This window comes from Isoptericola sp. NPDC060185 (assembly GCF_042728595.1).
In the GTDB taxonomy this organism is placed as follows: Bacteria; Actinomycetota; Actinomycetes; order Actinomycetales; family Cellulomonadaceae; genus Isoptericola.
The window spans coordinates 52,100-107,978 of the sequence record NZ_JBHWYY010000004.1; the positions used below are offsets into that span (position 1 = coordinate 52,100).

The 55,879-nt window shown below is 75.7% G+C and carries 51 protein-coding genes (1 of these 51 only partly in view); 21 read left to right on the top strand and 30 right to left on the bottom strand.

From position 1 onward, the window contains the following. Window positions 1–142: 142 nt before the first annotated feature. From ACFWDO_RS02650 to ACFWDO_RS02670, 5 genes are all read right to left on the bottom strand, one after another. The gene (locus ACFWDO_RS02650; protein WP_380318315.1) at window positions 143–1,873 is read right to left on the bottom strand and encodes a glycosyl hydrolase family 18 protein; all 1,731 of its coding nucleotides are present in this window, start codon (window positions 1,871–1,873) and stop codon (window positions 143–145) included. A gap of 106 nt (window positions 1,874–1,979) precedes the next feature. Further along, entirely contained in the window at window positions 1,980–2,435 is a 456-nt protein-coding gene (locus ACFWDO_RS02655; RefSeq protein ID WP_380318312.1) for a DUF6098 family protein, read from the bottom strand. A gap of 46 nt (window positions 2,436–2,481) precedes the next feature. Beyond that, window positions 2,482–3,345, bottom strand: coding sequence for an SDR family oxidoreductase (locus ACFWDO_RS02660; RefSeq protein WP_380318309.1), 864 nt, complete (start codon window positions 3,343–3,345; stop codon window positions 2,482–2,484). Between the two features lie 47 nt (window positions 3,346–3,392). Further along, on the bottom strand, window positions 3,393–4,118 hold the full coding sequence (locus ACFWDO_RS02665) for a PAS and ANTAR domain-containing protein (protein ID WP_380318306.1): 726 nt from the start codon (window positions 4,116–4,118) through the stop codon (window positions 3,393–3,395). 117 nt (window positions 4,119–4,235) lie between these two features. After that, complete coding sequence (locus ACFWDO_RS02670; protein WP_380318303.1) at window positions 4,236–4,439, bottom strand: hypothetical protein; 204 nt, start codon at window positions 4,437–4,439, stop codon at window positions 4,236–4,238. A gap of 230 nt (window positions 4,440–4,669) precedes the next feature. On the opposite strand from ACFWDO_RS02670, the gene ACFWDO_RS02675 reads away from it, so the two are divergent. Further along, the gene (locus ACFWDO_RS02675; RefSeq protein WP_380318300.1) at window positions 4,670–5,236 is read left to right on the top strand and encodes a DUF2231 domain-containing protein; all 567 of its coding nucleotides are present in this window, start codon (window positions 4,670–4,672) and stop codon (window positions 5,234–5,236) included. Window positions 5,237–5,285: 49 nt separating this feature from the next. On the opposite strand, the gene ACFWDO_RS02680 is transcribed toward ACFWDO_RS02675, so the two are convergent. Beyond that, window positions 5,286–5,954: a PAS and ANTAR domain-containing protein gene (locus ACFWDO_RS02680; protein ID WP_380318297.1), complete on the bottom strand. Its 669-nt coding sequence runs from the start codon at window positions 5,952–5,954 to the stop codon at window positions 5,286–5,288. A 362-nt stretch (window positions 5,955–6,316) separates the two neighbouring features. Between ACFWDO_RS02680 and ACFWDO_RS02685 the strand changes: the two genes are divergently transcribed. Further along, entirely contained in the window at window positions 6,317–7,513 is a 1,197-nt protein-coding gene (locus tag ACFWDO_RS02685) for an alcohol dehydrogenase catalytic domain-containing protein (RefSeq protein WP_380318294.1), read from the top strand. A gap of 36 nt (window positions 7,514–7,549) precedes the next feature. Here the strand turns inward: ACFWDO_RS02685 and ACFWDO_RS02690 are convergent, their stop codons facing one another. The 5 genes from ACFWDO_RS02690 to ACFWDO_RS02710 are packed head-to-tail and all read right to left on the bottom strand — an operon-like array spanning window position 7,550 to window position 11,166. Continuing rightward, entirely contained in the window at window positions 7,550–8,617 is a 1,068-nt protein-coding gene (locus tag ACFWDO_RS02690) for an aromatic acid exporter family protein (RefSeq protein WP_380318291.1), read from the bottom strand. Next, a complete protein-coding gene (locus ACFWDO_RS02695) occupies window positions 8,614–9,048 on the bottom strand; it encodes a PRC-barrel domain containing protein (RefSeq protein ID WP_380318288.1) in 435 nt (144 codons plus the stop codon). Before ACFWDO_RS02695 ends, ACFWDO_RS02690 begins: the two co-directional genes overlap by 4 nt. Then, window positions 9,045–9,428, bottom strand: a complete 384-nt coding sequence (locus tag ACFWDO_RS02700) for a hypothetical protein (RefSeq protein WP_380318285.1) — start codon at window positions 9,426–9,428, stop codon at window positions 9,045–9,047. The genes ACFWDO_RS02695 and ACFWDO_RS02700 overlap by 4 nt, the downstream gene beginning before the upstream one ends. Next, window positions 9,425–10,654 carry an NRAMP family divalent metal transporter gene (locus ACFWDO_RS02705; RefSeq protein ID WP_380318282.1) on the bottom strand — a complete coding sequence of 410 codons (1,230 nt, stop codon included), beginning with the start codon at window positions 10,652–10,654 and terminating at the stop codon, window positions 9,425–9,427. The genes ACFWDO_RS02700 and ACFWDO_RS02705 overlap by 4 nt, the downstream gene beginning before the upstream one ends. Beyond that, entirely contained in the window at window positions 10,651–11,166 is a 516-nt protein-coding gene (locus ACFWDO_RS02710) for a hypothetical protein (protein WP_380318279.1), read from the bottom strand. Before ACFWDO_RS02710 ends, ACFWDO_RS02705 begins: the two co-directional genes overlap by 4 nt. A 178-nt stretch (window positions 11,167–11,344) precedes the next feature. Here ACFWDO_RS02710 and ACFWDO_RS02715 point away from each other — a divergent pair, with 178 nt between their 5' ends. From ACFWDO_RS02715 to ACFWDO_RS02730, 4 genes are read left to right on the top strand one after another with little or no spacing between them, the layout of a single operon-like run. Continuing rightward, window positions 11,345–11,947, top strand: coding sequence for a DUF4956 domain-containing protein (locus ACFWDO_RS02715; RefSeq protein ID WP_380318276.1), 603 nt, complete (start codon window positions 11,345–11,347; stop codon window positions 11,945–11,947). Next, entirely contained in the window at window positions 11,944–12,804 is an 861-nt protein-coding gene (locus tag ACFWDO_RS02720; protein WP_380318272.1) for a VTC domain-containing protein, read from the top strand. Before ACFWDO_RS02715 ends, ACFWDO_RS02720 begins: the two co-directional genes overlap by 4 nt. A 32-nt stretch (window positions 12,805–12,836) precedes the next feature. Then, window positions 12,837–14,525, top strand: a complete 1,689-nt coding sequence (locus ACFWDO_RS02725; RefSeq protein ID WP_380318269.1) for a carbohydrate-binding domain-containing protein — start codon at window positions 12,837–12,839, stop codon at window positions 14,523–14,525. A gap of 20 nt (window positions 14,526–14,545) precedes the next feature. Continuing rightward, window positions 14,546–15,454, top strand: coding sequence for an NAD-dependent protein deacetylase (locus ACFWDO_RS02730; protein ID WP_380318266.1), 909 nt, complete (start codon window positions 14,546–14,548; stop codon window positions 15,452–15,454). A gap of 15 nt (window positions 15,455–15,469) precedes the next feature. Here ACFWDO_RS02730 and ACFWDO_RS02735 read toward each other — a convergent pair whose 3' ends face one another. The 4 genes from ACFWDO_RS02735 to ACFWDO_RS02750 are packed head-to-tail and all read right to left on the bottom strand — an operon-like array spanning window position 15,470 to window position 18,782. Next, window positions 15,470–15,844 carry a hypothetical protein gene (locus tag ACFWDO_RS02735; protein ID WP_380318263.1) on the bottom strand — a complete coding sequence of 125 codons (375 nt, stop codon included), beginning with the start codon at window positions 15,842–15,844 and terminating at the stop codon, window positions 15,470–15,472. Window positions 15,845–15,874: 30 nt separating this feature from the next. After that, entirely contained in the window at window positions 15,875–16,735 is an 861-nt protein-coding gene (locus tag ACFWDO_RS02740; RefSeq protein ID WP_380318261.1) for a DUF4097 domain-containing protein, read from the bottom strand. Continuing rightward, on the bottom strand, window positions 16,732–17,394 hold the full coding sequence (locus ACFWDO_RS02745; RefSeq protein WP_380318259.1) for a LuxR C-terminal-related transcriptional regulator: 663 nt from the start codon (window positions 17,392–17,394) through the stop codon (window positions 16,732–16,734). Before ACFWDO_RS02745 ends, ACFWDO_RS02740 begins: the two co-directional genes overlap by 4 nt. Next, a complete protein-coding gene (locus tag ACFWDO_RS02750; RefSeq protein WP_380318256.1) occupies window positions 17,382–18,782 on the bottom strand; it encodes a sensor histidine kinase in 1,401 nt (466 codons plus the stop codon). The genes ACFWDO_RS02745 and ACFWDO_RS02750 overlap by 13 nt, the downstream gene beginning before the upstream one ends. 92 nt (window positions 18,783–18,874) lie before the next feature. Here ACFWDO_RS02750 and ACFWDO_RS02755 point away from each other — a divergent pair, with 92 nt between their 5' ends. After that, window positions 18,875–20,455: a phytoene desaturase family protein gene (locus ACFWDO_RS02755; RefSeq protein ID WP_380318253.1), complete on the top strand. Its 1,581-nt coding sequence runs from the start codon at window positions 18,875–18,877 to the stop codon at window positions 20,453–20,455. A gap of 60 nt (window positions 20,456–20,515) precedes the next feature. Here the strand turns inward: ACFWDO_RS02755 and ACFWDO_RS02760 are convergent, their stop codons facing one another. Next, the gene (locus ACFWDO_RS02760) at window positions 20,516–21,556 is read right to left on the bottom strand and encodes a transglutaminase domain-containing protein (protein ID WP_380318249.1); all 1,041 of its coding nucleotides are present in this window, start codon (window positions 21,554–21,556) and stop codon (window positions 20,516–20,518) included. A 38-nt stretch (window positions 21,557–21,594) separates the two neighbouring features. Further along, the gene (locus tag ACFWDO_RS02765; protein WP_380318321.1) at window positions 21,595–22,026 is read right to left on the bottom strand and encodes a nucleoside deaminase; all 432 of its coding nucleotides are present in this window, start codon (window positions 22,024–22,026) and stop codon (window positions 21,595–21,597) included. A gap of 172 nt (window positions 22,027–22,198) precedes the next feature. On the opposite strand from ACFWDO_RS02765, the gene upp reads away from it, so the two are divergent. Continuing rightward, complete coding sequence (upp, locus tag ACFWDO_RS02770) at window positions 22,199–22,834, top strand: uracil phosphoribosyltransferase (RefSeq protein ID WP_380318246.1); 636 nt, start codon at window positions 22,199–22,201, stop codon at window positions 22,832–22,834. Window positions 22,835–22,900: 66 nt separating this feature from the next. Here the strand turns inward: upp and ACFWDO_RS02775 are convergent, their stop codons facing one another. After that, window positions 22,901–26,935, bottom strand: coding sequence for a sigma-70 family RNA polymerase sigma factor (locus ACFWDO_RS02775; RefSeq protein WP_380318242.1), 4,035 nt, complete (start codon window positions 26,933–26,935; stop codon window positions 22,901–22,903). 226 nt (window positions 26,936–27,161) lie between these two features. On the opposite strand from ACFWDO_RS02775, the gene ACFWDO_RS02780 reads away from it, so the two are divergent. Then, the gene (locus tag ACFWDO_RS02780) at window positions 27,162–27,938 is read left to right on the top strand and encodes a hypothetical protein (protein ID WP_380318239.1); all 777 of its coding nucleotides are present in this window, start codon (window positions 27,162–27,164) and stop codon (window positions 27,936–27,938) included. Between the two features lie 12 nt (window positions 27,939–27,950). Here the strand turns inward: ACFWDO_RS02780 and ACFWDO_RS02785 are convergent, their stop codons facing one another. The 6 genes from ACFWDO_RS02785 to ACFWDO_RS02810 form a co-directional block, all read right to left on the bottom strand. Further along, window positions 27,951–28,259, bottom strand: a complete 309-nt coding sequence (locus ACFWDO_RS02785) for a DUF1540 domain-containing protein (protein WP_380318236.1) — start codon at window positions 28,257–28,259, stop codon at window positions 27,951–27,953. A 181-nt stretch (window positions 28,260–28,440) separates the two neighbouring features. Next, window positions 28,441–28,866: a heat shock protein transcriptional repressor HspR gene (locus ACFWDO_RS02790; RefSeq protein WP_380318233.1), complete on the bottom strand. Its 426-nt coding sequence runs from the start codon at window positions 28,864–28,866 to the stop codon at window positions 28,441–28,443. Between the two features lie 112 nt (window positions 28,867–28,978). Beyond that, window positions 28,979–29,980: a DnaJ C-terminal domain-containing protein gene (locus ACFWDO_RS02795; RefSeq protein WP_380318228.1), complete on the bottom strand. Its 1,002-nt coding sequence runs from the start codon at window positions 29,978–29,980 to the stop codon at window positions 28,979–28,981. A gap of 119 nt (window positions 29,981–30,099) precedes the next feature. After that, window positions 30,100–30,720 (bottom strand): nucleotide exchange factor GrpE, encoded by a 621-nt coding sequence (grpE, locus tag ACFWDO_RS02800; protein WP_380318225.1) that lies wholly within the window; start codon window positions 30,718–30,720, stop codon window positions 30,100–30,102. Then, window positions 30,717–32,600: a molecular chaperone DnaK gene (gene dnaK, locus ACFWDO_RS02805; protein WP_380318318.1), complete on the bottom strand. Its 1,884-nt coding sequence runs from the start codon at window positions 32,598–32,600 to the stop codon at window positions 30,717–30,719. The genes grpE and dnaK overlap by 4 nt, the downstream gene beginning before the upstream one ends. A gap of 212 nt (window positions 32,601–32,812) precedes the next feature. Then, the gene (locus ACFWDO_RS02810) at window positions 32,813–33,799 is read right to left on the bottom strand and encodes a cold-shock protein (RefSeq protein ID WP_380321017.1); all 987 of its coding nucleotides are present in this window, start codon (window positions 33,797–33,799) and stop codon (window positions 32,813–32,815) included. A gap of 176 nt (window positions 33,800–33,975) precedes the next feature. On the opposite strand from ACFWDO_RS02810, the gene ACFWDO_RS02815 reads away from it, so the two are divergent. Then, window positions 33,976–34,329 carry a DoxX family protein gene (locus tag ACFWDO_RS02815; RefSeq protein ID WP_380321014.1) on the top strand — a complete coding sequence of 118 codons (354 nt, stop codon included), beginning with the start codon at window positions 33,976–33,978 and terminating at the stop codon, window positions 34,327–34,329. Window positions 34,330–34,342: 13 nt separating this feature from the next. On the opposite strand, the gene ACFWDO_RS02820 is transcribed toward ACFWDO_RS02815, so the two are convergent. The 3 genes from ACFWDO_RS02820 to ACFWDO_RS02830 form a co-directional block, all read right to left on the bottom strand. Beyond that, window positions 34,343–34,993, bottom strand: a complete 651-nt coding sequence (locus ACFWDO_RS02820; RefSeq protein WP_380321011.1) for a flavin reductase family protein — start codon at window positions 34,991–34,993, stop codon at window positions 34,343–34,345. A 43-nt stretch (window positions 34,994–35,036) separates the two neighbouring features. Next, window positions 35,037–35,513 (bottom strand): GNAT family N-acetyltransferase, encoded by a 477-nt coding sequence (locus tag ACFWDO_RS02825; protein WP_380321008.1) that lies wholly within the window; start codon window positions 35,511–35,513, stop codon window positions 35,037–35,039. A gap of 104 nt (window positions 35,514–35,617) precedes the next feature. Continuing rightward, on the bottom strand, window positions 35,618–36,298 hold the full coding sequence (locus tag ACFWDO_RS02830; RefSeq protein WP_380321005.1) for a histidine phosphatase family protein: 681 nt from the start codon (window positions 36,296–36,298) through the stop codon (window positions 35,618–35,620). A 92-nt stretch (window positions 36,299–36,390) separates the two neighbouring features. On the opposite strand from ACFWDO_RS02830, the gene ACFWDO_RS02835 reads away from it, so the two are divergent. Then, complete coding sequence (locus tag ACFWDO_RS02835) at window positions 36,391–36,939, top strand: GrpB family protein (protein WP_380321002.1); 549 nt, start codon at window positions 36,391–36,393, stop codon at window positions 36,937–36,939. 53 nt (window positions 36,940–36,992) lie between these two features. Here the strand turns inward: ACFWDO_RS02835 and ACFWDO_RS02840 are convergent, their stop codons facing one another. After that, window positions 36,993–37,682, bottom strand: a complete 690-nt coding sequence (locus ACFWDO_RS02840) for a response regulator (protein WP_380320999.1) — start codon at window positions 37,680–37,682, stop codon at window positions 36,993–36,995. Continuing rightward, the gene (locus ACFWDO_RS02845) at window positions 37,679–39,424 is read right to left on the bottom strand and encodes an ATP-binding protein (RefSeq protein WP_380320996.1); all 1,746 of its coding nucleotides are present in this window, start codon (window positions 39,422–39,424) and stop codon (window positions 37,679–37,681) included. The genes ACFWDO_RS02840 and ACFWDO_RS02845 overlap by 4 nt, the downstream gene beginning before the upstream one ends. Before the next feature lie 108 nt (window positions 39,425–39,532). On the opposite strand from ACFWDO_RS02845, the gene ACFWDO_RS02850 reads away from it, so the two are divergent. The 9 genes from ACFWDO_RS02850 to ACFWDO_RS02890 all read left to right on the top strand — a co-directional run bounded on the left by ACFWDO_RS02850 (window position 39,533) and on the right by ACFWDO_RS02890 (window position 54,279). Next, window positions 39,533–40,543 carry a Bug family tripartite tricarboxylate transporter substrate binding protein gene (locus ACFWDO_RS02850; RefSeq protein WP_380320993.1) on the top strand — a complete coding sequence of 337 codons (1,011 nt, stop codon included), beginning with the start codon at window positions 39,533–39,535 and terminating at the stop codon, window positions 40,541–40,543. Next, the gene (locus ACFWDO_RS02855) at window positions 40,540–41,088 is read left to right on the top strand and encodes a tripartite tricarboxylate transporter TctB family protein (RefSeq protein ID WP_380320990.1); all 549 of its coding nucleotides are present in this window, start codon (window positions 40,540–40,542) and stop codon (window positions 41,086–41,088) included. Before ACFWDO_RS02850 ends, ACFWDO_RS02855 begins: the two co-directional genes overlap by 4 nt. A gap of 13 nt (window positions 41,089–41,101) precedes the next feature. After that, complete coding sequence (locus ACFWDO_RS02860) at window positions 41,102–42,676, top strand: tripartite tricarboxylate transporter permease (RefSeq protein WP_380320987.1); 1,575 nt, start codon at window positions 41,102–41,104, stop codon at window positions 42,674–42,676. Then, window positions 42,673–43,146, top strand: coding sequence for a universal stress protein (locus tag ACFWDO_RS02865; protein WP_380320984.1), 474 nt, complete (start codon window positions 42,673–42,675; stop codon window positions 43,144–43,146). The genes ACFWDO_RS02860 and ACFWDO_RS02865 overlap by 4 nt, the downstream gene beginning before the upstream one ends. A 29-nt stretch (window positions 43,147–43,175) precedes the next feature. Then, window positions 43,176–43,778 carry an RNA polymerase sigma factor gene (locus ACFWDO_RS02870; RefSeq protein WP_380320981.1) on the top strand — a complete coding sequence of 201 codons (603 nt, stop codon included), beginning with the start codon at window positions 43,176–43,178 and terminating at the stop codon, window positions 43,776–43,778. Next, window positions 43,775–45,235: a hypothetical protein gene (locus tag ACFWDO_RS02875; protein ID WP_380320978.1), complete on the top strand. Its 1,461-nt coding sequence runs from the start codon at window positions 43,775–43,777 to the stop codon at window positions 45,233–45,235. The genes ACFWDO_RS02870 and ACFWDO_RS02875 overlap by 4 nt, the downstream gene beginning before the upstream one ends. Window positions 45,236–45,344: 109 nt before the next feature. Next, a complete protein-coding gene (locus ACFWDO_RS02880) occupies window positions 45,345–47,879 on the top strand; it encodes a S8 family serine peptidase (RefSeq protein ID WP_380320975.1) in 2,535 nt (844 codons plus the stop codon). 2 nt (window positions 47,880–47,881) lie between these two features. Beyond that, window positions 47,882–50,782 carry an FG-GAP repeat domain-containing protein gene (locus ACFWDO_RS02885; protein WP_380320972.1) on the top strand — a complete coding sequence of 967 codons (2,901 nt, stop codon included), beginning with the start codon at window positions 47,882–47,884 and terminating at the stop codon, window positions 50,780–50,782. Window positions 50,783–50,886: 104 nt separating this feature from the next. Continuing rightward, window positions 50,887–54,279 carry an ATP-binding protein gene (locus ACFWDO_RS02890; RefSeq protein WP_380320969.1) on the top strand — a complete coding sequence of 1,131 codons (3,393 nt, stop codon included), beginning with the start codon at window positions 50,887–50,889 and terminating at the stop codon, window positions 54,277–54,279. 45 nt (window positions 54,280–54,324) lie between these two features. Here ACFWDO_RS02890 and ACFWDO_RS02895 read toward each other — a convergent pair whose 3' ends face one another. Then, entirely contained in the window at window positions 54,325–54,909 is a 585-nt protein-coding gene (locus tag ACFWDO_RS02895; protein ID WP_380318576.1) for a hypothetical protein, read from the bottom strand. A gap of 121 nt (window positions 54,910–55,030) precedes the next feature. Here ACFWDO_RS02895 and ACFWDO_RS02900 point away from each other — a divergent pair, with 121 nt between their 5' ends. Continuing rightward, a protein-coding gene (locus ACFWDO_RS02900) for an SLC13 family permease (protein WP_380318579.1) crosses the window boundary here: on the top strand, window positions 55,031–55,879 show its 5' portion. 339 nt of this gene lie beyond the right edge of the window; only the first 849 of its 1,188 coding nucleotides appear in the window; it begins with the start codon at window positions 55,031–55,033; its stop codon lies beyond the right edge, outside the window.

Here is a 55,879-nt window from a genome sequence, read left to right on the forward strand (position 1 = left end):
TTTGGGCCGCTCGCACCCCCCCCCGCGCGGGGGGCCCCCCCCCCCCGCGCAAACCCTCTGTTCCGCCACACTCTATACCCGGCGGGGGGGGGGGGGCCCGCCCCCCCCGCCGCCGTCGGTTCAGGGGGTCAGGCGCACGGGGTCAGACGCAGGGCGCGCCGGCGTCCCAGGCGCCGGTCACGTCGGTGCCGGGGCGCTCGCCCTTGGCGTACCAGAGCGCCGTGTGGTTGACGCCGGCGCGGGAGACGACGTCGCCCTTGCGGTAGACGGTGCCCGCGTCCCACGCGGGGGCGCAGTCGGCGGCCGCGGGGGCCGGGACGGTGCCGCGGGGCCCGATCTCCTCCCACGGTCCCTGCTTCTTCGTGACGGCGCCGGGCTCCTCGGCGCGCGTCCACCAGCGGGCGCGGTACTCGACGCCGTCGTGCGCGACGACGTCGCCCTTGGTGTAGACGCCGGTGGCGTACCAGGGGTCCGCGCCCTCGCCCACGACCTGCGGGCCGGGGGTGGCGGCACGGAAGGTGCCGGCGAGCGCCGACCCGAGCTGGTTGCGATAGTCGCCCGCGATGTCCCAGAAGTAGGCGCCACCGAAGCCGTTCTCGGCGAGCCACTCGGCCTTGGCGGTCACGGAGCGCGGGGTGTCGAGGCTCCACCACTGGTCGCCGTCATACCGGTAGCCGGCGGCGGCGGCCTCGTCGTAGTACTCGCGGCCGACGTCGTGCAGCGCGGAGTAGTTCTTCTGCCCGAGGGAGCCGGTCGCGGCGGCGCCCGGGGTCGCGTCCTTCACGCCCTCCCAGCCGTACCCGTACGCGGCCATTCCGAGCACGAGCTGGTCGCCGTCGTACCCGGCGGCGCGGTAGGCGCCCAGCAGGCCGTCGGCGGCGAGGCCCCAGTTCGCCGACGACCCGTCCGGGTTGCTGTACGGGTGCAGGTTGCCCTGGTGGCCCGTCTGCGTGGCGGCCCACGGCCCGGTGTAGTCGTAGCCCTGCACGTTGAGGAAGTCGACGACGGCCGCGAGGCGCGGGTCGTCCCAGCCGCCCTGCGTGCGCGGCGCCCAGCCCGCGGGCGCGAAGCCGGTCAGCAGGTAGTGGTCGCCGGTGTCGGCGGTGCGCTCGTCGAGCTTGGCGCGGAACAGCTCCATGAGCGCGAGGAAGTTCTCCTTCTCGACGTCCGGGTACGTGGGCGCGTGCTCGCCGTCGGCGGCGGGCCACTCCCAGTCGATGTCGAAGCCGTCGAAGATGCCGGCCGCGACGCCGGCGCCGCCCTGCGCCCCCACCTGGGGCAGGTTGCCGTCGAGGTAGGTGTCGATGCAGGAGTCGACGAGGCGCTCGCGCGACTCGGCGGTCAGCGTCGCTTCGGCGAAGTTGTCGGACCAGGTCCACCCGCCCAGCGAGATCATCACCTTCAGCCCGGGGTAGGCGGCCTTGAGCTTGCGCAGCTGGTTGAAGTTGCCGGCGAGCGCCTGGTCGGCGGAGTCGGCGACGCCGTCCACGGAGTCCTCGGCGTCGACGATCCGCAGGTAGTCGTTCTGCGGGTCACCCTCGGGCCCCTCCGTCCCCTGCGCGTCGGTGATGTCGCAGACGAGGTCCGACGTGACGTTGCCGAACGCGTACGTGAGGTGCGTGAGGTCGGCTGCGGCGCCGGTGCGCGCCAGGTCGGCCACCTCGTAGTCGTGGGTCTCGGTGGCCCAGGCCGGGTAGTAGCCGAGGGTCTTGTAGCCGTTGACGCCGTCGGCGTCGTGCGCGGACGCCCCGCTCGCGGTGGGCGACGACGGCGCGGGCGCGGCGGACGCCCCGGCGGCGGTGAGCCCGACGACGGCGACGGCCGCGACGAGCGTGAGGGCGCCGTGGCGGCGCGGGGACGGTCGGTGTCTCATCGGGAGCCTCGTTGCTTCCTCCGGGCGCACCCGGATACGGGTTTGTTCGGGCTCCTGCACAATACCGTGGCCGTCAGCCAGTGACCAGCCCCTGCCCAGGTCAGCGCTACCGCGCCGGGGTGCCGTCGTCCCCCCGGTCGAAGGCGCGCGCGTACAGCTCGGCCGCCTCGTCGACGACGGCGCGGTCCACGGACGCGACCGGGACCGTCCCGACCAGCAGCGGCTCGCAGTCCGGCCCGCGGCCCGCCACCGTCCCGGTGAGCACCCACGGGAAGCGCTCCGGCGTCATGAGGTGCGCGTACTGGCAGAGCTGCCGCGCGACCCAGTGCTCGGGCGGCCGGTCCCACCAGGGCTCCGGGTCCAGGGGGTTCACACTCAGGCCGGGCAGGAGGCAGCCGCTCTCGTGGTCGCGGCTCTCGGCCGCCTCGTCCGCCTCCGGCCCGGCGCTGAACCGCACGTACAGGGGCGCGCCGACACCGAGCAGCTCGACGACCTCCCGCAGCGACCGCAGCCGCGGGACGTCGTCGAGCGAGCGCGGTGTGCCCGCCGGATGCAACGCCATCCGACCTCCTCGACCGACAGACCCGACCGACCGGCGGGCCGGCGACTCAGAACACCGGCTTGCCGCCCGTCACCCCGAGCACGGTGCCCGAGACGTAGCTCGCGTCCCGCGGCGAGGCGAGGAACACGAACGCCGGGGCGACCTCACCGGGCTGCCCGGCGCGGCCGAGCGGGGTGTCCTGGCCGAACTTCTGCACCTTCTCCTCGGGCTGCGTCGCCGGCTGCAGCGGGGTCCAGATCGGGCCCGGCGCGACGGCGTTCACGCGGATCCCCCGCGGCCCCAGCTCGGCGGCCAGGTTCACCGTGAGGTTGTTGATCGCCGCCTTGGTCGACGCGTAGTCGAGCAGCGACGTCGACGGCTCGAACGCCTGGATCGACGAGTTGTTGACGATGCTCGACCCCGCGCCCAGGTGCTTCAGCGCCGACTGCGTGATCCAGAGCAGCGCGTAGAGGTTCGTCTTCAGCACGCGGTCGATCTCGTCCGTGGTGACGTCCTCGACGGACTCGCGCCGCGCCATCTGGAACCCCGCGTTGTTCACCACGACGTCGAGGCCGCCGAGCTGCTCCACCGCCCGGTCGGGCAGGGCCCGCGCCGTCGCCTCGTCCGTGATGTCGCCGGGCAGCAGCACCACGACGCGGCCCGCCTCCCGGACCCAGCGCGCCGTCTCCTGCGCGTCGTCCTCCTCCTCGGGGAGGTAGCCGATAGCGACGTCGGCGCCCTCGCGCGCGAAGGCGATCGCCACGGCGCGCCCGATGCCGGAGTCCCCGCCGGTCACCAGGGCCCGCAGGCCCTCCAGGCGGCCCGAGCCGCGGTAACTGCCCTCACCGTGGTCGGGCGTGGGGTCCATCGCGCCGGTGAGCCCGGGCGGGTCCTGCTGCTGGGCGGGGAACGACTGCGGTTCGTCGGCCATGCTGACCTCCTCGGTCGTGCGGTGCTGGGTCGGTCGTCGCGGTGGCGTCACGCGGCGCGACGACGGGCGAGCTGCGGCTCGTGCACGTGCGGACGCTTGGCCGGCTTGACCTCGTCGAGCGCCTCGCGCACGCCCTCCTTCGCGCGCCGCCCGAACCCGTCGGCCTTCGCCAGGTGGGCCATCATCTGGGTCGCGGCCTCGCGCAGGGTGGCGCCCGTCGCGCCCGCGGCCTCGGTGAGCATGCTCTCCGCCTGCTCGTCGGTCACCCCGTGGACGGCCATGAGCACGCCCTTGGCACGCTCGATGGACGCGGCGGAGACGAACGCGCTGTCGATCGCGCGCCGCACCTCACGCTGCACCGCCTCGCGCTGGACCGGGGTGACGTCGACGACGTACCCGGCCACCTCGGACGCGCCGACGTCCCGGCTCCGGCGGGCCTGCGCCGTGAACAGGAGGGTGCGGGTGCGGCCGTGCGCGTCCACGATGCGGCGGGCGGTCGTCACCGGACCGCCCAGGGCCAGCGTGCGGACGGCGTCCCGCACCACGCGCTCGCGCTCATCCGGGTGCAGGCGGCCCTCCAGGGTCGCGGCGCCCGGTTCGAGCTCGCCCGGCTTGTGCCCGAACATCACGTCGACCTCGTCGGACCACCACCAGCGCCCGGAGGCAGGGTCGGCCCGGTAGCTGCCGGTCAGCAGGTTGGTCCCGACCGCGAGCGCCTCGACGACCTGCTCCGCGGTGGGATGGTCGGAGTCGGCGGGAGTCGTTGTCGTCATCATGACCTCCGGATGAAGAAGGGAGGGATGGTGCCGCTTCCTGACGCCGGTCCTCACGCTAGCCCCACGGCCGGGAGTCGTCCACACGTCGTGGCCCGCGGCCTCGCCGGTATGGCATCACCCGGCGTCGAAGCGCTCCTCGCCCTCCGCGTCGGGGTCGTCCTTCGGCTTCTCGCCCGGCACGGCACCGACGTCCGCGGCGCGGCCGTCGTGCACCGCGCGCTCGCGCTCCGCCTGACGACGCGGGTCGTCCGGTCGGGACGCGTCCTCCCTGCGGTCCTCGCCGTCCGTGCGGTCCTGGTGTGCGGGGTTCTCGCTCATCGTCACTCCTCGCTCGCGGTGTCGTGCGGCACCGGGCGCTCGCGGCGCGGCACTCGAGGGGGCGGCCGTTGCTGGACCTCCCGCCACCGTAACGCGGGGCAAGCGCGGCCACCCGGGGCACCGGGACGTGCGGCGAGCAACCGGCGCGCGCCCTACCGTCGTGGCGAGGCGTCGAGTCAGGGCGCCTCGGCCGACGTCGCGACCGGCACGGTTCGCCACGAGGAGGCATGATGCCCGCCCACTCGACCGCACCTCCGACCGCCCGACCGCTGCCGCGCCTGGCCGCGCGGCTGGAGCACGCCGCGCGCCTCGACCCGCTGGCCGGGCTGTACGAGCGGATCTCGCGCACCGTCGTCCCCGCCCCGAGCCGCGTCCGTGACGAGCTGCGCGGCCGGTCCGTCGGGCACCCGCTGCACGGCGTGCTCACCGACCTGCCGATCGGGCTGTGGGCCGGCGCGGCCGCGCTCGACCTGACCCGCCCGCCGGGCCACACCGGCGCCGCCCGCCGCCTGGTCGCCCTCGGGCTCCTCGCGGCGCCGCCGACCGCCCTCACCGGCCTCGCCGATTACGGGGCGCTCAGCGCGCCGGGGAGGCGCGTGGCCGCCCTGCACGCCACGTGCAACGGGATCGGGACCCTCCTGGCCCTCGCGTCGTGGCGGGCACGACGCGCGGGCAGCGACGGCCTGGGCACCCTGCTCACCCTGGCGGGCCTGGGGGCCGTCGGGGTCGGCGGCTACCTGGGCGGCCACGTGGCGCAGGCGATGCGCGAGCCGCGCCACGTCCCCGGCGCCGCCTGACGACCGGCCCGCACGGCGCCGGCCCGCCCGCAGGCCCGCGCGACGACGGTCAGCGAGGCTCGGTCGGGGACTCGGGCCGGTTCGTCAGCAGGTCGGCCAGCGCCTCGGCGACGACGCGCATGTCGCCGTTGCTCGCGGCGGCCAGCGCCACGACGCGTGCGGAGACGTCGCGCAGGGGGACGTTCGAGTGGTTCGACGCCTCACGCAGCCAGGCGAAGGCGCCCTCGAGGTCCGTGCGCATCGCGCACATGACGATCGCCTTGGCCTGCTCGATCGCTGCGCGGTTCTCCGCGGAGGCGCGGATGCTCGCCGTCGCCCGCACGTCGGCGATGCGCGCCACGGCGGGGGTCACGTCGGTGAAGAAGCCGACGAGCTCGCAGACCACGCCCGTCGCGTCCGTGCGACCCTCCCCCACGACCGCCAGGGTCCGCTCGTCGCCGTGCGCGTCCATGATGCGGTGGACGCTGCTGAACGGCTCGCCCGTCGCGCACGCCCGGCGGAGCACCTGGCTCACGCGGTCCCGGTCGTCGGGGTGCTTGTGCGCCAGGATGAGCTCCGTGGTCGGCACGACGTCGCCCGGCTCGAAGCCGTGGATGCGGAACGTCTCGTCCGACCACCACCACCGGCCCGTCGCGAGGTCGTGGCGGTACCTGCCCACCGGGTGGCTCGCGCCGAGGGCGAGCGTGCCCTCGATGTCCCACGATGTGGTGTCGGTCATGTGGATCCTCCCGTCGTGGCATACGCCGCTCGAGGTGAGCCGCCTCATGACTCCCCTCGACCGTAGCCCCTTCGTCCGCGGAGGGACAGCGCGGTCGCCCCACCTGGCCCTCCGGCGGGCGCGCTGGCGACCAGGCGCGATCGACGTGACGATCGTCGGTGCGGCCCCCGTTCGCGGGAACCGCGGGCCGGATGTCCAGCAGCGCGGCACCCGGTTCTCCCCACCGGGCGCCACGCCCCCGCAGGTGGGACGCCCGGGCCGCCCGCGCCGGGTGAGCACGGGCGGGCGGTGGTTCACTGGCGGCGTCGGTGCAGCAGCCCGCCGGCCGAGGGGCGGTCGTCCCCACGGCGAGAGGAACCCCGGTGCGCGCACTGACATGGCAGGGACGGGAGCACGTGAGCGTGGAGGACGTCCCCGACCCCGGGGTCGTGGAGCCTACCGACGCCGTGATCCGGGTGACGTCGACGGCCGTCTGCGGGTCGGACCTGCACCTGTACGGCGTGCTGGGGATGTTCCTCGACGCCGGCGACGTGCTGGGGCACGAGGCGATGGGGATCGTCGAGGAGGTAGGCGGCGACGTCGAGGGCCTCGACGTCGGCGACCGTGTGGTCGTGCCCTTCGGCATCGCCTGCGGCCGCTGCTGGATGTGCACCCGCGGGCTGCAGAGCCAGTGCGAGACGACCCAGGTTCACGAGCACGGCAAGGGCGCGGCCCTGTTCGGGTACACCCGCCTGTACGGCCAGGTGCCCGGCGGGCAGGCGCAGTACCTGCGCGTGCCGCAGGCGCAGTACGGCCCGGTCCGGGTGCCGGACGACGGCACCCCCGACGAGCGCTGGCTCTACCTGTCCGACGTCCTGCCCACCGCGTGGCAGGCGGTGGAGTACGCGGACGTGCCGGACGGCGGCAGCGTCGTGGTGCTGGGCCTCGGGCCGATCGGCCAGATGGCGGCCCGGGTCGCCAGGCACCGCGGCGCCGACGTCGTGATCGGCATCGAGCCCGTGCCCGAGCGTCGCCTCGTCGCGCAGTGCCACGGCGTCATCACGTTCGACCCCGGGGCGCCCGGCGTCCGCACCGCCGTCCGCGACCTCACCGACGGCCGCGGCCCCGACGCGGTGATCGACGCGGTCGGCATGGAGGCGCACGGCTCGCCGCTGGCGGAGACCGCGCAGAAGCTGGTGGGGCTGCTCCCCGACGCCGTCGCCGCGCCGCTGACCGAGCGCGGCGGTACCGACCGGCTCGCGGCGCTGCTGGCGGCGGTCGCGCTGGTCCGACGCGGCGGCACCGTGTCGCTGTCGGGGGTGTACGGCGGGGCGAAGGACCCGCTGCCGCTCATGCAGATCTTCGACAAGCAGCTCACCCTGCGCTCGGGCCAGGCGAACGTCCGCCGCTGGACGGACGACCTGCTGCCCCTGGTGTCGGACCCCGCCGACCCCCTCGACGTGCTCGGCCTGCGCACCCACCGGCTCCCGCTGGAGGACGCGCCCGAGGCGTACCGCGCGTTCCAGCGCAAGGAGGACGGCTGCATCAAGGTCGTCCTCGACCCCTGGGCCGCCTCCTGACCGGCACCGCCCGGGCAGCTCCGCCGCCGCGCGCCGTCACCCCGTCACGGCCTCCGTGGCGCGCCCGAGCACGACGACGAGCGCGCCCGCGACGAGGTGGTCGTCGCCGGACCGTTCGCGCGAGTCGCGGACCTCGGCCCGCAGGTCGTCGACCGCGTCGACGAACCGGCGCGCGGCCTCGTCGTCCTCCGTCGTGTCCTGCAGGGCCGCCGCCAGGGCCTGCAAGGTCCGCGCGGCCGCGGGGCGCAGCGGCGGCCCCAGCGCGACGTCGTCACGGCCGGACGCCTCCCAGTCCACCAGCAGCCGCACCACCTCGTCGACGACGCCCGCCGCGGTGCCGAGCGTCCGCGCCCGCCTGCCCTGGGACGACGCCCTCTCGCTGTGGCGGTGCGCCCGCAGGTTCCCCCGGGACGACTCCCGCGCGACGTCGACCGCCCGGCGGGCGCGCTCGATCGTCGGGACCAGCGCCTGGCGCCGGCGCTCCCACTCCGCGGCGTCGAGCGCCCCCTCGTGCTCGAGCCAGCCGGCGAGATCGTCGAGCTCCTCGGCGAGGGCGTCGCGCAGCGCGTCGAGCGCCACGTCGGACGGCGCCAGGGCCAGCGAGGGCAGCAGGAGGTTGACGCCCGTGCCGATCAGCGCGCCGACGAGGATCAGCCCGGCGAACGCGGCCACGTAGCTCGCGTCCTCGCCCTGGCCGAGGACCAGCACGAAGATCGCGGAGTTCGCGACCCACACCCCGGCGCCGCCGAGCACGCGCCACCCCGCGCACAGGAGGGCGACACCGACCACGAGCGCGACGGCGAGGACGCTCGGTGCGAGCACGGCATCGGCGACGAGCGCGATCAGCGCGCCGAGGAGCAGCGCCCCCACGGTGTGCAGCGACTCCCGCAGGGACCGGACCGGCGTCGCCGTCGTGGCGACCACGGCCCCGAGGGGCGCGTAGAACGGGTACTCGGAGAACGGCGCCGGCGCCAGCACCGCGACCGCCCACGCCAGCCCGGCCGCCACCGCGCCCCGCACCGCGAGCGACCAGCGGGGGTGCAGCACCCACGCGCGGTGCACGGCGCGCACGACCCGCCGGCCCGAGGTCTCGGTACCGGTCATCCGAGGTCCGGCGGCAGCTGCTCGTACCCCCGGGCGAGGCGGACGCTCCCGTCGTCCCCGCCGCCGCCCGCACCGTCGCCGAGGGCTTCGACGTCCGCCCACCGCACCAGGAACGTGCCGCGATGGCGGCGGCGCACGAGCTGCGGGACCGGCCACGGCGACCGCACGTCGGTCCGCTCGTAGCCGTGGAAGGAGCCCGCGCCGCGGGGGCCCACCAGCAGCCCCACCACCCGGGCGCGGCCGACGGCGTCGCGTCGCGCCTGCGCGCTCAGGGGGCCGTCGTGCTCGGGCTCCTCGCGGTCCTCCCCCGCGCCCGGGGCGCCCTCCGGCTCGTCGACGACCTCGAGCGCGAGGCGCACGTCCACGACCACGCCGAGCGGGGCACCGTCGTGGTCGACGACGGGCACGTCGAGCAGGTCGCCCACGTTCATGAGCCGGCCTCCGGATCGTGGCGACCGCCGGGGATGCGGCCGATCAGCCGGTCGCGGAGCCAGTGCTCCACCCAGTCGGCGTCGAGCCGGTCCGAGGACACGGTGAGCTCGACCGCCGTCCCCACGTGGCCGACGTCGTCCCACGCGATGCGCGGCATCCGCGACTCCGGCACCTTCCCGCCGAAGAGTCGCGTGGCCAGCAGCGGGCCGACGAGGATGGCGGCGACCTCCGCCTCCTGGCCGGCGACCACCGCGCCGCCGTCCGGCCCGGTCAGCTCCAGGTCGTCGACGGTCCGCACGGGTTCCCCGTCGACGTCGAGCACCTGACGGCTCAGCAGGTGCAGGCGGGCGTCGACGACCCGCTCGGTCCGCCCGGTCATGACCCCGCCCCCGTCGCGATCATCAGCGGGATCGCCGCGACCGCCGCGACGACCACGATCACCAGGAACACCGTGCCCAGGGCGTTCACCACCCGCCCGTTGACGTGCTCGCCCATGTAGGCGGGGTCGTTGGCCACCACGAGGATCGGGATGTACGTCAGCGGCAGCGCGACGGCGGAGAACACCACCGACATCTCCGTCACGGCCACCGGGTCGACGCTGGTCATGAGGATCCCGACCGCCAGCAGCAGCGCCACGATCATCGTGAGGTGGAACCGCGCGGCCCGGGCGGGACGACGGAACTTGCCCCACGACCAGCCCAGGTACTGCGCCAGCGTGTAACCGCTGGACAGGGCGGTCTCGAGCGCGGCGCCGAACGTCGCGGCCACGATGCCGACGAGGACGACGGCCACCAGCAGCACCCCGCCCGCCTGCGCCACGGGGAGCATCAGCTGCGACAGCGCCGTGACCTCGATGCCGGCCGGCAGGAGCACGACGGCCGCGCACGCGGCGATGGACAGGGAGAGCATCCCGCCCAGGGGGAAGCCGAGCAGCACGTTGACGCGGTTGGTGGACAGGTCCTTGGCCGTCCACCGCTCCTCGACGGCGCCCGAGGAGAAGAAGAACACCTCGTACGGCGTCATCGCGGCGCCGAACAGCGCGATCGCGTAGTACCAGTACGACGCCGGCGACTCCGTGCCCGGCGGCGACGGCGGCACCGCCTGGCGCAGCAGCTCGCCCCAGTCCGGGCCGAGGAGGAACAGGGCCACCGCGAAGCCGACCAGCAGGAGGCCCAGCAGTCCGGCGACGTTCTCCATGATCTGGAACTTCACGCGCCACAGGACCAGCCAGACCGCGAGCGCCGCGACCGGGATCCACAGCCGCGGCTCCACGCTGCTGGCCAGGTGCAGCGCGAGGGCGATGCCCCCGACCTCCGCGGTGAGCGTGAGGAGGTTGATCGCGAACGACGCCACGAGGTTCGCCCCGGCCGCGCGCGGCCCCAGACGTTCGCGGATGACCTCGAACGTGGCGCGGCCGCTGACCGCCGCGACCCGTCCGGACATGCTGGCGAACAGGCAGATGCCCACGATGCCGAGCACCACCACCCACGCCAGCGACATCCCGAACCGGGACCCCACGACGGCGTTGGTCACGAGGTCGCCGATGTCGACGAAGCCGCCGATCGCGGTGAGGATGCCGAGCGCGGCGGCGAGCAGCTTGCTCACGGGCCACCTGCCTCGGCCAGGGCGGCGTCGGCCGCGTCGGTGGCGTCCGCGAGGTCGGCCAGCACGGCGTCCGCGGAGGCGGGGACGTCGGCCGCGCCCGCGAGGCGCCCGCCGGACCACGCGGCCACCCACGAGCGCGCGGCGACGACCGCGTCCGACACGTCCCCGACCGCCGCCAGCCCCGCGGTCCGGTGGGCCGACGACGCCGCGTCGGGCGGCACGAGGGTGGTGAGCGCGGTCTCCGCCTCGTCGAGCGCGTGGAGCTGGTCCAGCAGGGCGGTGTCGGCGACGGGCCCGGTGAGCCGGCCCTCGTCGAGCAGCCCGACGGCGATCCGCGCGGACTCCCCGGCGGAGGCGGCCTGCGCGACCGCGTCCGCGACGGCCGCGGTCGCCTGGCCCGGCTCCTGCCGGCTCGCGACGCAGCCGGCGCAGGCGAGCGCGACGGCGAGCGCGACGGCGACGGCCCCGCCCGCGCCCCGTCGTCGGCCGCCGCCCCGCTCTCTGGTCCGCACGCCCGATGGTCGTCACGGTGCCCGGATGCACGCACGCGGAGGCCCTCCCAGCCGCGTCCCATCGCTCGCAGTGCATTCCCAGGCCGGCCTCAGCGGGTGCCGGAGCCGACGGTGTCCACTGGGTGACGTCCCCACCCACCGACCGTGAACGACGGTCCACCTCACCCCCGGAGCACGTATGCCCCCCGTCGCCCTGTACGCCGTCGACCTCGTCGCCGTGTCGATCCTGACCTTCGCCCTGTACTTCCCGCGGCACCGGCGCCGCGACCTGGTGGTCGCGTACCTCGGGGTGAACGTGGGCGTGCTCGCGGTGTCGGCCGTGCTCTCGTCGAGCACGATCGCGGCCGGCCTGGGGCTGGGGCTGTTCGGCGTGCTGTCGATCATCCGGCTGCGGTCCGACGAGCTGTCGCAGCGCGAGGTCGCGTACTACTTCGCGGCGCTCGCCCTCGGCCTGCTCGGCGGCCTGGGCACGTCGGTCGGCTGGCTGGGCCTCGCGGGCTCCGCGCTGATCCTGGTCGTGATGGCCGTGGCCGACCACCCGCGGCTCCTGGCCCGCCACGCCGCGCAGACGATCGTGCTCGACCGTGCCGTCGTCGACCGGGACGAGCTGACCGCGCACCTCGAGGCGCTGCTCGGCGCCCGCGTGCACTCGGTGAGCGTGCAGGCGATCGACCTCGCCGACGACACGACGCGCGTCGAGGTCCGCTACGAGCTGCCCCGCCCCGGTGCCCGGGCCGCCGCCGCGACCGGCGCGCACGACCACCTGACGGTGACCCGATGAGCGCCCCGGCGGGCGTGGCCGGATCGAGGGACGTCGCCGGCTCGACGGCGGACGCCGTCGTCGCGCGAGGCCTGGCCGGCAGCGACGCGGTGACCCTGGAGGAGCTCGACGCGACCGCCGCCCTGCAGACCCGCGTGGACCGCAAGTACGTGCTCACGCCCGCGGAGGTCGCGGCCCTGCTGGCGGCGCTCACCTCCGGGGCCGCGCACAGCGCGCCCCGGGTGCTGGAGATCGACGGCGACCGGTCGTTCACCTACGCCTCCACCTACTACGACACCGCCGACCTGCTGACGTTCCGGCAGGCCGCGCGCCGCCGGCGGCGCCGGTTCAAGGTGCGCACCCGCACCTACGTCGACACGGGGAACACGACGTTCCTCGAGGTCAAGACCCGCGCCGCGCGCGGCGTCACCGTCAAGGAGCGCTGCCCGTGGGAGCTCGCCGCCCCGCTGGAGGGCGCCGGGCTCGAGTTCGTCGACGACCGGCTCACCGCCGCGTGCCTCGACGCTCCCCCGTCGGCGGAGCTCGCGCCCGTGCTGCGCTCCGTCTACCGCCGCACCACCGTGCTGCTGCCCGACGCGCGCCTGACCCTCGACGCCGGCCTGCGCTGGCGGCTCGACGGCAGGGACCACCCGGACGGCGCCGACACGCCCGACGACCGCACGGCCGACGTCGGCGACCTCGTGGTCGTCGAGACGAAGGCCGGCACCGCGCCGTCGTCCGCCGACCGCGCCCTGTGGCGCGCCGGCCACCGCCCCGACCGCATCTCCAAGTACGCGACCGGGCTCGCCACCCTGCGGCCTGACCTGCCCGACCACCCCTGGCGCCGCCTGCGCCGGCGGCGGCTGGGCGTCGCCTGACCCGACCTCGCACACCCCCGAGAGGACCCACCATGCGCATCCCCCGCCCGAAGAAGCTCTGGACCCGGACCCTGGCGGTCGCCGCCGCCGGCACGCTGACCGTCGGAGCGCTCGCCGCCTGCGACGCCGGCTCCGCCACCTCGGCGTCCGGCGACTCCGGCACCACGACGGCCGAGATCTCCGCGACGGACAACTCCGGCCGGTCGGCGCAGGACGTCCTCGCGGCGAACCTGTCGTCCGAGGAGACGGCGGCCCTCGCCGACCAGACCTGGGACACGGCCGACGAGGTCGCGGTCTCCCTCGACGGCGACCGCGCGAGCGCGTCCGGCGACGGCGCCACCGTGGACGGCTCGACCGTCACGATCACGCAGCCCGGCACGTACCGGGTGTCGGGCACGCTCGACGACGGCCAGGTCGTGGTCGACTGCTCGGCCGACGGCGTGGTGCGCCTCGTGCTCGACGGCGCCGACGTCACCAGCTCCACCGGCGCCGCGATCGACGTCCAGGACGCCGACCAGGTGTCCGTCGTTCTCGCCGAAGGCTCCACGAACCGCCTCGAGGACGCCCAGGAGTACGCCGAGATGACCTCGGACAACGCTGCCAACGCGGCCCTCTACTCGACTGCGGACCTGGCGATCTCCGGCTCCGGCGCGCTGGAGGTCGTGGGCAACGCGGACGACGGCATCACCGGCAAGGACGGGCTGGTCGTCGCGGGCGGGGACCTCACCGTCACCGCGGCCGACGACGCGGTGCGCGGCAAGGACTACCTAGTCGTCTCCGGCGGCACCCTTGACGTCCGGGCGGGCGGCGACGGGCTGAAGTCCGACGCCGACGACGACGCCACGGCCGGGTACGTCGCGCTCACCGGCGGCGACGTCACCGTCGACGCGGGCTCCGACGGCGTGCAGGGCTTCACCGACGTCGCCGTCACGGACGGCAACCTCACCGTGACCGGCTCCGAGGAGGGCATCGAGGCGGCGACCATCGCCGTCTCCGGCGGCGACGTCGACATCACCTCCAGCGACGACGGTCTCAACGCCACCGTCAAGGAGCCGGGGGACGACACGACGGACGCGACGACGGACGACACCGCGACGGACGACGGGACGAGCGGCGACCAGCAGGCGCAGCCGGAGCCCCCCGCCGACGGCGAGATGCCGCAGGGCGGCGGAGGCGGCGGCATGGACGCGGTCCAGGAAGGCGCGTCGCTGACGATCACGGGCGGCACGCTGCACGTGGACGCCGACGGCGACGGGCTCGACTCGAACGGGGTCGCGGAGATCAGCGGCGGCGACGTCGTCGTCGAGGGCCCGACGAACGACGGGAACGGCGCGCTGGACTCCGCCGGCGGCCTCACCGCGTCGGGCGGCACGCTGCTCGCCGTGGGCTCGTCGGGCATGGCCGAGGCGCCCGAGTCCGGCTCGACGCAGGGCTGGGTGGCGCTGGCCGCCGACTCCACGCTCGAGGCCGGCACCGAGGTGGCGGTCGTGGACGCGGACGGCACCGAGGTCGCCACGATCACACTGACGAAGGCCGCGCGGTCGGTCGTCTACACCGGGCCGGAGATCACGGACGGCGGCACGTACACCCTGACCGCCGACGGCACCGAGGTCGGCACCGCCACCGCGGGCGACCCGCCCGCCGGCGGCATGGGCGGCCCCGGCGGAGGGGGCCAGCCCGGCGGTCCCGCGGACGGCACCCTGCCCGACGGCGCGAGCTGAGTCGACGTACGCTCGAAGGCGTGCAACCCGTGCCCCGGCCGCTCGCCCCCACCTACCAGGACCGCCGCTGGGAGCTCCCGCCGGACGCGGTGGTGCACCACGGCACGGTGGACGACGCCGTCCGCCTGCTGCGGGGCCGCACGGTCACCGCGCTGACCGGCGCGGGCGTCTCCACGGACTCCGGCATCCCCGACTACCGCAGCCCGGACTCCCCGAAGCGCGCCCCGATGACGTACCAGCAGTTCGTGGCCGACGAGGCGTTCCGCCGCCACTACTGGGCCCGCAACCACGTGGGCTGGCAGGTGGTGCGCCGCACGGAGCCGAACGCCGGGCACCGGGCGCTCGCCGCGCTGGAGGGCCGGGGCGTGGTGCGCGGCGTCATCACCCAGAACGTGGACCTGCTGCACGAGGACGCCGGCTCGCGGCACGTCATCGACCTGCACGGCCACTACGACCGCGTCATCTGCCTCCAGTGCGGGCGCGTCATCAGCCGCACCCACCTCGCAGAGCGGCTGGACGCGCTCAACCCCGGGTTCGTCGAGTCCGTGCTCGAGGACGGCGCCACCGTCGCCGACATCGAGACCGCCCCCGACGCGGACGCCGTCATCGAGGAGACCAGCCACTTCGTGCCCGCCGCGTGCGAGTTCTGCGGCGGGGTGCTCAAGCCGGAGATCGTCTACTTCGGGGAGAACGTGCCCCGCGAGCGCGTCGAGCGGGCGTACGCCCTGGTGGACGACGCCGACGCCCTGCTGGTGGCCGGCACGTCGCTCACCGTGATGAGCGGCCTGCGGTTCGTGCGGTACGCCGCGAAGGCGGACAAGCCCGTCGTCATCGTCAACCGCGGCGAGACGCGCGGCGACCCGCTCGCCACCCTCAAGGTGGACGACGGCGTCACCGAGACGCTCGTCGCGCTCGCCGACCGGCTCTGACGAGCCCCGCCCGACCTACGACGCCGCGACCAGCCGCGAGCCGGCGACGGCCTCGGCGTCGACCAGGCTCCCGTCGCCGCCGGCGATCACCGGGAGCGCGCCCCGGCCGAGCCCGCCGAGGTAGACGGCGGCCTCCGTGCCCGCCTCGGCGACGTCCGCCTTGCGGCGCCGCACGTCGATCCGCGCGACGGTGACGGCGTGCTCGCCCGTGGGCAGGTGCAGCACCGCGGCCTGGCCGACGCGCACGCGCCCCGAGGTCACCGTGCCGGTGACGACGTGGCCCCGCGTCGGGACGGCGAAGACGGTGTCGACCACCAGCTCGAACGGCGCCGCGTCGAAAGACCCCGCCGGGCCGTCGGCGCCGGCGCTCCGGCGCGAGAAGATCCCCATGGCCGACGACGATAGCCGCCGGCGCCCGGGTCACTCGGCCAGGTAGGCGACGTCGCCGTTGGACGACCGGACCTCGACGGTGCGGTCCGCGTCGGGGTCGGTTGGCCCCTCGGTGGTCTGCTCCCCGTTCGACGTGTCGATCGTGAGCCGCACGGGCTCGCCGTCGCCGACGACGGTGACGTCGCCGTTGCTGGACTCGGCGCGGACGTCGCCGGTCACGCCGGACACCTCCACGCGGCCGTTGCTCGTGACCGCCTCGAGGTTGCCGTCGACGCCGGTCACCTCGATCGACCCGTTGGACGAGGTCGCGACGACGTCGCCGCCGGTCGCGCGGTCCACCGTGACGTCGCCGTTCGACGTGTCGGCGTCCACGCGGGCACCCGTGCCGGTGGTCTCGACGTCGCCGTTGCTGGAGCGCAGCTCCACGTCCCCGGCGACGCCGGCGGCGAGGACGTCCCCGTTGGACGTGCGCACCACGACGGCCGTGTCGGCGGGGAGGGTGACGGCGAGCTCGCCGGCGCACCACCCCGGGACCCACTGCCACGACTGGCACTCGTGGGTCAGCACGAGGCGGTCGGAGCGCTCGTCCGCGCGGTACGTGGGGCTGGTGAGGCCCCTGCGCGCGATGCGGTCGACCTCCACGTCGCCGCCGTCGGCGGCCTTGACGGTCACGTCGCCGTCGGCCACCAGCTCGACGGTGCCGACGGCCGCGTACGTCTCGTGCTGCGTCGTCGTGCTCGCCACGGCGCGGTCCACGAGGAACAGGGCGCCCCAGGCCACCGCCAGCAGTCCGACGACGACGCCGAGGACGAGCAGCGCGCGCCCGGTGGGGCCGCGGTGCGGCTGGGCCGGGCCGGGCGCGGGCGTGCGGGTGGGCTCGGTGGTGGTCATGGTCGTGCTCCGTTCTGGTCGAGCCAGCGCAGCACCGCGAGCACGCGGCGGTTGTCGTCGGCGTCGGGCGGCAGCCCGAGCTTGGTGAGGATGTTGGTGACGTGCTTCTCGACGGCGGGCATCCCGACGACGAGGCGGTCCGCGATCGCGGTGTTGGAGCGCCCCTCCGCCATGAGCGCGAGCACCTCGCGCTCGCGCCGCGTGAGCTGGTCGAGGTCGGAGCGGCGGCTGCGGGCGATGACCTGCGTGACCACCTCGGGGTCGATGACGGTGCCGCCCGAGGCGACGCGCGCGACGGCGTCGAGGAACGCGTCGACGTCGGCCACCCGGTCCTTGAGGACGTAGCCGAGGGCACGCGCGCCGCGGGCCAGCAGCTCGGAGGCGTAGCGCTGCTCCACGTACTGCGACAGCACGAGGATCGGCAGGTCGGGGTGCAGGCTGCGCAGGTGCAGGGCCGCGCGCAGGCCCTCGTCGGTGTGCGACGGCGGCATGCGGACGTCCGTGACGAGCAGGTCGGGCAGCGCGGCGCCGGGCCGCGACAGGGCGGCGACCAGCTCGTCCGCGGTGCGGTGGCCGGTCACCGTGTGGCCCTCCGCGGCCAGCAGGCGGGAGAGCCCGTCCAGGAGGAGCACGGAGTCCTCCGCGATCACGATGCGCACGGCACCTCCACGGTGAGCCGGGTGCCCGCGCCGGGCGGGCTGGTCAGGTCGAAGCGGCCGTCGAGCGCGGCGACGCGCCCGCGCAGCCCGGCGAGGCCGCTGCCCGGCGACGGCTCGGCGCCACCACGGCCGTCGTCCTCGACGACGACACGCAGGCGCGCGCCGTCGCCCGCGACGTCGACCCCGCCCTCGTCCGCACCGTCGTCCACGACGTCGGCGCGCACCCGGGCGGAGCGCGCACCCGCGTGCTTGGCCACGTTGGTCAGCGCCTCGGCGACCACGAAGTACGCGGCGGCCTGCGCGGCCGCCCCGGCGCGCTCCAGGCCGGCGCCGGCCTCGACGCGCACGGGGACCGGGCTGCGGGCGGCGAGCGCCGACAGCGCGGCGTCGAGGCCGCGGTCGTCGAGGATCGCGGGGTGGATGCCGCGCACGAGGTCGCGCAGCTCGGCGAGCGTCGCCTTCACCTCGTCGTGGGCGTGCTCGAGGGCGGCGGCCGTCGCGGCGGGGTCGCGCTCGGCGAGCCGGCGGGCCACGCCGAGCTCGACGCCGAGGGCGACGAGCCGCTGCTGGGCACCGTCGTGCAGGTCGCGTTCGATGCGGCGGCGCTCCGCGTCCGCGGCCGCGACCGCCTGGGACCGGGTCTCGGCGAGGACGACGGCCCGCTCGCGCGCCGCCTCGGCGTCGTGCTCGGCGTCGCGCGCCCGGGCCCGCGCCAGGTCGGCCGCGGACGGGCCGAGGCAGGCCTGGGCCAGCCGGAGCACCAGCCCGCAGCCCGCCTGCGCGGCGGCCGCCGCGAGCCACGCGAGGAGCGCGGCGCCCGCGGCGCCGAGGACGAGGGCGACCGGCCACGCGACCCCGGCCTGGCCCGCCGCGCTCCCCACGCCGCCCCGCACCGCGACGACGAGCAGCGCGACCGCGCCCGCGGCGCACGCCACGACGACGACGAGGAACGCCACGGACACCAGCAGCCCGACCAGCGCGTAGGCGGCGGCCGCCCACGCCCTCCCGTCGCGCAGGGTCGCGCGGAGCCGGGTCCACGACCGCGGCAGGCCGAGGGGGGCGGGCGTCGGGGCGGGCACGACGACGCCGGCCTGCGCGGCCAGCCGCGCCCGCTCGACGGCGGCGAACGCCCGCGCCCCGGGCAGCGTGACCCCGAGCGCGACGAGCCCCAGCCCGAGCAGCGGGACGAGGGCGGAGGACACCAGGACCAGCACCCACACGACCGTGCCCACGCTCGCGAGCCACACCGTGCCGACGGCCAGCAGCGCGACGGCGCGCGCCGTGGCCGGGTCGACCGGCGCGCGCAGCAGCCCGGCCCGGGAGGCGAGCGCCGGGGCCGGGTCCGGCGCGGCCCCGGTCGTGGGCCCAGCGGCGTCCGTGCTGGTCATGCCCTCGAGACTAGGCTGCGGGGTACAGGCCGGACAGTCCGCGTCCCCACGTCCTGGAGGTAGGGGAATCCCACGTCGCGCGAGGCCACGGGATGCGGCCGGAAGGAGACAGCGTGCTGGACGCCGTCGTGGTCGGGTCGGGCCCCAACGGCCTGGCGGCCGCCGTCACGCTGGCCCGTGCGGGCCTGTCGGTGACGGTCCTGGAGGCGAACTCGACCGTCGGCGGCGGGGCCCGCACGCTCGCGCCCGGCGACGAGCGGTGCGACGGCCACGACCTGTGCGAGGGCCTGCCCGCCGGCGTCGTGCACGACCTCTGCTCCGCCGTGCACCCGATGGCCTGGGCGTCGCCGTTCTTCCGCGCCTTCGACCTGCGCGCCCACGGCGTCGAGCTCCGCACGCCCGAGGTGTCGTACGCGCAGCCGCTGCCCGGCGGGCGGTCGGCCGTCGCCTACCGCGACCTCGAGCGCACCGCGGAGCGGCTCGGGCCGGACGGCGCGGCCTGGCGCTCGCTGCTCGGGCCGCTGGCCGAGCAGTGGGAGGCCGTCGTGGCCGTCGGGATGGGCGACCACCGCTCCGTCCCGCCCGGCGTGCTCGACTCCCGCGCCCCTTTGCGCGCCACGGAGGGTGCCGTGCGCTTCGCGCTCGCCGTGCTGGAGCAGGGCTCGCGGGCGTGGGACGCGCGGTTCTCCGGCGACGGCGGCGCGCTGCTCACCGGCGTCGCCGCCCACACGATCACCTCGCTGCCGTCGCTGTCCGCGGCGGGGACGGCGCTGCTCCTCGGCGCCCTCGCGCACGCCCGCCCCCGCGACCTGTCGGGCGCCGACGCGTTCGACGGCGGGTGGCCCGTGCCGCGCGGCGGGTCCGGTGCGATCGTCGCGGCGCTGGTCGCCGACCTCGAGGCGCACGGCGGCACGGTCGTGACCGGGCACCGCGTGCGCACCCCTGCGGACCTGCCCGCGGCGCGCGCCGTCCTGTTCGACACCACCCCCCGCACCCTGCTCGACGTGCTCGGCGCGGCCGCGCCGCCCTCGGCCCGGCGCCGCCTCGCCGCGTTCCGCCACGGCAACGCCGCCGCCAAGGTCGACTACGTGCTGTCCGGGCCGGTCCCGTGGGCCGACCCGGAGGTGGGCCGCGCCGGCACCGTGCACGTGGGCGGCACCCGCGCCGAGATGGCCCGCGCCGAGAACGCCGTCGCGGCCGGGCGGCACGCCGACCGGCCGATGTGCCTCGTCAGCGACCCCACCGTCGTCGACCCGTCGCGCCGCGTCGCCGACGGCGCCTCCCCGAGCGGCGAGCTGCGCCCGCTGTGGGCGTACACGCACGTGCCCGCCGGCTCCGACGTCGACGTCACCGAGACCGTCACCGCGCAGATCGAGCGGTTCGCCCCCGGCTTCCGCGACGTCGTCGTCGCCTCGCGGGGCATCCCGGCCGCCGCGATGGCGCACCACAACGCCAACTACGTGAGCGGCGACATCTCCGCCGGCGCCGCCACCATGTGGCAGATCCTCGCCCGGCCCACCCTGTCCGCCGACCCGTACCGCGTCGGCGCGGGCGGCGTCTACCTGTGCTCCGCCTCCACCGCCCCCGGGCCCGGGGTGCACGGCATGGGCGGCTGGCACGCCGCCCGGCACGCGCTGCGCGACGTCTTCGGCATCCGCGTCGCGGCGCTGTAGTCGCGCTGTAGTCGCGCTGTCGCCGTCGTCGTGCCGTCGTCGTGCTCCCGGCGCGGCGGGTCAGCCCGCGGCGTCCCAGCGGGTGGTGCGCTCGCGCAGGTCGGTGACGCCGACGCGGCCGGACGGCGAGAGCGTCGCCACCCGCCCGCGCGGCCCCAGCCCGGAGGCGTACCGCTCCGCGAGGGCTCCCTCCGCGGCGGTGTCCCCGGCGTCGGCGGCCACGAGCAGCGCGGCGAGAGCGTCGGTCACCGCGTCCCACGCGTCGTCGGACAGCGGCACCGCGGGCACGTACCCGGGCGGCGAGGCCGCCGCGAGCGCCGTCAGCCCCGGGTGGGGAGGGAGCGCGCCCCAGACGTCCCAGAGCAGCACCTCCTCGCGCATCCGGTGGGCCAGCTCGAGCAGCACGTAGCCGCGCACGAAGTCCTTGCCGCCCAGCTCGGGCACGTCGGGCGAGACGCCGTAGGACGCCGCGTCGACCTCGCCGGCGCGGATCGCCCGCCACACCTCGGCGGCGGTGGGGAACGGGGAGGCCGGGCCGGTGGGCATGTCGCGGGGGTCGAAGCCCCACGGCCCGTCGGACGTCAGCTCCGGGTCCCAGCGCACCCAGCGCCCGGCGCCCCCGTCGGCCCCCGCGTCCCAGTGCTCGACGACGACGTGGTCGTGGAAGAACGGCGGCTCGAAGTACCCCGCGAACCCGATCCGCGACCGGGCGGGCACCCCGTGCTCGCGCAGCACGCCCAGCGAGAACAGGGTGTGGTCGCGGCAGCAGCCGGCGACCTGGCGGGACGCCTCCCGGGCCGCGTCGAGCGGGCCGGGCTGCCGCGCGGCGGCGGCGTCGAGGATCGTGGACAGCCAGCGCCGGTCGACGTCGTCGCGCTGGTCGTCGGAGAGGTCGGGGTTCCCGGCGCGGTAGTGCACGATCGTCGCGCACGCCGCGGCGGCCGTGGCCGCGGGGTCGGGCGCGACGGCGCGCAGCAGGTCCGCGTGCGGGCCGGGGTCGGAGTACGCGCTCTGGCGCGCGTAGTCGGCGAGCGTCGGGGCCGCCCGACCGGCGGCGGCCGGAGCGTCGTGCTTCTCGTCGGGCTGGGCGGTGGTGTCCATCCGGGTGAGACCTCCGTCGGCTGCGCGAGTCATCGCCGTCAGCGGCGGGACTCGAAGAAGTCTCGCAGGAGCTGCCCGCACTCGTCCTCCCGCACGCCGCCCACCACCTCGACGGCGTGGTTGGCGCGCTGGTCGCGCACCAGGTCCCACACGGAGCCGGTGGCGCCCGCCTTCGGGTCCCAGGCGCCGAGCACGAGGCGTCGCACCCGCGCCGCGACGAGCGCCCCCGCGCACATCACGCACGGCTCCAGGGTCACGACGAGCGTGCAGCCCTCGAGCCGCCACTCGCCGCGCGTGGCGGCGGCCTGCCGCAGGGCGAGCACCTCGGCGTGCGCGGTCGGGTCGCCGGTCTCCTCGCGGCGGTTGCGGCCGAGCCCCACGAGCCGTCCGTCCGCGTCGATCACGAGCGCCCCGACGGGCACGTCGTCGCTGGCGAGCGCGTGCGACGCCTCGTGCAGCGCCAGCCCCATGAGCGCGTCCCACACGCGCCGCCGGCCGCTGACCGTGTGCGGCGGGAACTCGCCGTCCGCCCAGGGCAGCGCGAGGCCGGATCCTGCGGGGCCGGGCGCGGCGTCGGACGTCACAGGGCCAGGCTAGCCGCGGGGAGGTGCCGCAGCCCCGCGCGCCGGTACCGTGGGGGCCATGCGCCTGCACGTCGCCGACCACCCGCTGGTGGACCACAAGCTCACCGTCCTGCGTGACGAGAACACCCCGTCGGCGACGTTCCGTCTCCTCGTCGACGAGCTCGTGACCCTGCTCGCCTACGAGGCGACGCGGCACGTGCGCACGGAGCCCAAGGAGATCCGCACCCCGGTCACCACGACCACGGGCGTGCGCCTCAGCGACCCGAGCCCCATCGTCGTGCCGATCCTGCGCGCCGGGCTGGGGATGCTCGAGGGCATGACGCGCATGATCCCCACCGCCGAGGTCGGCTTCCTCGGCCTGCAGCGCGACGAGTCCACCTACGAGGCCGTCACCTACGCGAACCGCCTGCCCGACGACCTCACCGACCGGCAGGTCTTCCTCCTCGACCCGATGCTCGCCACCGGCGGCACGCTGGTCGCGGCGATCGACTACGTGCTGGAGCGCGGCGCGCGCGACGTCACCGCCGTCTGCCTGCTGGCCACCCCCGAGGGCCTCCAGGTGCTCGACGACGCGATCGGGTCGCGGGTGGACGTGCAGATCGTCGTCGCCGCGGTCGACGAGCGCCTCAACGACCAGAAGTACATCGTGCCCGGCCTGGGCGACGCCGGGGACCGCCTCTACGGCATCGTCTGAGGCGGCATCGTCTGAGACGGCGTCGTCTGAGGCCTCAGCCTCTGAGAACGACCGGCGTCCGAGACGTCAGCGGTACTCGCAGTCGGCGATCCGCTCCCAGCCGCCGCGCCAGTGGTGGCCGCCCCACCAGCGGCCGTTGCCGTCGTTGCTGTTCCCGTTGCCCTGGCCCTGGCCCTGGCCCTGGCCGTTGCCCTGCCCGTTCCCGTTGCCCTGGCCGTTCCCCTGACCATGGCCGTTGCCGTCACCCTGCCCGTTGCCCTGGTTGCCGGCGCCCACGAACCGGTAGTCGGCGCCGCGCCACGAGGCGACGTCTCCCACCTCGTAGCTCGCGCCCCAGCGGTACCGCGGCGAGCACCAGCCCGCGGTGCCGGTGAACGGGTCGACGACGAGGTCGGTGCTCCAGTCGCCCGCGCGGACGGTGAACGTGGCGCCCTTGCGGCCGGTCACCGTGCCGGCGTCGGCGCGCACGCTCTGCCGTGCGGGCACGGTCACCTGCGCCGCGGCGCCGTTCGTGCCGGTCATGGTGAAGTCGAGCGGCACGGACGACCCGGAGTTGTCGAGCACCACCGTCGCGGGCCGGGTCGACGTCGAGCGCCACCGGTCCTTCGTGACCTGCACGTCGCCCTGCTCCACCTGCGCGTGCGGGTCGACCACGACGCACGACACGGCGTCGTAGGAGACGGTCCGCTCGACCGTGGGCTCACGGTCCTCGATCGGCCGCGACAGCCGCAGCGTCAGCTCGCCGGCGTCGGCACGCAGCCCGCCGACGCGCGTCGTGACGGTGGCGTCCGAGCCGGCCGCGACGCGCGTGCCGTCGCCGTCGGCGAGCCGTGCCGTCCAGTCGACCGTCCCGCGGTTCTGCACCGTCACGGCCACCTGCGCCCGGTCGTCGACGCACTGCGTCGCAACGCTCACGTCGACCGTCGAGGCGGGCCACGTCGCGGTGGCGCAGCCCTCGAAGGCGGGCACGTCCACGACGGCCAGGTCGCGGCCGTCCGCGGTCACCGCCACGGTGCGCGTGTTCCACGGGACCGTCACCTGCAGCTCGCCCTTCGCCCCGGCGGCGACCAGCGCGGTGCGGCCGTCGCCGGTGCCCGCGGCCACGGCGAACTTCACCGGGAACGTGGAGGCGGAGTTGTCCACGGGGACGGTCACGGTGCGCCACGACGTGTCGGACGACGGGTCGAAGCGGCACTCGGCGGCGGTCAGCGTCGCCGGCCCGCCGACGGCCGGGGCGAGTGCCGCCGCGGCGTAGCGGGCGGTCGGGGCCACCGCGGGCACGATGCCGCCCTGCGCGGGCTCGTCGCCGTCGTTGTCCGCCACCCAGCGGTACAGCTGGAACTCGGCGGCGCCGGCGTCCAGCGACGTCCGGTCGGTCGGGACGACGAACGTCGCGCTCTCCCCCGGCCCGATCCGCTTCTGGTCCGCGGCGCTCCCGCCGGCGGCCGTCATGCCCACGCGCATCGGCTCGTCGCTGGTGTTGGTCAGCGTGCCGCGCACCTGCAGGCGCCCGTCGTCGTCGGTGACGACGGCGGTGCCGTCGACGTCCCACCGCGGGGCGTAGCAGTCGGCCGCCTGGTGCGGGCCGGCGGCCACGGTGGTGCGGTAGGTCTCCCCGCCGAGCGTCGTGGAGACGGTCCACGTCGCCGTGCCCGACGGCACGCGGATCCCGTCCGGCACCTGCACGGTGGCCGTCTCCCCCGGCGCGAGCTGCTGCGCCGCGGCGGCGGAGCTGCCCGCCGCGTCGAGGCGCACCGCGAGGGTCTGGTCCGTGAGGTTCGTGTAGGTGCCCTCGACGGCGGAGCTCGCCGTGCGGATGCCGCCGGTCACGAGGCAGCGCGCCGCGACGGACCGCGCACCGGCCGTGGCGCCGACCCACGGGGCGGCGACGGTCACGGCGGCGGACGACGGCAGCGCGTGCGTGGAACCGGGCAGCTGCGGTGCGGCGGTCACCGACAGGGACCCGGGAGTGGTGGCGCCGTCGGCGATGACGCGCACCCGCACCGACCGCTGCTCGCCCGGCGCCAGGGGGGCGGCGTCCGGGGCGGCGACGCACGACCACGTGGTGCCGGCGCCCGTCGACCCGCCCGCCCCGGGCACGCAGGTGAGGTCGCCGTCGGAGGCCGCGGGCCGCAGGCCGGGCGGCACGGTGAGCGCCACGGACCAGCCGGCGGCCGGCTGGTCGCCGGTGTTCCGCACGACGACGGGCACCCACGCGGCGCCCGGGTTCGAGACGGGCACGGCGTCGCCCGTGGACGCCGTGAGCTCGGCGCCGTACGGCAGCACGGTGGTGGGCGCCAGCGTGAGCGACTCGGGCGCGACGCCCGTGGCCCAGACCGACGCGCCGATCGCGTAGGCGCCGCCGGCGTCCGCCCGTACGGGCACCGAGCCGGTGCGGGACTCGCCCGCCGCGAGGGAGCCGACCGTGCAGCGCGCGACGCGCGCGGTGGCGTCGGTGGGGGTGCACGCGAGCGCGTCCGGGGCGATCGCGTCGACGACCGCCGCCCCGACGGACGCCGACGGGAGGGCCAGGTCGACCCCGGCGGGCAGCGCCACCTCGACGACGGTCTCCTCGGCGGCGGCCGTCCCCGTGTTGGTGACGGTGAGGACCAGCGGCTGCGTCGTGCGCGGCTGGAGCGGCGTGCCCGCCGCGGACACGGTCAGGTCCGCGACCTGCGGGACCACCAGGGCGGGGGCTGCGAGCAGGTTCGTCGGGTCCGTCGGGTCGGTGGCGGGGTCCGCGCCCGTCCCGCCGTCGCCGGGCTCGACGGCGATGTCCGTGGTGTCCCCGGGCGGCACCCACGGCTGGCCCTGGATGGTGACGGGGGCGGTCGGGACGGCCGCCGGCGGCTCCTGGCTGCTGCCGAGAGCGTTGAGCACGGTGACGACCCCGACGGTCGCCACGGCGACCGCGCTGGCGGCGGCGGCCACGCTCGCGGTGCCCATGACGGCGCCCGCGGCGGCCGCGGTGCCCGCCGTCGCCGCGGTGGCGGCCGATCCCGTCGCCACCCCCGCGGTCGCGACGCCCGCCAGCGACGCGCCGCCCGCGGCGCTCGTCGCCGCAGCACCCGTCGCAGCAGCACCCGTCGTGGCGGCACCCGTCGTGGCGGCCGCCGTCGTGCCCGTCGCGGCAGCCGCCCCCGACGAGATGCCCGCGGCCCCGGCGGTCCCCGTCGCCCCGACCGTCGAGCCCGTGACGCTGCCCACGACCGTCCCCACCGACGTGCCGGCCGCCGCGCCGGTGCCGACGGTCCCGCCCAGCGCCCCGACGAGCCCCCCGACCGCGCCCCCGATCGGCAGCGCTCCCACGACTGCCAGGCCGGCGAGCCCCACGATCAGCGGCGCGACGACGGAGCGCATGCCGTGCGCGATGTCGCCGAGCTCGAGCACCAGGGCGCGGCACTCGCCGCACGACTCCAGGTGGGTGTCGACCTTGGCGACCTCGCGCCGCGCCAGCCCGCCGCGCACGTACGCCCCCAGCAGCGGGTTCACCGCGCGGCACCCGTCGGTCGGCGCGTGCGTGAGGTGCTCCTGCAGGTAGCCGACCCGCAGCCCCTCGCGGGCGCGGTAGGCGAGGGCCGAGACGCCGTTGGGGGTCAGCCCGAGGATGGGCGCCACCTCCGCCGGGGTGCGCCCCTCGATCTCCGTGTACCAGAGCACGGCCTGCCAGCGCTCCGGCAGCGCCTGGTAGGCGTTCTTCACGACGGAGCGCTCGAAGCCCTCGAGGGTGGGGACGTCGGTGGAGTCGGCCAGCCCGAGCGCGGCCTCGAAGGTGCCGTCGTCGGCCGTGGGCCGGGTCCGCCGCACGCCGCGCGCCAGGTCGGCGGCGAGGCGTCGCACGACCGTCAGCAGGTAGGCCCGGAACGTGGCGTCGGGGCCGCCGCCGTGCTGCAGCACGTCGAGCACGCGGTGGAACGCCTCGGACACCAGGTCGTCCGCGTCGGCCGCGGAGCGCACGTACTGCCGGGCGACGGCACGGGCCGCGGGCACGTGCCGCACGTACAGGGCACCGAACGCCTCGAGGTCGCCTCCGCGCACGTCGAGGATCAGCTCGGCGTCGCTGCGCGCCGAGTCGTCCGACCCCACGTAGACGTCCGTCATCGCCGCCCTCGCTCTGGCTTTCGGCGCGCCGTCGGATGCCCGACGCGACTCACGTACCTTACGTGCGTTCAGCCTCTGGTCGGCGGGTGAACTTCCTCAAGAAAGGAGCAGGAAAACCGCAGGATTCCGTGCCTCGGGCAGCGGAAAGAGCATACCCGGTATGCCATGCCCGGTGAAAATGCCGCACAACTGCGTCATGATGGCTGTTCATGGGGGTCCCATCATCATGAACCGGTCCACGAGCGGGCCGCCGGACGCGCCCGAGCTTCCCTCGGACGTCCTCGACCGCTGGCGCGCGACGAGCCTCGCCGAGGTGTGGCTGCGCCCCGACGACTGGTACCACCCCGCCGTCGACGCGCTGGTCGAGGCGTTCGACGAGCGGCGCTCCCCGCACGCCGCCGCCCACCGCCTGGGCTCCGCGCGGGGCCGCGCGGGCGTGGGGCTGGGCGAGACCCTGGACGACGTCGAGTGCCTGTACCGCGCCACCGGCTGCGAACCCGACCCGGACGCGATCCGCGCGGTGGCCGTCGGCTGGGTCCGCGGGCGCGACACCGAACCGGCCCTCGGGGGCGTGCGCGACCCCGGCACCGGGCTCCCCACGCGCGAGTACCTCGCCGAGCGGCTGCGGGAGACCTACGGCGCCGCCGTGGGCGCCGAGGACGGCGTGCCGGCCACGCACTGCCTCGTCGTCGTCGACGTCGCCGTGGACGGGCTCGCCCCGTGGGACCGGGCCGCGCGGTCCGCGACCGTGGGCCGCGCCCTGGAGCAGATCTTCGGGGAGGGGCACCCGATGGCGGCCCTGACGGACGGCGTCTTCGCCGTGCTGGCGCGGCGCGACACGGGCGTCCCCGACCTCGCGAAGTCCACGCGCAGCGTCGTGGAGCGCAACGCCGCGCTCATGGGGCTCGGGGACGCGCTGCGGCGCCCCACCCGCGTGTGGGTGGAGCGCCTGCCGACGACGCACGCCGCCGCCGCGCAGCTGCTGGCGCAGCTCGCCCGCTGACAGGTCGGGCGGTCAGGACTGCGCGTAGGTGAGGCAGTCGGCGTGGTTCACGTCGTCCTGGCCCGGCCCGACGCGGATCGCGGCGGCGGCGCACTCGAGCTCGTGGTTGTGCACGCAGTCGCCGCGCTGGCACGCCCCCACGTGGGCGACGACCTTCTCCAGGCCGCCCTTGGCGCTCAGCGGGATGAACGTGGCGCACGACGCGTCACCGGAGTGCCCGGCGATCGTGACGGCGCCGGCGTGGCAGCCGTGGTCGTGGTTGTAGCCGCAGCCCTCGACGGTGCACTCGGTGACCTCGGGCATCTCCATCAGCGTGCTCATGGTGCGCTCCTCGCCGCTCGACGCCGGCTCTCGCCGCCTTCGACCACGATATTCCTCGCGCACGGAAATGCACAGTGAATGCGAGAGGGAATTCACGTCTGCACAAATAAGGAATGCCTTACCCATTGCCCTCACGAATGGGTTCCCGCGAATTAGCGAAGAATTGCGTTGCGGAAAGTCGTCAGCCGCGGCGGTGCGGACGCCACAGCACCAGCGCCCCCTCCTCGGCCTCCAGCTCCGACCGCTCGACGCGGCGGACGCGCTGCCCTCGCCGCACGACGACGACGTCGCCCGAGGTCCCGGCGGTGAACACCCGGCCCCCGGGCTGCATCGCGAGCGCGGCCAACCTGGCCTCGAGCTGCGCCACGTGCTCCTGCAGGTCGAGGATGCGCCGGATGCCGGCGAGGTTGATCCCCTCGACCTGCGCGAGCCGCTGGACCTCCAGCAGCCGGGAGACGTCCCGCTGCGAGTAGCGCCGGCCGCGCCCCGCGGTGCGGCGCGGCGTCACGAGGCCGAGGCGGTCGTACTGCCGCAGCGTCTGCGGGTGCATCCCCGCCAGCCGGGCCGCCTGCGACACGGTCAGCACCGGGGCGTCCTCGGCAACCATCGCTACCTCCCTCGCTCGGCGTCCGTCGCGCGGAGGAGCATCGCTCCGCCGCGCGCTGCACTCGTCATTCCGCCGCGCGCTGCACTCGTCATTCCGCCGCGCGCTGCACTCGTCATTCCGCCGCGCGTTGCGCGAGGCCGGCGCGGACGTCCTCGTGGTCGCTCTCGGCGGCGAACGCCTCGAGCGCCTCCTTCGCCTTGCGGCTGAGCTTCTGCGGCACCGTCACCTGGACGGTGACCAGCAGGTCGCCCTGCGTCTTCGCGGTCTTCACGCCGCGGCCCTTGACCCGCAGCACCCGGCCCGACGGCGTGCCCGCCGGGACCTTCAGCCGCACCGTGCCGCCGTCGAGCGTCGGCACCTCGAGGGTCGTGCCCAGCGCGGCCTCCGCGAACGTCACGGGCACGGACATGCGCAGGTTGGCGCCGTCGAGCGTGAACACGGGATGCGGCGCGACGTGCACGGTGACCACGAGGTCGCCCGCGTCGCCGCCGCCCGCGCCCGGCCGGCCCTTGCCGCGGATACGGAGCTTGCGGCCGTCGTTCACGCCTGCCGGGATCTTCGTCTTGACCTTGCGGCCGTCCACCGTGAACTCCACGGTGGCGCCCTCCACGGCCGTGCGGAACGGCAGCGTGGTCTCCGCCGCGACGTCCGGGCCCTTCTGCGGCGCGGTGAAGCCGGCGCGCTGCCGGCCGGCGGCGCGGAAGCCGCCCTGGCCGCCGAGCATCGAGCTGAGGATGTCCTCGAAGCCTCCGGACCCGCCCTGCGGGTACTGCGTGTAGCGCGCGTTCGGTGCGCCCTGGCCGCCGAACATCGAGCCGAAGACGTCCTCGAAGCCGTTGCCGCCGCCGCCGGGGCCCGCGGCGAACCGCGCCCCGCCGCCCGCCATCGCGCGGACGGCGTCGTACTGCTGGCGCTGCTCGGTGTCCGAGAGCACCGCGTACGCCTCGCCGATCTCCTTGAACTTGGCCTCGGCCGATGCGTCCCCCGGGTTCTGGTCCGGGTGGTACTGGCGGGCGAGCTTGCGGTACGCCTTCTTGATGGCCGCGTCGTCCGCGTCCTTGGGGACGCCGAGAGCGGAGTAGAAGTCCTTCTCGATCCAGTCCTGACCTGTCACGACGCCCCCTTCCTGGTCATGCTCGTGATCTCATCATCCTCGTCGAACGGGTCCGGGCGGGCCACGCCGAACGCTCGGCATGCCCCACCCGGACCACGGTGTCCTTCAGCGGCCCGGCGTCACTCGGGGCCGACGACGCCCACACGGGCGGCGCGGACCACCTTCTCGCCGATCCGGTAGCCGGGCTCCACCACCAGGCTGACGGTCGTGGCCGCGACGTCCGGGTCGACGTTGTGCATGAGCGCCTCGTGCACCGTGGGGTCGAACTCCTCCCCCACCTGGCCGAACCGCTCGATGCCGAACTTCGCCAGCGACGCGTCGAGCTTCTCCGCGATGGCCGCCATGGGCCCGGTGAGCTCGGCGTGCTGCTTGGCGCGCTCGATGTCGTCGAGCACCGGCAGCAGCGCGACCAGCACGTCCTGCGTGCCCTGCGTGCGCGCCACCTCCTGGTCGCGCAGCGACCGGTTGCGGTAGTTCGTGAACGACGCCCGCTCCCGCTGCAGCGCATCCAGGTGCTCGGCCGCCTCGGCCTTGGCCTTGAGGACCTCGGCGCTCTCGGCGGCCTCGCCCTCGGGCTCGAAGTCGAGTGCCGCGAGCGGGTCGGTGCTCTCGCCCTCGCCGCCGGCCGCCGACTCCCGGGCCTCCCCCGACTCGGGGTCGACCTTGCGCTTGTCGGTGAAGTGGAAGGGGGCGTCCCCCGAGCCCTCGGGCTCGGGGGTCCCCTGCGGGTTCTCCGTCACTTCTTGTCGTCCTCGTCGTCGACGATCTCGGCGTCGACCACGTCCTCGTCGGGGGCGGAGGTCGCGCCCGCGGCCGCGGCCGCGTCGTCCTCGGCCGCCGCGGTGTCACCCGCGGCCTGCTCCTGCTCGGCCGTGGCGTAGAGCGCCTGGCCGATCTTCTGCGAGGAGGCGCCGAGCTTCTCGTACGCGGACTTCACGGCGTCGGCGTCCTCGCCCTCCAGGGCGGTCTTGACGGCGGCGACGTCCGCCTCGACCTCGGTGACGACCTCGGCGGGGAGCTTGTCGCGGTTGTCCGCGATCTGCTTCTCCATCGAGTACGCGAAGGCCTCGGCCTGGTTGCGGGTCTCGGCCTCCTCGCGACGCTTCTTGTCCTCGGCCGCGTGCTCCTCGGCGTCCTTCACCATGCGGTCGATGTCCTCCTTGGGGAGGGCCGACCCGCCGGTGATCTTCATCGACTGCTCGGTGCCCGTGCCGCGGTCCTTGGCGGACACGTGCACGATGCCGTTCGCGTCGATGTCGAAGGTGACCTCGATCTGCGGGACGCCGCGGGGCGCCGGGGCGATGCCGGTGAGCTCGAACGTGCCCAGCGGCTTGTTGTCGCGGGTGAACTCGCGCTCGCCCTGGAAGACCTGGATCGCGACGGACGGCTGGTTGTCCTCCGCCGTCGAGAAGATCTCGCTGCGCTTGGTCGGGATGGCCGTGTTGCGCTCGATGAGCTTGGTCATCACGCCGCCCTTGGTCTCGATGCCGAGGGACAGCGGGGTCACGTCGATGAGCAGCACGTCCTTGCGCTCGCCGCCGATGACGCCGGCCTGCAGGGCCGCGCCCACGGCGACGACCTCGTCCGGGTTGACGCCCTTGTTGGGCTCGCGTCCGCCGGTGAGCTCCTTGACGACCTCGGTCACGGCGGGCATGCGGGTGGAGCCACCCACGAGCACGACGTGGTCGATGTCGGACACGGAGATGCCCGCGTCGCGGATCACCGCGTGGAACGGCGCCTTGGTGCGGTCGATGAGGTCCTGCGTCATCTGCTGGAACTGGGCGCGCGTGAGCTTCTCGTCCAGGTGGACGGGGCCGTTCTCGCTCATCGACAGGTACTGCATCGAGATGGTGGTGCTCGTCGCGGACGAGAGCTCCTTCTTGGCCTGCTCGGCCGCCTCGCGCAGACGCTGCAGGGCGATCTTGTCCTTCGACAGGTCGACGCCCGCGCTGTTCTTCACCTGCTTGATGAGGTGGTCCACGATGCGCTGGTCCCAGTCGTCGCCGCCGAGGCGGTTGTCGCCGGACGTGGCGCGCACCTGGATGGTGGAGAAGTCGTCCTCGTCCTTGCCGACCTCGAGGAGCGAGACGTCGAAGGTGCCGCCGCCCAGGTCGAAGACCAGGATGAGCTCGTCCTCCTTGCCCTTCTCCAGGCCGTAGGCGAGGGCCGCCGCGGTGGGCTCGTTGACGATGCGCGTCACGTTGAGGCCCGCGATCTGGCCGGCGTCCTTGGTCGCCTGGCGCTCGGCGTCGTTGAAGTACGCCGGGACGGTGATGACCGCGTCGGTGACGGGCTCGCCCAGGTACTCCTCGGCGTCGCGCTTGAGCTTGCCGAGCACACGCGCGGAGATCTCCTGCGCGGTGTACTTCTTGTCGTCGATCTCGACCGACCAGTCGGTGCCCATGTGGCGCTTGACCGACGAGATGGTGCGGTCGACGTTGGTGACCGCCTGGCGCTTGGCCACCTCACCGACGAGGACCTCGCCGGTCTTGGAGAACGCGACGACGGACGGCGTCGTGCGCGACCCCTCCGCGTTCGCGATGACGGTGGGCTCGCCGCCCTCCAGGACGGCGACCACCGAGTTGGTGGTACCCAGGTCGATACCGACTGCTCGAGCCATGTGTGCTGCCTCCATGCGTACGTCCGGGCGCCTCTGCGCCCGAGGTTGAGTCAACTGCACTCAACGTAAATCTCGGCGTCCCCGCCTCGCAAACCGCAGGCGCCAAAGTTGAGTCTGCATGGCTCAACCTTGCTCAGGGCGTCGATATTCCCGCAGGCAGCCCCCGCTGTTCGCCGTGAGCGAACAGCGGGGGCTGAGGGGCAGTCGCAGGGTCAGACGAGCTCGACGCCGTCGGCCTGAGGGCCCCGGTCGCTCTGGCGCACCTTGAAGCGGACCCGGTCGCCCTCCTCGAGGAACTCGACGTCGCGCACGACCGACACGTGCACGAACAGGTCCTCGCCCCCGGCGTCGGGCGTGATGAAGCCGAACCCGCGGTCCGCGTCGTAGCGCGCGACGGTGCCCTCGCCGCCGCGCACCGGCCCGCCGGCCGGGCGGCCCGAGCGCCCCCGGTCCGAGCGGCCGTGGTCCCGACCGTGATCCGCGCGACCGCGGTCCCGGCCGTGGTCCGAGCGGCCGCGGTCGGCCCCGCGCACGCCGGAGCCGCGCACGAGCCGCACGTCGCGGGCGTTCGGCCCCTTGTCGCCGTCGACGACGTCGTAGGTCACCCGCGCGCCCTCGGGCAGCGAGGTCAGCCCCGGGCCGAGCGCGTTGACGTGGACGAAGAGGTCGCCGCCGCCCGCGTCCGGGGCGATGAACCCGAAGCCCTTGGTGTCGTCGAACCAGGACACGGTGCCGTCCGCGCCGTCCGAGGCCGCCCGAGCGGACTCCGACGCGAGCGGCAGCAGGTGGTCCGCCTGCGGCCCCTTCTCCCCCTCGACGACGAGGAACGCCACGCGCTGCCCCTCCGACACCACGCCGCCGCCCACGATGGCCGAGCTGTGCAGGAAGATCTCCTGGCCACCGTCCTCGGGCGTGACGAAGCCGTACCCCTTGGCCGGCTCGTACCAGCTCACGGTGCCGAGCACGCCCAGGGGTGCGTCGGCGGCCCGGTCGCCCGTGACGCGGACGCGCCGCGCCTGGGGGCCGCGGTCGCCCTCGCCGACCTCGAACTCGACGGCCTGCCCCTCGCGGAGCTGCTTCGGCCCGTCCCCGCCGACGATCTCGGAGGCGTGCACGAACAGGTCCTCCTCGTCGTTCCCGAGGTCGATGAAACCGAACCCTCGGTCGGCGTCGAACCATCGGACTGTTCCCTGGGGCACGTCAAACTCCTCGTCTCGACTGACTTCTCCTCCCCAGTGTCCCCCGGCGGGGCCGTCGACAGGCGGTTCGGGCGGCCCTCGGGGACGCGGCGCCCGTCACACCCGCGCCGCCCGCCTCGTCGTACCGACGACCCGGGCACGACGCCCGGGCACGACGACGGAGGGAGCGGGTGCGCATGGACACGGCCGCCGTGGTGGTGACGATCCTCGGAGCGGTGATCAACGGGGCGGCCGCCGCCTTCTACCTGGCCGGGCACGAGTACCCGCGCAGCCAGGCGGACATGAAGGGCATCCCGCGCCGGTACGTGCCGATGCTCGGGATGCTGCTCGCGGCTGGCGCCGTCGGGCTGCTGGTCGGGTTCGCGCTGCCGCTCGTGGGCGTCCTCGCCGCGGGCGGCCTGGTCCTGTACTTCGTGGGGGCGATCGTCGCCCACCTGCGGGTGGGCTCCCACCACGTCGTGGGCGCGATCGTGTTCCTCGCCGTCGCGGCCGCCGCGTTGACGCTGGGGCTCCTGGCGGGCAGCGCCTGACCGCGCGGACCCGTCAGCGGCGCCGGGTGCGCCCGAGGCGGGGCCCGGTGCCGAAGTACTCGCGGAACACGTAGAGCGCGGGCGACCAGGCGTCCGTGTCGACGTGCCCGGTGCCGGTGTCCACGACGGCGCGGTCCGCGTGGACCGCCCGGACGTAGACCTCGACGATGCGGAAGTCGTCGCCGTCGGGGCCCTTCGGCGCGTGGATCGCCTGCACCTCCGCCTCGCACTGGATGGCGCACTCGGCGATGCGCGGCGGGCGCACCACCGTGGAGGGCTGCGGGGTGAAGCCGCCGGGGGTCCACTTGTCACCGCTGCTGCGGAACCGGCCCCGCTTGTGCGGCGGGAGCGGGTCGCTGCCGCTCAGCAGCGCGATCTCCTCCACCTGCGACCAGCGCTCGGCGTGCGGGAAGTTCACGACGCACTGGCCCTCGCGCTCGAGGTTGGCGAGCGTCTGCGACGCGGCGCCCCAGCCCAGCACGATCGTGCGCCCCAGCGTCCACGCCGACGACATCGGCCCGATGTTCGTCGACCCGTCGGGACCGGTGGTGGTGACCAGCGCGATCGGGGTGCCGACGTACAGCACCGGGGGGTCGATGGGCACGTGCGACGACGAGGCCTCGTCGGGCACGGTGTCGTGCGCCGCGGCGCTGGTCGGGCTCATGGCCCCATCGTCGGGGCGGGACGCTTCGGTCCCCGCCGAACCGTCAGAGCGGCTTGCGCATCTGCTGCGTGACGACGGCGTACCCGGAGGAGTCGTACAGCGCCATGGCGGTCGCGTTGCGGCCGTGGACGTTCAGCTCCAGCGCGGTGGCGCCGGCTTCCCGGGCCGCGTCCTCCGTGGCCGTCAGGAGCGCGCGGCCGAAGCCCTGGCCTCGCCGCGGCTCCAGCACCTCGATGTCGTAGAGGAACGCCACCCCCGGCAGGCAGTGCGGCGGGTCCAGCGCCACCCAGGCGCGGCCGACCGGCTCGCCGTCCGCGTCCACCCCGACCCGCACGAGCATCCCCTCGGTGGCGAGCCCCCGCGGGAGCAGGGCCGCGCTCTCCTCGCGGGCGCGGCGCACCGACCCCTCCCACGGCCACCGTCCGGCGGCGACCTGCTCCGCGGCGTACCCCTCGGCCAGGTCGTCCTGCCACTCGTCGAACTCGGCCTCGGTCATCGGGCGGAGCGTCACCGTCGTCATGGACGCATGCTGGCACACCGCGGGTCCCACGGGCCGACGTAGTACCCGGTGACCGATCCGGGCCCGGAAGCGTCACCGGGTACTACGTCAACGGCCACGCCTGGTCAGTCGTCGACGGCCTCGCCGGTGGGGTCGTTCGCAACCACCGCGTCGAGGCGCTCGCCGCCGACGGGCTCGCGGTGCCACTCGACGAGGCGCCAGCCGGAGGCCGGGTCGCCCTCGACCTCGATGAGGCCGGTGTTCGCGAGCGGGGTGTGCGCCAGCTCGTCGACGTCGAGCCCGCGCACCCGGGCGCCGGACCACGACCGGATCGCCGCGCCGTGCGAGACGGCGAGGACGACGCCGTGGCCGCGGTCGGTACGGTCGGCCACGCCCGCGAGCGCGGCGACGGCGTCGTCGAAGCGGGTGAGGAACGCGTCGCCGTCGGGCCCGCCGGGCATGCGACGGGACCGGTCGCCGCGCGACCAGGCGAACACGGTCTCCAGGTAAGTGTGGTGGTCGGCGAGGTCCGCGGACATCTCCAGGGAGCCCGCCTCGATCTCGCGCAGCCCGTCGAGGACGGTGGGGCGCAGGGCGCGGTCGTCGGCCAGCGGCTGGGCGGTGAGGGTGGTGCGTAGCAGCGTCGAGACGGCGAGGGCGTCGATGCGCCGCCCCTCCAGCGCGCGGGGGACGGCGGCGGCCTGCTGCTCCCCGAGCGGGGTGAGCCGCGGCCCGGGGGCACCGGTGTCGAGCAGGCCGGCCACGTTGGCGGGGGTCTGTCCGTGTCGCAGGAGGAGGAGGCGCATGGTCCTACCCTCTCCTACCCTGGCCGACCCGCCGCCGTCGCGGGGACCGCGCCGCCCGCCGGCCGGACGACCGCGCCTGCGAGGATGACCGGGTGCCGATCACCGTGGTCCCCTCGTCCCCCGACTGGCCCGCCGCGTTCGAGGGCGTCGCGGCCGCGCTGCGGGCGGCGCTCGCCGGGGTGCCGACGGCCGTCGTCGAGCACGTCGGCTCGACCTCCGTGCCCGGCCTGGCGGCGAAGCCGGTCCTCGACGTCGACGTGATCGTCCCTGCCGAGGACGTCGCCGCCGCGGTGCGGGCGCTCGAGGGCGTGGGGTACGCCCACGCCGGCGACCTGGGCCTGCCCGGCCGCGAGGCGATGGACGCGCCCGACGACGACCCCGCCCGGCACGTCTACGTCTGCGCGGCCGGGACGCTCCACGTGCGCAACCACCTCGCCGTCCGGGACGTGCTGCGGCGCCGCGCCGACCTGCGCGACGAGTACGGCGCGGTGAAGGCCGCGCTCGCCGCCGACCCCACGATGGACATCGACCGGTACGTCGCCGGCAAGTCGGCCGTGCTGCAGAAGGTCCTCGCCGAGTCGGACCTCACGCCGGGCGAGCTGCGCGAGATCCTCGGCACCAACGACCCCGGCATCGACTGACCCCGGCATCGACGACCCGTCCGCCTGACGGCGCGCTGCGCCGCGGCCGCGCCTCAGCGCAGCCGGTAGCGCCGCTCGGGCCGGCCCGCGGTGCCGTAGTTGAGGCGCACGGCGGCGCGCCCCGTCGTCGCGAAGTGCTCCAGGTAGCGACGCGCGCTGACGCGGCTGACGCCGATCTCGTCGGCGCACTCGGCGGCGCTCAGCTCCGCGCCGTCGGACAGGGCCGCGAGCACGGCGTCCGCGGTCTCCTGGCTGAGCCCCTTGGGGAGCGCGGGGCGCGCGCCGCCGCCCGCGCGCGAGGGCTGCGGCGCGAGGAGGGCGTCGATCTCGGCCTGACCGGGTCCGCCGGGGCGGTCGCGGCCGTCGAGGGCCTCGTGGGCGCGGCGGAACGCCTCCAGCCGGGCCGCGAGGTCCTCCGACGCGAACGGCTTGACGAGATAGTGCGCGGCACCGCCGGCCGCCGCCGCGCGGACCGTGTCGGCCTCGCGGGCCGCCGTGATCACGACGACCCCGAGGTCGCGGCCCGCCGCCCGCAGCCGCCGCAGCACCTCGATGCCGTTGATGTCGGGCAGGTGCACGTCGAGCAGCACCAGGTCGGGGCGCAGGGCCTCCACGGCGGCGAGCGCGTCCGCGCCGGTGTGCGCCTCCCCGACGACGCGGAAGCCGTCCACCCGCTCCACGAAGCGGCGGTGGATGGACGCGACCATGAAGTCGTCCTCCACCACCAGCACGTCGAGGCTCACGCCTGCTGCACCCCCTGCTCGCTCGCCCGGTCGGCCCGGCCCGCCCCCGCGACGGCCTGCGGCAGCCGCACGATGAACACGGCGCCGCCGCTCGGCTCCTCGCCGTCGTGGCCGGCACGGCCGTGGTCGCCGCCATTGTGCATGGTCACCGTGCCGCCCCGGCGCTGCGCCAGCACGTGCACCAGCGCGAGGCCGACACCGCGCCCGGTCTCGCCGTGCGGCTTCGTGCTCCAGCCGCGGCGGAAGATGGCGTCGGCCTGCTCGGGCGGCACGCCGCGCCCGGTGTCCGCGACCTCGACGAGGACGTCGTGCGCGGGGCCGTCCTGGGCCAGGCGCACCCGGACCATGGCGGGGGCGGAGACGCCGTCCGCGCCCGGGCCCGCGGCCCACGCCGCGGCGTCCACCGCGTTGTCCACGAGGTTGCCGAGCACGGTGCCCACGTCGGCGGACAGGTCGGGGTCGAGGCGCGGCAGCGCGCTGCCCTGGTCGACGACGAGCTCCACGTGCCGCTCGTCCGCGAGGCTCGCCTTCGCGATGAGCAGGGCCGCCACCGCCGGGTCCGCGACCCGCGACGTCACCACGTCGCTGAGGGCGGCGCGCCGGCGGGTGAGGCGGTCGACGAACCGGCCCACCTCCTCGTACTCCCCCAGCTCGATGAGGCCGGAGACCGTGTGGAGCTGGTTGCTGAACTCGTGGGTCTGCGCGCGCAGCGTCTCGGTCACGCTCTCGCGCGCGTGCAGCTCGCTCTGCAGCGCCAGCAGCTCCGTGCGGTCGCGCAGCGTGGTCACCGTGCCGGCCGGGCGGCCGTCGTGCAGCACGCGGCGGCGGTTCAGCACCAGCACGGTGTCCCCGGAGACGAGCACCACGTCGTGCACCTCGTCCGTGCCGCGCAGCAGGTCGGCGACGGCTGGCTCCAGGCCCACGTCCGCCAGGCCCGGGTCGTCCAGGCGCCGCCCCGTCAGGTCGGGGGCGTCGTCCGCAAGACCGAGCAGCGCGCGGGCGCTGTCGCTCACGAGGCTCACGCGGCCGTCGTCGCCCACCACGACCACGCCCTCGCGGATGGAGCGCAGCACGCCCTCGCGGTGGTCCGCGAGCGCCGCGATCTGCGCCGGCTCCAACCCGCGGGTGCGGCGCTTGACCAGGCGCGCCAGCAGCCACGACCCGGCGACGGCGAGCGCCGTGCCGATGCCGAGGACCACGAGGACGTCCCCGCCGGCACGGGACACGCGCTCGGCCAGCGGCGGGTACGGGTCGGCGAGCACGGCGACGGCGAGCGGGTGCGGCGCGCTCCCCCCGTACACCGGGACCCAGGCGGCGATCGAGCGGTCGCCGAGGTCGGTCACGTCGCCACTGCCGGCGACCGTGCCGGCGTCGGCCGGCAGCGCGAGCTGCTCGCCCGTGCGCGTCGGGTCGGTCGACAGCAGGATCCGCCCGTCGAGGTCCGTGAGGTAGGCCGTCTTCGCGTCGACGTACGCGGCCCGGGACTGCAGGTAGAAGAGCAGGGCCTGCGTGTCGCTCGCGCCGTCGGCGAGGCCGCCCTGGAGTGCGGGGATGCCCGCCAGCCCCTCGGCGGCCACCTCGAGCCGGTCGGCGCGGTCGTCGCGGAACTGGGCGTCGGCCTGCCCGAGGAACACGCCCGCGGCCGCCGCGACCACCACGAGGAGCACGGCGAGCTGGAGCAGCAGGACCTGCCCGGCGAGGGTGAGGTGGCCGCGGGGGCGGCGCGAGGAGCGTGACCGCAAGTTCCACAACCTCCTTTGGTTGTCCAATGATGACGCGCCCGGCCCGGGCCTGTGACGATCGCACCCGGGGCACAGCCGCCCCGCAGCACCGACAGTCTGGAGCACACGGTGTCGACGACGACATCCCGGCGACGACGCGGCGTCCGCGCCGCCGTCGCCGCGACCCTGGCGACGGCCCTGCTCGCCGTCACCGCCGCGTGCGGGGTCACGCGCGGCGACGACTCGACCGACCTCGACATGTGGATCCCGAACAGCCCCGGCGGCGGGTACGACCAGACCGGCCGCGCGGCCGTCGGCGTCCTGGACCGCGACGGCATCACCGGCGGCGACATCCAGGTCACCAACATCCTGGGCGCGGGCGGCTCGGTCGCCATGTCGCGGCTCATGGGCGAGGCCGGCAACGAGCGGCTCATGATGACGCTCGGCCTCGGCGTCGTCGGGTCCACGTACTCGTTCGGCGTGGACGCCCGCCCCCAGGACGCCACCCCGCTCGCCCAGCTCATCGAGGAGCAGGAGGGCGTCCTCGTCCCCGCCGACTCGCCCTTCGAGACCATCGACGACCTCGTCGACGCGTGGAAGAAGGACCCGGGCTCCGTGGTGCTGGGCGGCGGCTCGTCGCCCGGCGGGCCCGACCACCTGTTCCCCATGCAGCTCGCGAAGGCCACGGGCGTCGACCCGAAGGACCTGCGGTACGTGTCGTACGACGGCGGCGGTCCCCTGACCAGCGCCCTGCTGGGGCACAAGATCCAGGTGGGGTTCTCCGGCCTCGCCGAGTTCGAGGGGCAGATCGAGGCGGGCGAGCTGCGCGTGCTCGCCGTCTCCGGCGACGAGCGCGTCGCCGGGGACACCCTCGCCGACGTCCCCACGCTCACCGAGAGCGGCATCGACCTCGTCTTCACCAACTGGCGCGGCGTCGTGGCCCCGCCCGGCATCAGCGACGAGGCCCGCGACCGGCTCATCGACCACCTCACCCGCATGCACGACTCGCCCGAGTGGGAGCAGGCCCTGGCCGACAACGGCTGGACGGACGCCTTCGTCACCGGCGACGACTTCGAGCAGTTCCTGCGCGAGCAGGACCAGCGGGTGTCGACCACCCTCAAGGAGCTGAACCTGCTGTGAGCACCGACGTGGAGACCCCCGCACCGGGGGCCGCGGACCCGGGTCCGCAGGGCCCGACCGCGACGCCGCGCGTCGACCGCGCGCAGTACGGCCTCGCCGCCGTGCTGCTGATCGTCGGCGCCTACACCGTGTACGACGCGAGCACCCTGGAGGTCGGGTTCGCCGACCCGGTGGGCCCGCGCATCTTCCCGATCCTCATCGGCGGCGGTCTCGTCGTGACGAGCGTGCTGCTGGCCCTGGCGACGGCGCGCGGGTCGCGCCCCGAGCCGGAGGCCGGCGAGGACGTCGACGTCACGACCGCGGCCGACTGGCCCACCGTGCTCAAGCTGGTGGGCGTCGTCCTGCTGACGATCGCCACGGTGACGTGGCTCGGGTGGGCGCTCGCGGGCGCCATCCTCTTCGCCGGCGCCGCCTGGGCGCTGGGCAGCCGCACGCACGTGCGCGACGTCCTCGTGGGGCTCGTGCTCGCGGTGGGCAGCTGGTACGGCTTCGTCGTCGGGCTGGGCATCCCGCTCACCCCCGGCGTCCTCGACGGGATCCTGTGAGGCGGCGGGACTGATGGAGAACCTCGGACTGCTGTGGGACGGCCTCGGCGCCGCCCTCACCCCCATGAACCTCCTGTACGCGGCGGTGGGCGTGCTGCTCGGCACGTTCGTCGGCGTGCTGCCCGGCATCGGGCCGGCGATGGCGATCGCGCTGCTGCTGCCCGTGACGTTCGGGCTGGAGCCCACGCAGGCGTTCATCATGTTCGCCGGCCTCTATTACGGCGGCATGTACGGCGGGTCGACGACGTCGATCCTGCTCAACACCCCCGGCGAGTCGGCGTCCGTGATGACGGCGCTGGAGGGCAGCCGGATGGCGCGCGCCGGGAGGGGCGCGCAGGCGCTGGCGACGGCGGCCGTCGGGTCGTTCGTCGCGGGCACGATCGGCACCCTGCTGGTCGCGTTCTTCGCGCCGTCGCTGGCCGACGTCGCGGTCGAGATCGGCGCGCCGTCCTACTTCGCCCTCATGGTGCTGGCGCTGGTCCTCACGGCCACGGTGCTCGGGTCGAGCCCGCTGCGCGGCCTCATGTCCCTGTTCGTGGGCCTGACGATCGGCCTCGTGGGCCTGGACCTCAACACCGGCCAGCCGCGCCTGACGTTCGGCGTCACGCAGCTCGTGGACCGCCTGGACATCGTGGTGGTGGCCGTGGGCATCTTCGCCCTCGGCGAGGCGCTGTGGGTGGCCGCCCACCTGCGCCGCAAGCCCGCCGAGGTCGTGCCCGTCGGGCAGCCGTGGATGGGCCGCGAGGACCTCAGGCGCTCCTGGAAGCCGTGGCTGCGCGGCACCGCGTTCGGCTTCCCGTTCGGCGCGCTGCCGGCCGGCGGCGCCGAGCTGCCGACGTTCCTGTCGTACGTCACCGAGCGCAGCATGGCCAAGCGCGGCGTCGCCAAGGGGCGGGCCGGCGCCAAGGACGAGTTCGGCCAGGGCGCCATCGAGGGCGTCGCCGGCCCCGAGGCGGCGAACAACGCCTCGGCCGCGGGCATGCTCGTGCCGATGCTGGCGCTCGGCCTGCCCGTCACCGCGACGGCGTCCGTGATGCTGTCCGCGCTGCAGGGGTACGGCATCCAGCCGGGCCCGCAGCTCATGACCGAGCACGCCGACATGGTGTGGACGCTGCTCGCCAGCCTGCTGATCGGCAACCTGCTGCTGCTGGTGCTCAACCTGCCGCTGGCGCCCCTGTGGGCGCGGCTGCTGCGCATCCCGCGGCCGCAGCTGTACGCCGGCATCCTCTTCTTCGCCTGCCTCGGCGCGTACGCGACCAACCTCGACCCGTTCGACATCGGCCTGCTGCTCGTCTTCGGCCTGCTGGGCCTGGCGATGCGACGGTTCGGGCTGCCGGTGCTGCCGCTCATCCTCGGCGTCATCCTCGGCCCGCTCATGGAGACCAAGCTGCGCGAGGCGCTCACCATCTCCGGCGGCGACCCGTCGATCCTGTGGAGCGAGCCGCTGGCCATCGCCATCTACGTGGTGCTCGCCCTCGCCCTCGCCGGCCGCCCGCTGCTGTCGCGGTGGCGGTCGCGCACCGAGTCGCGGCTGGAGGCCGAGGCGGCGGCCGCGAGCGAGACCGAGACGGAAGGAGCACTGCGGTGACCGAGCACGAGACGACCGAGCACGAGACGACCGAGCACGAGACGTCCCCCGAGGCGTCGACCGACACCGGATGGGTGGTCGTCGCCTGGACCCCGGACGAGTTCGGCGACGCGGCGCTGGAGCACGGGATCGCCTGGGCGCGCGAGGGCGGGCGCGGGGTCGCCGTCGTCAACGGCACCCGCGGCGACGCCCTCGTCGACGAGCGCTACGCCGCCCCCGCCGGGCTCGCCGACCTGGCCGAGCGGCTGCGGGGCACCGGCCTGCCGCACCTGGTGCGGCAGGAGATGGGGCGCGACGTCGCGGAGCAGGTGCTCGACGTCGCGTCCGAGCTGTCCGCGCGGCTCGTCGTCGTCGGCCTGCGGCACCGCAGCCCGGTGGGGAAGCTGCTCATGGGGAGCGTCGCGCAGCGCATCCTGCTCACCGCCGAGTGCCCGGTGCTCGCCGTGAAGCCCGGCGAGCGGCCCGCGTAAGGAACCGTCCGCCCGGGACACTACGTCGTGTGACCATCCCCGACGGCACTCCCGACGGCACCGCCGAGCCGCGCGACCGGCTGTCCGCGCTGTGGAGCGCGCACGCCGTCCGCGTCCAGGCGTACCTGTGGCGCCACACCGACCCGGACACCGCCCAGGACGTGCTCTCCGAGACGTTCCTCGTGGCCTGGCGTCGCCTCGACGACGTCCCCGACCCGGCGCTGCCGTGGCTGCTGGTCGTGGCGCGCAACCTCGTGCGCAACGCCCACCGGGCCGCGCGCCGGCGGCGCACCCTCGACGAGGAGCTCGCCTCCCTCGCGGCGTCGGCGCCGCTGCCCGAGGCGGCCCCCGAGGCGCTCGCCGTCGAGCGGGACGACCTGCTCCGGGCCCTCGCCCGCCTCACCGAGCGGGAGCGCGAGGCCATCCTCCTGGTGGCGTGGGACGGCCTCGCGCCGCCCGAGGCCGCCGCCGTCGCCGGGTGCAGCACCGCGACGTTCCACGTGCGCCTGCACCGCGCCCGACGCCGGCTCTCGTCCCTCGCGGACGGCACCGCCGACGCCCCCACGAGCCGCCCCGCAGGCGGCGGCACCGACGACTCCCGCTCCCCCGCGTCCTCGAGGAGGTCCGCATGAGCACCGCCGACATCGACGAGCGCCTCGCCCGCCTCGCGCCCACCACGTCCCCCGACCCCGAGCGGCTCACCGCCGCGCGCGCCGTGCTCGACGACGTGCTCGACGGTGTGCTCGACGGCGCCGACGATGGGACCGGGCCCTCCCGCAGCCGGCGGCTCGGCGACGCGCACGTGCTCGACCTCGACGCCGCGCGCGCCCGCCACTCCGGCCACGACGTCGACGCCGACGGCGGCGGCGTCCCGCTCCCCCTGGTCGACGACGACGTCGTCGTCCCGCTGGGCCGCGGCCGCACCGCCCGCGAGCGCCGCACGCGCCGCGTGCTGCTCGGTTCCGCCGCGGCGGGCGTCGTCGGCGTGGTCGCCGTCGGGCTGGCGCTGACCGGCCGCCCCCCCGCCCTCGTGCCCGCGGGGCCGCCCCCGAGCGCGTGCGCGTCGCGGCTCACGACCGCCGCGCACCAGGACGTCGACCTCGACCCGCCGCAGGCGTGGCGCTCGCTCGCCACCGAGTCCCACGACGACGGCACGCGGCTCGCCCTGATGCGGTCCGAGGACGGCGATCTCACCGGCTTCTGCGGGGAGGCCGGCGGCGCGGGCGGCTCCTCGGCGTCGACCACCCTGTGGCCGGACGCCCAGGACACCGTGGAGCCGGGCCAGGACGGCGTCGTGGCCACCGGGGTCCGCGACGACGACTGGTACGTGGCGTGGGGCACCGCCGGGCCGGACGTGCGGGACCTGCGCCTGCAGGCGGACTGGTCGAGCACCGACCCGTCGAGCACCGACCCTTCGAGCACCGACCCTTCGAGCACCGACCCCTCGGGCGCTGACCGGGCCGAGGGTGACGGCTTCGTGGTCGAGGTGCGCTCGACCGGCGACGGCGGGTGGGCGGTGCTGCTCGACGGCGACGAGGTGCCCGCGGACGCCGACGTGTCGCTCCGCTGGCGCCTCCCGGACGGGTCGGAGCGCACGGCGCCGCTGGAGGGCGCCTGGCCCGCGGACCCGACGACCGTGACGCCGCCCGCCGAGGCGCGCCGGGACGCGTGCGCACCCGGCCGCTCCACGACCGGGGTCCGGCCCGTGATCGAGCAGCGGACCGGCGACGACGGCATCACCGTCCTCGCGAACGACGAGCGGTTCGTCGTGTGCACGCAGGACGCCGAGTCCCCGTACCGCGCGTGGCACACGCTCAGCGGCACGATGACCGACCGGCCGGCGCGGGACGAGGCGATCGCCCTGGGCGGCGGCGGCTCGGACGACGCCCGGACGCTGGTCGGCCTGGCGGGCGACGACGTGGCCCACGTCTGGCTGCGCCTCCCCGACGGGACCCTGCTCGACGGGGTCCTGTCGGGCGGCTACTGGCTGGTCCCGGGCGCGGGGGTCGGCGAGAAGCAGTGGGACGACGCCCGGCTCGTCTGGCGCCTCGAGGACGGCACCCGGCACGGGTCCCCCACCTTCGGGTGACGGGCCGCCCGGCCGGTGCGCGCGCCGGCCGGGCGACCCGGTAACGCCTCAGTAACTCCTCCTTCCTAGCGTTCAGGGTCCCGATACCTGTCCACTGGAGGAGCGCACCATGCACCCGCCCCGCCCGTCCCGGCGCCGAACCGCCGTCTGGGCCGCAGCCTCGCTCACGGCGGCCGCGCTGCTGGCCAGCCCGCTGTCCGCCACCGCCGACCCCGCCGCGCCCGCCGGCGACGCCAAGGTGGACGCGGCCCTCGCGAGCGCCGTGAAGGGTGGCAAGGACGCCACCTTCTTCGTCGTCCTGAAGGACCAGGCGACGCTGGCCGCGCCGAAGGCCGCGAAGTCCCACGCGGCGCGCGCGAAGGCGGCCTACACCGAGCTGCGCGCGCACGCCGCGACCAGCCAGAAGTCGCTGACGGCCTACCTCGACGCCCAGCAGGTGGGCCACGAGGACTACTGGATCGCCAACACGGTCGAGGTGACCGGCGACGCCGACCTCGTCGCCGCGCTGGCCGCGCGGTCCGACGTCGCGTCGCTCGTCAAGGAGAAGACGTACACGCTCGACGAGACCGAGTCGGCGCCGGCGGGCGAGGTCACGTCGACGCTCGCCGACGACGGCACCCCCGAGTGGGGCGTCGCCGACATCAACGCCGACGACGTGTGGTCGCAGTACGAGGACCGCGGCGAGGGCATCGTCATCGCCAACATCGACTCCGGCGTGCAGTTCGACCACTCCGACCTGGTGGCGGGCTACCGCGGCAACAACGGCGACGGCACGTTCACGCACGACTACAACTGGTACAACCCGACCGGTGAGTGCGGCGACGCGACCGTCCCGTGCGACAACAACGGCCACGGCACCCACACGATGGGCACGATGGTCGCGAAGAACGGCATCGGCGTCGCCCCGAACGCGACGTGGATCGCCGCCAAGGGCTGCGAGTCGCGGTCCTGCTCCGACACCTCGCTCCTGAAGGCCGGCCAGTGGATCCTGGCGCCCACGGACTCGCAGGGGAACAACCCCCGCCCGGACCTCGCGCCGAACGTCGTGAACAACTCGTGGGGCGGCGGCGAGACCACCTTCTACCAGGACATCATCGAGGCCTGGAACGCCGCGGGGATCTTCGAGGCGTTCGCCGCCGGCAACTCCGGCGACGGCGCGACCTGCTCCACCACGGAGGCGCCGGGCGCGCAGGCCCCGGCCTACGGCGTCGGCGCGTACGACGTGAACGGCAAGATCGCGAGCTTCTCCGGCTTCGGCCCGTCGCCGGTCGACGGCTCCGCGAAGCCGAACATCTCCGCCCCGGGCGTCAACGTGCGATCCACGTGGCCCGGGTCGTCCTACCTCGCGGAGAACGGCACGTCGATGGCGACCCCGCACGTCGCGGGCGCCGTGGCCCTGCTGTGGTCGGCCGCCCCGTCGCTCATCGGCGACATCGAGGGCACCCGCGCGCTGCTGAACTCCGGCGCCCGCGACGTCGACGACACGCACTGCGGCGGCACCGCCGACGCGAACAACGTGTGGGGCGACGGCAAGCTGGACATCCTCGCCTCGGTCGAGCTCGCGCCGCACACCGCCGTGGCGGTCACCGGCACGGTGACGAACGCGGCCACGGGCGCCCCCGCGCGCGGCATCGACGTGACCGCGACCGGCGCCGCCGGCGCCCGCACGGTGACGACCTCGGCGGCCGGCACCTACCGCATCACGCTGGCTCCGGGCACGTACGACTTCGCGTTCGGCGGCTACGGGTACGCCTCGGCGGCCCGCTCCGGCGTCACCCTCACCACGGGCGAGCCGCTGACGCAGGACGTCGCGATGGAGCCCACGGCGGCCCACCCGGTCACGGGCACCGTCCTGGACGTCACGGGCAAGCCGCTGGCCGGCACGACCGTCGCGGTGGCGGGCACCCCCGTCGACGCGGTGGTCACGGCCGCCGACGGCTCGTTCACCCTCCCCGCCGTCGCCGAGGGCGACTACACCCTCACGGCGACGCCGGCCGAGCCGGTCCTGTGCAACGGGACCGCGCACGACGCCCTCACCGTCGACGGCGACGAGACCCGCACCGTGCAGCTCCCGCCGCGGGCCGACCGGTCCGGCAACAGCTGCACCCCGGCGTCCTACTCCTGGGTGAAGGGCTCGACCAAGGTCGCGCTGAGCGGCGACGAGGACGCGGCGACGATCTCGCTGCCGTTCCCCGTCTCGCTGTACGGCGTGGACTACTCCGCCGCGTCGGTCACCACGAACGGCCTCGTCAACTTCCTCGAGCCGCGCCTCGGCGACTACGACAACACCGCGCTGCCCGCGGCCGCGAAGCCGAACGGCATCGTCGCCCCGTTCTGGGACGACCTGACCTTGGACAAGAAGTCCAGCGTGCAGACGGCCACGACGGGCAAGGCGGGGGCGCGCACGTTCGCCGTCGTCTGGACCGACGCCCTGCTCGCCTCCGGCTCCGGCCGCGTGACGTTCGAGGCCCTCTTCGACGAGGCCACCGGCGCCGTCACGTTCCAGTACAAGTCCGTGCCCGGCAACGGGTCCGGCGCCACCGTCGGCATCGAGAACCAGGCCGGCTCCGACGCCCTCCAGTACTCGTTCGACCAGGCCGTCCTCACCGACGGCTCGGCGATCCGCATCGCGCAGGGAGACTGACCATGCGACCCCTCTCCACGCGGGCCAACCGGCTCGCCTCCACCCTCGTCGCGGCGGGTCTCGTGCTCGCCGCGGCCCCGCAGGCCCTCGCGGCCGACGACGACGGCGCGCTGACCCTCACCGCCGACCAGGCCCAGGCGCTGGCCGACCGCATGAGCGGCGGGCTGTACGGCGACGACGCGACGGCGGACGACAGCACCTCCGACGACGCGACGACCGGCGACACGACCGGCGACGGCAGCGCCGTCGACCCGTCGACGCCGGTCACGTTCACCGCCCGCTCGACGATCGAGGGCGTGCGCGGCGTGGGCGTCACGCTGCCCGCCGCGGGCGACCAGTACTTCACGCTGCACAGCCTGGGCAACGTCCAGCTGCACCGCGCGGACGGCAGCACCGTGTGGGAGCGGAACAACAGCTCCCTGTACAAGGACTGGGGCGTCCGGCCCGCCCGCGCGTGGGAGAAGGTCATGTACCCGCCGCTGGTCCTCATGGGCTACAACGCGGTGAGCCCGTTCTCGCCGACGTCGGACGCGGGGTACGACACCGCCGACCTCACCGGCGACGGCACGCCCGACGTCGTGTTCTCCGCGTCCGTCGGGACGAACCCGCCGGTCGGCGCCACCATCCCCGGCACCACGATGAAGCAGGGCACCCTGGTCACCGTCCTCGACGGCGCCACCGGCAAGACCCTGTGGTCCAAGGTGTACTCCTTCGCCTCGATGGTGAAGGTCGTCGACGGCACGCTCCTGGTCGCGAACGCCCCGCGCACCAACCAGTACGCGCCCGCCACCGAGGCCGCCACCCTCACGGGCACCCGGTTCTCGTTCGCGGACGGCGCCCTCACCCCGACGGACACGTGGACCCACGACACCGGCGAGGCGGGCAACGCCTCCTGGGGCGGGATCACCGCGCTCGGCGACGGCCGCGTCGCCGTCTCGTGGAACACCCGCAAGACGGACACGGTGGCCCCGCAGGGCCACACCCTCGTGCTGGACGCCGCGGACGGGTCCGTCGGCTGGCAGGCGGACGGCGACCTGTACGGACGACAGCTCCACCTGGACACCGACCGGGGCCGCCTCGTCGCGATCGAGCAGCCGGACTTCTCCGACGGCGTCGCCTACTCCGTGGTGGCGTACGACCTCGCGTCCGGCGACCGCAGCGTGCTCAGCACGCGCGTGAACGCGCTGGCCACCGCCATGACGGTCGGCGACGCCGCGAAGGCCAAGGGCACCGAGTACGTGGTCAGCGAGTCCACGCTGGACTCCGACCTCTTCCTCAACGCCTCCACGATCCGCGTCCTGAGCGGGGACGACGCCGCCACGGTGCGGTGGGTGTCCACCACCAAGCGCGACGCGGACAACCACGCCGACGCCCCGAGCGCGTGGGGCCTCGACGTGATCAAGGGCGGCACGCTGATCGTCACCGCCCAGGACGACGCCGGCATGGCCACCGCCGCGAACGTCGGCGGCCTGCGGTACGGCTCGCTCACGGCGTACTCGAACGCGGGCACGGAGCTGTGGCGCCAGGACGGCACCGACGCGTCGCCGATGTTCCAGCAGGTCTACCGGGTCGGCTCCAAGGACTTCGTCCGCGTCGTCGACCAGAACCAGAACATCCACACCTTCAGCGCCGCCAAGGGCGAGGAGACCTCCGTCGCCCCGATGCAGGGCGACGTGAACTTCGCGGCCGCCGCGGACCTGGACGGCGACGGCGGCCAGGACGTCGTCGCGGGCGGCACGTCCCGCGGCGTGTGGGCCTGGACCGGGCGCTCGCTCCTCGACGGCACGCCCGAGCTCCTGTGGCGCGCCACCGTGCCCGGCGAGGTGCACGACGTCGAGACCGGCGACGTGACCGGCGACGGGAAGCCCGACGTCGTCGTGGCCGCCGACACCGCCACGGTGGTCCTCGACGGCGCCACCGGGAAGACCGTCGCGACGATCGACGGCGGCGGCGCCTACGTCCGCTCCGTGACCGTCGCGGACGTGAACGGCGACGGCACCGACGAGGTGCTCGTCCCGACCGACGCCCTGCGCGCCTACACCGGCGCCGGCAAGGCCCTGTGGACCTACGCCGCCCCCGCGGGCTCCGGCGACGTGGTGTTCTCGGACGCCGTCGTCGGCGACGGGCAGGTGTACGCGCAGTACGCCAGCGTCGACTCGTTCGAGCTGGCCGACGGCGTGCAGGGCGCGGTCGCGCTCGACGCCGCCACGGGCGCCGCGGCGTGGGCCGCGACCCCGACGGCCCCGGCCGGCGCGTCCGACGGGAAGCTGCACGGCGCGATCCTGCGCCGCGGCGTCTTCACCGACCCCGCCATCCCCTACGCCGACGGGCACGCCGTCGTCTACACGTGGATCGCGGGCACCGGCACCGCCACCGAGGGCGACGTCGCCCTCGTGGAGCCCCGCGCAGTCACCGAGATCCGGGACGGGCGCACCGGCGAGGTGCTGAAGCAGGCGATCGTCGGCAGCCCCTGGTCGCACGACGGCTACTTCGTCGACGACGAGGCGGGCATGCTGTACCAGCTGAGCTTCGGCACCCTCCGCGGCTTCGGCGCGGACGGCCTGGACACGTCGTCGTCCGTCATCGCGCCGCTGCGCGGCGTGCAGTTCGTCACCGGGCCCGGCGGCCGACGGCTGCTCGCCGGCGGTGTCGAGGGCGGCGTCGGCGCCTGGGACCCGTCGGTGCTCGGCACCGGCTGGTCGTTCCAGGACGGCGTGGGCACCGGCGCCGCGCTGGGCGGGCGTAACTACCTGGCCGTCGACCTGGACGGCGACGGGGGCGAGGAGCTCGTCTCGCTGAACTTCGACCACCTCGGGTACAACCGGATGGCCGACCTGCTCGGTGGCGGGCTGCTGTCCCTGGACAAGAACACCCACGGCGTCACGACGTTCTCTCTCTCCTGACGTCGTGACCGCCGCCTGACGAGGCGGCCGCACGGGCCCTCCGGCCCGGTGTCCTCGGGCACCGGGCCGGGGGGCCTCGTCGTGCTGGATTACAGTTCCGGGACATGACCGCACCTCTGCTGCGGCTGCATCTCCTCGGCGGGTTCCGGGTGACCCGCGACGGCGGCCCCGAGCTCCCGGAGCGCTGGCCGCGTCCCAGCGCCCGCACGCTCGTGAAGCTGCTCGCCGTCTCGCCCGACCGCCGGCTGCACCGCGAGGAGGCCATGGACGTCTGCTGGCCCGACGCGGACGGGTCGGCCCAGGTGGGCAGCCTGCGGGTGGCGCTGCACGCGGCGCGCCACGCCCTCGAACCGGAGCTGGCTCCTCGGGCCGTGTCGTCGTACCTCGTGGCCGACGGCGCGCTGCTGCGGCTCGACCCGGCCACCGTGTGGATCGACGCCGACCACGCGGAGGCCGCCGCCGTCGCCGCGCTCGCGTCCGGAGACGCGGAGGCCTTGACCGACGCCCTCGCCCTGTTCACCGGCGACCTGCTGCCCGAGGACCGGTACGCCACCTGGGCGCAGGCGCGCCGCGACAGGCTGGTCGGGCTGCGGGAGCAGGTGCGGCTCGCGCTCGCGGCCGCGCACCTCGCGGCAGGGGACGTCGCGCAGGCGGTGGCGGCGGCCGAGGCCGTGCTCGCCGACAGCCCCGCGGAGGAGCTGGCGCACCGGGTGCTCATCGAGGCGTTCCTGCGCCAGGGCCTGCGTCGCCGCGCGGTGTACCAGTACCACGCCTGCCGCGAGGCCCTCGACGCGGAGCTCGGCGTGCGGCCGGGCCCCGAGACGGAGCGCCTGCACCGCCTCGCCCTCGACGCCACGCCGTCGGGGACGCCGGACGGCGCCGCGCTCCCCGCGCCCCTGCGCGCCCCCGCCGCGACGCCGCTGCGCGGCCGGGAGGCCGAGCTCTCGCTCCTACTCGCGGACGGCGGGCCACCGGTCCGCCTGCTCTCCGGCGAGGCCGGCGTGGGCAAGACGAGGCTGGTCGCGGAGGTCGCACGGCGGGCCGCCGCCGACGGCGCGGCCGTGCTGTGGGGCGGCGGGCACGACGCCGAGGGACACACGCCGTACGGGGCGTTCGCCGAGGCGCTCGACGGCTGGCTGGCCGAGCAGAGCGCCGCCTCCCGCGCCCGGGTCGGCGCGGAGCACCCGGAGCTCGCGGCGTTCCTGCCGTCGCTCGGCCGGGCCGACCGCGGCGGCCGCAGCCCGGAGGAGGAGCGGGACCGCCTCTTCCGCGGCACCGCCGCGCTGCTCGGCGACCTCGCCGCGACCCGGCCCGTCGTCGTCGTGCTGGACGACCTGCACGCCGCCGACGCCGGGTCGTTCCAGCTGCTCGGCCACCTCGCCCGGCGCGCCGCCCGGGCCGGGACGCCGCTGCGCTTCCTCGTGACGCTCCGGTGGGAGGAGCTGCCCGACGGCGACCCCCGTCGCGTCGGGCTGACGGCCCTGGAGCGGGCCGGGCTCGCGGCGCCCGAGGAGATCGGGCGGCTCGACCGGGACGCGTGCCTCGCCGTCGCGACGGACGCGCTGGGTGGCGGCGGCGGCAGCGACGACGGCGGGGACACGGGCGGGAGCTCTGCCACCGCGGAGCGACTCGGCCGGGTCTGGGACCTGTCGCTCGGCAACCCGCTGTTCGCCGCCGAGCTCGCGCGCGGGCTCGGCGACCCTGCCGCTCCGGGCGACGCGGGGCACGACGTCGCGCCGCTCGGCGTGCGACAGCTCGTCGACGAACGGCTGGGCCGGCTCGACCCCGACGCGCGACAGGTGGTGGAGGCGCTGTCGGCGGCGGGCGGGGACGCCGCGCTGACCGAGCTGCTCGACGTCGCCGCGGACGGCCTGAACCCGCCGCTCACCGGGCCCGCGGCCGCCGACGCGGTGGAGCGGGCCCTGGCGGCGTCGCTCGTCGAGGAGCGCGTGGTCGTCGTGGACGGGCGCGCCGAGCCGGGCCTCGCGTTCCGCCACCCGCTGGTGCGGCTCACCTGCTACGACCGGCTCAGCACGGTCCGGCGTCGGCGGCTCCACGCCGCGTTCGCGCAGACGGTGCTGCGCCGCCGGCCCGAGGCCGTCGACGTGCTGGCCTCGCACTTCGCGCGCACGGACGACCCACGCGCGGCCGAGTACCTGCGCCGCGCCGCCGAGCGCGCCGCCGCCCTGTACGCGAACGACTCCGCCGACCGGTACTACCGCGACCTCGTCGCCCGGCTCGACGTCGACGCCGCCCGCGCGCGCCTCGACCACGGCCAGGTGCTGCGCCGGATGGGCCAGTTCGAGCAGTCGGTGGCGGTGCTGCGGCCCGCGCTCGCCGAGTTCGTGCGGCGGGAGGACCACGACGGCACCGTGCTCGCCGCGTCCCGGCTGGCCGAGATGCTCGCCCGGACCGGGGAGCTGGGCCCCGCGGTCGAGGTGCTGGAGCGCCACCCGGCCGGGCCGCGCACGTCGCCCGAGCAGGCCGCCGCCCACCACCTGGCGTGGGCCACGCTGCTGAGCAGGCTCGGGCGGCACGACGACGGCGTCGCCGCGGTGGACCGTGCGCTGCCGATCGTCGAGCACGTGCCGGAGCCGGCCCGCGAAGGGCTCCTCGCGCGCGCCTACGCCCTGCGCGCCACGAACCTCGGGAAGTCGGGCCGCATCCGCGAGGCGGGAGAGGCCGCGGACACCGGCCTCCCGCACGCCGAGGCGTATGGCGACCCGACCCTGCTGGGAAACCTCCTGTCGTCGCAGCGCGAGAACGCCCGCCGGGCGGGACGCCTCCACGAGTCGGTGTCGATCGGCCGACGCGCCCTCGACCTCGTCGCGCAGTCCGGCGACCCGGTGTCGGCGGCGTTCGAGCGCGCCAACCTCGCCGAGCTGCACCTGCTGCTGGGGGAGGTCGACGCCGCCCGGGACCTGGCCGAGGAGGCCGCGGCCGGGGCCGAGGGCGAGGCCGAGTGGATCCTGCCGTACGCGCTCGCCGTGCTCGGGCGCGTCCTGGGCGTCGCCGGGCGGCCGGCCGAGGCGCTGGCGCTCCTCGACCGGGCGGCGACGTCCGCCCGGGGGATCGCCGACCGGCAGGCCCTGCACCAGGCCAGCACCGCCCTCGCGGAGCTTGCCCTGCGCGAGGGGCGGCCCGCCGACGCGCTGCGGGCGCTCGCCGAGGACGAGGAGCCCGAACCGGTCCTCGCGGCGTGGTGCGCGCTGGACACCGGCGATCCTCAGGGGGCGCTGGACCTCGCCGCGGCCGAGGCCGATCGCGCACGGGGCGCCGGGGAGCTGCTCGCCGTGGTCGACGCCCAGGTGGCGCAGGCCGTCGCCCTTCACCGGCTCGGCGACGCGGCCCGCTCGGCCGAGGTCCTGACCGCGGCCGCCGCGCTGGCCGACGCGTTGCCGTACCCGGCCGGCGCGTCGGCTGCGGCCGAGGCGGCGCAGTCCGTCGGGGCGGCGCGGTCGGTGGACGCTGGCGGCACCCGCCCGGACGGCCCCTGATCCGGCCGGGCGGGCGCCGCCAGCAGACTGGGGTCGCCGGCAGACTCAGTGTGGGGCGGCCAGGTGCTCCTCCCACGGCAGCAGGGTGACGGGGTGCGGCGGGTGGTCGGACGCCCGCAGGGTGAGGTCGACGACGGACGCGCGCACACGCGCCCACTCGGCCTCACCCGCCGCTGAGCACTGCTCCGCCTGCGGGCGGCGCGCGAGCTCGAGGATCTGCTGCAGCAGCGGCACGGCCCGGGCCGGGTTCGCGCGTCGCGCGGTGCCCCGGGTCGTGGCCCGCACCACCTGCGCCGCGAGCGCCTCCCCGCGTGACCCGGGGAGGAGCGTTGCGGAGCTCGCCATCCGCAGCGGCACGGGCGCTGCCCGCAGGGACCAGTGCGTGCCCGACGCGTCGAGCGGCACGACCCGCACCGGGCCGCGCAGCAGCGACACCACCAGCAGACCGACGGCCACGAGCACGACCACCCCGGCCACCGTGCACACCCAACCGGCGGCGCGCGGCGCGTCCGGCGTCATGAGCATCAGCACGCCGGCCCAGACCACCCACACCGTCGCGCAGCCCACCGCCACCAGGGCGAAGAGCAGCGCGGCGGAGGCGTCCCCGGGGCGTCGTCGGCGTGTGCTCATATCTCTCAGTTGCCGGCAGGGGCCCGATCCTTACCTCCGGCCCGGTCGGTCTCGGCCTCCGGACCGTTGATCTCCGGGCGGCGCACTACGCTCGGCCCGTGACACGCCCCGCGAGCCGGCGATGACCGGCCCCGGCCGCCGGGCCCGGTGGCTCCTGCCACCCCTGTGGGTGCCGGCGCTGCTGCTGGTGGTCCTCCTGCCGCTGACGGGTGCGCTCCCCGCCGCGGATGCCCGCTCCCTCGCCGCCCTGACGGGCCCGGTGCTGGGGTTCGTGGTGCTGCTGACGGTCGTGTCGGAGCTGTGCGCCGGCGCCGGCCTGTTCGACGCCGTGGCCGACGGCGCCGCTCGTCTGGCCCGCGGCCGCGCCTGGGTGCTGTGGCTGCTGGTGGCGGCCGTGGCGGCGGCGTGCACGGTCGTGCTCTCCCTCGACACGACGGCGGTGCTGCTCACCCCGGCCGTGGTCGCGGTGGCGCGGCGCCTCGACCGCGACCCGCTCCCCCTGGCCCTCACGGTGCTGGCGCTGGCCAACACGGCGTCGCTGCTGCTGCCCGTCTCCAACCTGACGAACCTCATGGCGGCGCGCTCGTTCGAGGCCGGCTACCTCGGCGTGATGGCCGCGCCCGCGCTGGCCGTGCTCGTCGTGGTGCTGCTCGCGCTCGCAGCCCTGCACGCGCCCGCGCTGCGGGGCCGGTTCACCGTCCCGGCCGCCCGCGCGGCCGCGGACCCGGTGCTGCTGCGCGTCGCGGCCGTCGTCGTGCTGCTCATGGGCACCGGGTTCGCGGCCGGGCTCCCCGTGCTACCGGTGGCGCTGGGCGCCACCGCGGTCCTGGGCGCGGCGACGGCGTGGCGTCGGGCCCCGCTGCTCGTCCCGGTCCGGGAGCTGGTGCCGTGGCGCACAGTCGTGGTGACCGCGGGCCTGTTCGCCGTGGTCGGTACGTGGCACGCGCACGGGCTCACTGAGCTCCTCGCC

Coding starts and splice junctions, on each gene's coding strand:
- ACFWDO_RS02650 (WP_380318315.1), bottom strand. CDS start 1,873: ATGAGACACCGACCGTCCCCGCGCCGCCACGGCGCCCTCACGCTCGTC.
- ACFWDO_RS02655 (WP_380318312.1), bottom strand. CDS start 2,435: ATGGCGTTGCATCCGGCGGGCACACCGCGCTCGCTCGACGACGTCCCG.
- ACFWDO_RS02660 (WP_380318309.1), bottom strand. CDS start 3,345: ATGGCCGACGAACCGCAGTCGTTCCCCGCCCAGCAGCAGGACCCGCCC.
- ACFWDO_RS02665 (WP_380318306.1), bottom strand. CDS start 4,118: ATGACGACAACGACTCCCGCCGACTCCGACCATCCCACCGCGGAGCAG.
- ACFWDO_RS02670 (WP_380318303.1), bottom strand. CDS start 4,439: ATGAGCGAGAACCCCGCACACCAGGACCGCACGGACGGCGAGGACCGC.
- ACFWDO_RS02675 (WP_380318300.1), top strand. CDS start 4,670: ATGCCCGCCCACTCGACCGCACCTCCGACCGCCCGACCGCTGCCGCGC.
- ACFWDO_RS02680 (WP_380318297.1), bottom strand. CDS start 5,954: ATGACCGACACCACATCGTGGGACATCGAGGGCACGCTCGCCCTCGGC.
- ACFWDO_RS02690 (WP_380318291.1), bottom strand. CDS start 8,617: ATGACCGGTACCGAGACCTCGGGCCGGCGGGTCGTGCGCGCCGTGCAC.
- ACFWDO_RS02695 (WP_380318288.1), bottom strand. CDS start 9,048: ATGAACGTGGGCGACCTGCTCGACGTGCCCGTCGTCGACCACGACGGT.
- ACFWDO_RS02700 (WP_380318285.1), bottom strand. CDS start 9,428: ATGACCGGGCGGACCGAGCGGGTCGTCGACGCCCGCCTGCACCTGCTG.
- ACFWDO_RS02715 (WP_380318276.1), top strand. CDS start 11,345: ATGCCCCCCGTCGCCCTGTACGCCGTCGACCTCGTCGCCGTGTCGATC.
- ACFWDO_RS02720 (WP_380318272.1), top strand. CDS start 11,944: ATGAGCGCCCCGGCGGGCGTGGCCGGATCGAGGGACGTCGCCGGCTCG.
- ACFWDO_RS02725 (WP_380318269.1), top strand. CDS start 12,837: ATGCGCATCCCCCGCCCGAAGAAGCTCTGGACCCGGACCCTGGCGGTC.
- ACFWDO_RS02735 (WP_380318263.1), bottom strand. CDS start 15,844: ATGGGGATCTTCTCGCGCCGGAGCGCCGGCGCCGACGGCCCGGCGGGG.
- ACFWDO_RS02740 (WP_380318261.1), bottom strand. CDS start 16,735: ATGACCACCACCGAGCCCACCCGCACGCCCGCGCCCGGCCCGGCCCAG.
- ACFWDO_RS02750 (WP_380318256.1), bottom strand. CDS start 18,782: ATGACCAGCACGGACGCCGCTGGGCCCACGACCGGGGCCGCGCCGGAC.
- ACFWDO_RS02755 (WP_380318253.1), top strand. CDS start 18,875: ATGCGGCCGGAAGGAGACAGCGTGCTGGACGCCGTCGTGGTCGGGTCG.
- ACFWDO_RS02760 (WP_380318249.1), bottom strand. CDS start 21,556: ATGGACACCACCGCCCAGCCCGACGAGAAGCACGACGCTCCGGCCGCC.
- ACFWDO_RS02765 (WP_380318321.1), bottom strand. CDS start 22,026: ATGGGGCTGGCGCTGCACGAGGCGTCGCACGCGCTCGCCAGCGACGAC.
- upp (WP_380318246.1), top strand. CDS start 22,199: ATGCGCCTGCACGTCGCCGACCACCCGCTGGTGGACCACAAGCTCACC.
- ACFWDO_RS02775 (WP_380318242.1), bottom strand. CDS start 26,935: ATGACGGACGTCTACGTGGGGTCGGACGACTCGGCGCGCAGCGACGCC.
- ACFWDO_RS02780 (WP_380318239.1), top strand. CDS start 27,162: ATGAACCGGTCCACGAGCGGGCCGCCGGACGCGCCCGAGCTTCCCTCG.
- ACFWDO_RS02785 (WP_380318236.1), bottom strand. CDS start 28,259: ATGAGCACGCTGATGGAGATGCCCGAGGTCACCGAGTGCACCGTCGAG.
- ACFWDO_RS02790 (WP_380318233.1), bottom strand. CDS start 28,866: ATGGTTGCCGAGGACGCCCCGGTGCTGACCGTGTCGCAGGCGGCCCGG.
- dnaK (WP_380318318.1), bottom strand. CDS start 32,600: ATGGCTCGAGCAGTCGGTATCGACCTGGGTACCACCAACTCGGTGGTC.
- ACFWDO_RS02815 (WP_380321014.1), top strand. CDS start 33,976: ATGGACACGGCCGCCGTGGTGGTGACGATCCTCGGAGCGGTGATCAAC.
- ACFWDO_RS02820 (WP_380321011.1), bottom strand. CDS start 34,993: ATGAGCCCGACCAGCGCCGCGGCGCACGACACCGTGCCCGACGAGGCC.
- ACFWDO_RS02825 (WP_380321008.1), bottom strand. CDS start 35,513: ATGACGACGGTGACGCTCCGCCCGATGACCGAGGCCGAGTTCGACGAG.
- ACFWDO_RS02830 (WP_380321005.1), bottom strand. CDS start 36,298: ATGCGCCTCCTCCTCCTGCGACACGGACAGACCCCCGCCAACGTGGCC.
- ACFWDO_RS02860 (WP_380320987.1), top strand. CDS start 41,102: ATGGAGAACCTCGGACTGCTGTGGGACGGCCTCGGCGCCGCCCTCACC.
- ACFWDO_RS02875 (WP_380320978.1), top strand. CDS start 43,775: ATGAGCACCGCCGACATCGACGAGCGCCTCGCCCGCCTCGCGCCCACC.
- ACFWDO_RS02880 (WP_380320975.1), top strand. CDS start 45,345: ATGCACCCGCCCCGCCCGTCCCGGCGCCGAACCGCCGTCTGGGCCGCA.
- ACFWDO_RS02885 (WP_380320972.1), top strand. CDS start 47,882: ATGCGACCCCTCTCCACGCGGGCCAACCGGCTCGCCTCCACCCTCGTC.
- ACFWDO_RS02890 (WP_380320969.1), top strand. CDS start 50,887: ATGACCGCACCTCTGCTGCGGCTGCATCTCCTCGGCGGGTTCCGGGTG.
- ACFWDO_RS02895 (WP_380318576.1), bottom strand. CDS start 54,909: ATGAGCACACGCCGACGACGCCCCGGGGACGCCTCCGCCGCGCTGCTC.